Here is a 56,174-nt window from a genome sequence, read left to right as displayed (position 1 = left end):
CCGTGCGGCCGGCCAGCACGACCGGGGACCCCAGGCGCGCGACCGCGACCGCCTGGTTGGCGCCCTTGCCGCCCAGCCCCAGATGCGCGCCCAGGGCGTGCAGCGTCTCGCCGGGGGCGGGCAGGTGCTCAAGGCGCGCGACTACGTCGATATTGACGCTGCCGAATACAACCAAGGGTGGATTTATACTTTCAGGATGGGGTATGGTTATCATGGATTCCAGCGCAATCAGGAAAGGGCGTTGTATTAATTATTTGGTGTTGATACAATTTGAAAGTTGACCACAAAAAAATTCAATACGAAGAAACTTTAAGCAGAATAACAGAATGGAAAACAGTATGTCTGAAATTGAGCAGGATGCCCCCTTGCTGGAGCTCACGGCGCAGATCGTGTCGGCGCATGTCTCGAATAACACTGTCGTGGCCGACGGGGTTCCGGATCTGATCCGGCAGGTTTACCAGGCCCTGACATCCCTGGGCCAGGCGGCGCCCGAGCCCGAGAAGCTGCAGCCCGCGGTGCCGATCAAGCGCTCGGTCTTCCCCGACTATATCGTCTGCCTGGAGGACGGAAAGAAGCTGAAAATGCTGAAGCGCCATCTGCAGAGCGCCTACGGCATGACCCCGGAACAGTATCGCGAACGCTGGGGCCTGCCCTCGGACTATCCGATGGTCGCCCCCAACTACGCCGAGCGCCGCTCGACCCTGGCGCGTGAGATCGGGTTGGGTCGCAAGATCACCGCCGTGACCGAGGAGGCTCCGGCCGCCGAGGATGTGGGCAAGCCGGCGCGGCGGGGTCGCAAGGCCGCAGCGCAGTAATCGCGATGCGGACTGTGCATGTCATGGGAGGGATCGGGCGCGATGGCGCCTGATCCCGACCTTGCCGTTGACCGGTTGCGCCTGAAGCGGCGCCTGCTGGTGTGGCGGGTGACGGCCGTCGCCGCCTTTGTGGTGGCGCTGGTCGCCGCCGGCAGCCATTCGCTGTTCCCTGCCGGCGGCGTGGTGCAGCGCGATCACCTTGTGCGCTTGCGGATTACCGGGGTGATCGGCGCCGACAATCGCAAGCAACTGGAACTGATCGACCAGGCGACGACGGGGACGTCGGTCCGGGGCATGATCCTGGTCGTGGACAGCCCTGGCGGGTCGGTCAGCGGGGGCGAGGCCCTGCATGACGCGATCGCCCGATTCGCCGCCCGCAAGCCGGTCGTGGTCTCGATGGGGGGAGTCGCGGCGTCGGCGGGGTACATGATCTCGGTTCCGGGTCGGCGCCTGTTCGCCGCGCAATCGACCCTGACAGGGTCGATCGGCGTGATTATGGAGGCCCCGGATGTCTCGGGCCTGCTGGACCATCTGGGCGTCAAGGTGGACCAGCTGGTGTCCGGCCCGATGAAGGGGCAGCCCTCGGTGGTGCAGCCGCTGTCGTCCGATGGGCGCCAGATGCTTCAGGGCGTGGTCGCCGATCTGTTCGACCAGTTCGTGACCATGGTGGCCCAGGGCCGCCATCTGCCGGTCGAACGGGTGCGGGCGCTGGCGGATGGTCGCCCCTATACCGGGCGGCAGGCGCTGGCGCTGGGCCTGGTCGACCAGATCGGGACCGAGGCGGATGCGAAGGCGTGGCTGATCCAGACGCAGCATCTCTCGGAGGCCATACCCGTTACTGATCTGAGGGTCCGTTCGGCACGGCCGTGGCTGCGCCGGGCGATTGGTGGTATCCTGGGTTTGATTCTGGATGACGAGTGGACAGGAAGTGTGCTTTCACAAGGCGTTGCGCTTGACGGGGCCGTTGCGATCTGGAAACCTTAAGCCGCATTCGGGAGGGATGGATGACCAAATCGGAGCTGATCGCCGAACTTGCCGCGGCGAATCCGCACCTTCTCGGTCGTGATGTCGAATTGATCGTCCAGACGATCTTCAACGAGATCAGCGCCGCCCTTACACGGGGGGATCGGGTGGAATTGCGCGGCTTTGGCGCCTTCACGGTCAAGAAGCGTGATGCCCGCACCGGACGCAACCCCCGCACCGGCGACATGGTGTCGGTGGATGAAAAACTCGTCCCCTTCTTCAAGGCCGGCAAGGAATTGCGCGAGAGGGTGAATCATCAGGCCCTTTCGACGGATGAGTGAGCGGCTTTCGGCAAGGTCATCGAGGGACGCGTTCGGAACCGACATCTGAGCCTTTCCGGCCACGGTTGCTGGAGGAAGGCTGTCTTCCTTGCAAATGTTCCTGGTATGTTCCCGTTGCTGCTGTTATGAGTCCTTTTCTATGGAAGATGCTGGGCCATGAAAGGGCGCGGGGTGCGAGGCGTGATCTCGGTTCTTCTGATGATTGCCGTCATGGCGTTTGGCGTCGCGGGGCCGGCGTGGGCCGGTCAGGCCCGGCATGCCCATAGCCACAGATCAGGTTTGGCCGCGCATCTGTGCGCGAGCCATGATGCCGTCATCGCGGCGCCGGGCCACAAGCTGCGCGCCATCGGCCGGCACCGTTATTTCGCGCCGATCGGACAGGCGATGTTCTATCGCGACCTTTCGCGCCGTTGCCAGCTCAAGCGGACGGGGCGCCGCCACAGCTAGATCCGGGGCCGGGGACGCGTTGCGCCGGGCATGATCCATTGCGTGTGCTCTCTGGTTTTTTGTTTTATGAAGCCTGTTCAGATGGTTCGACGGGACGTGCCGTGCCTTTGGGGCCGGGCCTGGACGCGACCTGTTTTGACGGTGTGAGGGAGACAGGCGGTGGCCGATCAGCGTGTGCAGCAGGGCGGTATGGGAAAGCAGGCATATGAAGCGCGGCGGGCCGCCAAGGCCGGTGTCAGCCTGGATAAATGGCTGAGCCGGAAGGAGGACGACCGGAAGACCGTCATTGCAGCGGCGGCGCAGCCGAATCCGCTGCTGGCGCAGATCAAGGCCGGCTGGCGCCGCCTGATGGACCGGGCGCACCGGCCGCTGTAGTCGGGCTTTGCCCGAACCCACCGATCATGGATAAACGAATGGGATGCAAGGGCCGAGGCCCTTGCCGGGTTCGGGCAGCGCCCGACCTTTCCTTTCCCATGGCTTGGCGCCTATGAGGCAGAGCCCCGGGGTGGGCTTCGGTAGAATAGTGATAAAAAAAGGGCGACCGATGCGGTCGCCCTTCTTCAAGCCGTATAGCGGCCATGCCGTTCAGTGGCGGCCGTTGATTTCGGCCAGCAGGAAGTCGCGGAAGACGGCGACGCGCTTGGAGGTGCGAAGCTCCTCCGGATAGACGAAATAGGCATCGACCGTGGGCAGCGGGATATCGGTCAGGATCTTGACCAGATTCGGGTGCTGCGCCGCCGCATAAAGGGGAATCGACCCGATTCCGACGCCTGTCGCGATGGCGGCGGCCATGGCGGCGAGGCTGTTGACCTCGACCCGCGCGGGACGCTTCTCGTCCGCCGGAACGCCGGCCTCGGCCAGCCAGTTGATGTGCGGGACCGGCGGATGATAGCCGCCGAACAGCACCAGCTTGTGCTTCGACAGATCCTCAAGCGTGGCGGGGGTGCCGAATTCCTCAAGATAGCTGGGGGAGGCGTAGATCGGCAGCGGAAAATCCGCGAGATGGCGCTGGATCAGGTCGGGCTGGCGCGGCGGGTGCATCCGCACGGCGACATCGGCTTCGCGCATGCCCAGGTCGAGATCGTTGTCCTCGAGGATGAGGGTGATGACGATATCGGGATTGGCGTCCATGAACCGGTGCAGGCGCGGCGTCAGCCAGCAGGTTCCAAAGCCGGACGTCGTGGTCACGCGCAGGCGTCCGGCGGCCTTTTCCTTGCTTTCGGTCAGCAGCGACTGGGTCATTGCCAGCTTGGAAAAGACTTCGCGCACTGTCTGGTTCAGGGTCTCGCCCTGTTCCGTCAGGATCAGCCCCCGCGCGTGCCGGTGGAAAAGTGGAACCTGAAGGGCTTCCTCCAGCGCCGAAATCTGACGGGAGACCGCAGACTGGCTCAGATTCAGCACATCACCCGCATGCGTGAACGAACCGGCTTCGGCCACCGCATGGAAAATCCGGAGTTTGTCCCAGTCCACCCATATACTCCGATTCTGTCTGCGCCATTGGCGAATTCAATGTATCTTGGTGACGGAAGTAAAAGGTCGGGTCAAGGAATTAAGGTATTCAGTCCGAAATTCCCGCCAGGTAACGTTCCGCCTCCAGCGCCGCCATGCAACCCGTTCCGGCGGCGGTGACCGCCTGGCGGAAAATGCGGTCCTGCACGTCGCCGGCCGCGAACACGCCGGGGACCGAGGTGCGTGTGCCGCCCGGCGGGGTGACGATATACCCTTCGTCGTCCGTTTCGACCTGATCGCGGAATATTGCAGTGTTGGGGGTGTGGCCGATGGCGATGAACACGCCGTCCACCGCCAGCTGTTCGCGCTGCCCGGTCACGGTGTCGCGCACATTCAGGCCGGTGACGACGGCGGGGGTCGCGTCGGCGACGATTTCGTCGACCACGGTGTTCCATTTCACCGAGATCTGGGGGTTGGCGAACAGCCGGTCCTGCAGGATGCGCTCGGCGCGCAAATGGTCGCGACGGTGGATCAGGGTGACGTGGCTGGCGTGATGGGTCAGGTACAGGGCTTCCTCGACCGCCGTGTTGCCGCCGCCGACGACAGCCACCGTGCGTCCGCGATAGAAGAACCCGTCGCAGGTGGCGCAGGCCGAAACCCCGGCGCCCTGGTAGCGGGACTCGCCGGGGATGCCCAGCCACCGGGCCTGCGCGCCGGTCGCGATGACGACCGACCGCGCCAGGTAGACATCGCCCGAATCCCCCGTCAGCCGGAAGGGCGCGTCCGGGCCGCCCCGGCCCTTCAGGTCGCATTCGGTGATGATGTCGTGGACGATCCGCGTCCCCACATGGGCGGCCTGGGCGGCCATCTGCTCCATCAGTTCGGGGCCCTGGATGCCGCGGGCGAACCCCGGATAATTCTCCACGTCCGTGGTGATCATCAACTGTCCTCCGGGCTGGAGGCCGGCGACGAGGACGGGCTTGAGGTTGGCGCGCGCGGCATAGATCGCGGCGGTATAGCCGGCGGGCCCGGCCCCGATGACGAGCAGGTCGGTGGAAATTGTCTGGGTCATTGACTCGGCGTCGATGTGATCGTGATGCAGGGGATATGGCCGCCGAATGCGCTGGACACAAGACGAATGACGTTTCGGGGTGGCCTTTTCCCGGCGGGGCGCTTGCAATATCCTGCGGCCTCGATGTTTGAGACGGAAATGACCGAAGTGATGGACCTGGATGCGATTGACCGTCGGATCGTCGCCGAACTCCAGGCGGATGGCCGCATGACGAACGTGGAACTGGCGCGCCGGGTCGGGATTTCCGCCCCGCCGTGCCTGCGCCGCGTGCGGCGGCTGGAGGAGGAGGGGCTGATCCGTGGCTATCATGCCGATACCGACGCCGCGCTGCTGGGGTGGACGATCACGCTGTTCGCGCTGATCGGGCTGGACAGCCAGAAGGAAAGCGTCCTGACGGCCTTCGAATCCCAGGTGGCGGACTGGCCGGAAGTCCGGGAATGCCACATGATCCGGGGCGGCGGGGATTTCCTGGTCCGGCTGGTGGCGCGCGACGCCGCGCATGAAAACCAGCTGACCCGCCGCCTGACCGAAAGCCCGCATGTCAGCCGGGTGCAGACCCTGCAGACCATCCGCACCTCGCTCAGTCGCGCGGGGGTGCCGGTGTCGCCGCACGGCACGGTGATGCCATGACGGTCGTCATCCCCTCCATGGTCGACGATCCGGCCGTACGGACGCGGCGCGACGTGGCCCCCCGCGGCGGCGAGGGGGCGGACACGGCGCGTCCGGCCGCCGACATCAGCATCGTCGTTCCCTGCTACAACGAACGGGCGAATGTCCGGCCGCTGGTCGCCGCCCTGTCGGCCGCGCTGAGGGGCCGGGCGTGGGAGGTGATCTTCGTCGACGACAATTCGCCCGACGGCACGATCGACGAGGTCCGCGCCCTTGCCGAAATGGACGCGCGCGTGCGCGGCATCCTGCGTATCGGCCGGCGCGGCCTGTCCTCGGCGGTGATCGAGGGGGTGCTGTCGTCCTCGGCGCCGATCGTCGCGGTCATGGACGGCGACATGCAGCATGACGAAACCTGCCTGGGCGCGCTGATCGACGCGGTGGCGCGGGACGGGTACGACATCGCCGTCGGCAGCCGGCATGTCCCCGGTGGCGACAATGCGGGGCTGGCGAACGGGTGGCGGACATTCCTGTCGGACGGGGGTATCCGGCTGGTGCGTATGCTGCTGCCGGTGCGGCTGGGCGACCCGATGAGCGGCTTCTTCGCCATGCGGCGCGACCTGTTCGAACGCGCGGTGCCGCGCCTGTCGGGGACGGGCTTCAAGATCCTGCTCGACGTGTTCCTGTCCGCCGCCGAACGGCCGCGCGTGCTGGAGGTGCCCTTCATCTTCCGTCCGCGCGTGGCCGGAGAAAGCAAGCTGGACCTGCTGGTCCTGCTGCAGTTCCTGGCGATGATGCTGGACAAGCTCTGCCGGGGCTTCCTGCCGATCCGCTTCCTGGGGTTCTGCTGCGTCGGGCTGGTCGGCATCCTGGTCAATCTCGCGGTCCTTGGCATCGCGCGCCGGTGCGGCGTCGGCTTCGCCGAAGGGCAGGGGATCGGGACCTTCGTCGCCATGGTCGCGAATTTCTGGATGAACAATGCCGTGACCTACCGCGATTGCCGCCTGCGCGGCGGGCGGATGTGGGGCGGACTGGTCCTGTTCCTGCTGATCTGTTCGGTGGGGGCGGTCGCCGATATCGGCATCGCCCGCGCGATCTTCAGCAACGACGGACGGTGGGACCAGGCCGGCGCGGCCGGCGCGGCGATTGCCGTGGTCTGGAACTATGCCGTGTCCTCCACCCTGATCTGGCGGGTGCGTTGAACCCTTCGTCCGGCGGGCGGGTGGACGGCATGCGGATGTGGGGTGGGGTCGCCCTGCTGGTGCTGACCCTGGTGCGGTGCATCGTCGCCGCCCAGGCCCCCCTGTCCCCGGACGAGGCCTATTACCGGGTATGGTCGTGCGTGCCGGCGGCCGGATACCTGGACCATCCGCCGATGGTGGCGCTGTGGATCCGGGCGGGCACGGCCCTGTTCGGCGATACGTCGCTGGGCATCCGGCTTCTGGCGCCGCTTGCGGCGGCGGTGGGGACCCTGCTGCTGGCCGCCGCCGCGCGGGATCTGGCGGTGGGTCCCGTGAGGGACGCCGCGACGGGAAACGGGGCGGCCGCCGGGCGGATGGTGCGGGCGGCCGTGCTGCTGAACGCCACGCTGGCGCTGGGGGTCGGCGCGGTGACCATGACGCCCGACACGCCGCTGCTGTTCTTCATTGTGCTGGCGTTGTGGGCGCTGGGGCGGCTGATGGCCACCGGGCGCGGGGCCTGGTGGCTGGTCGTGGGCATCGCGCTGGGGCTGGCCTGCGACAGCAAATATACCGCCGTCCTGCCGGGGGCGGGGCTGGCGCTCTGGCTGTTCGGCAGCCGGCAGGGGCGGTTATGGCTGCGTACGCCCTATCCCTGGTGCGCGGGGCTGCTGGTGCTGGCGCTGTTCACGCCCGTTATCCTGTGGAACGCGGGGCATCACTGGGCCAGCTTCGTCCGCCAGGGGGGGCGGGCCGGGGACTGGCGTCCGGCGCGGGCGGCGCAATTCCTGGGCGAACTGGCGGGTGGGCAGGTCGGCCTGGCGACGCCGCTGGTCTTCGTGTTCATGGCCGGCGGCCTGTGGCGGGCGGTCCGCCATGCGCGGCAGGCGCCCGTATCGGCGCTGCTGTCCTGCTGGACTATCCTGCCGATCCTGGTGTTCGTGCAGCATGCGCTGGGCGATCGGGTGCAGGCGAACTGGCCTGTGCTGCTCTATCCCGGCCTGGCGATCGCGGCGGCGTCGCTGGCGTGGCGCGGCTGGGTGGGGGCGTCGGCCCTGGGGCTGGCCCTGGGGGGGCTGGTCTATGTGCAATCCACGCTGGCGCCGTTTTCGCTGTCGCCGCATCTGGATATCACCCTGCGCCAGATGGCGGGCTGGCCCGCCCTGGCCCGCGCGGTGGACGACATGACCCCGGCCGGCGGGTTCGTAGTGGCCGACGAGTACGGCCTGGCGTCGGAACTGGCGCTGGCGCTGCCGCACCGGCGGGTGATCGGGATCGAACCCCGCTGGGCCCTGTTCGACCTGCAGCGCGCCACGGGGGGCGAGGGCGTGTTCCTGTGCAGCGTGCGGCGGCTGCGGGATGTGGACACGCGGGCCTTCACCCGGTTCACGCGGGTGGGGACAGTGACGCGCGGACGTCCGGGGCGTGTCGCCGAACGCTATGCCGCCCTCCGCGTCGTCCTGGCGCCGCCGGCGTCCGGAAGCGTCGCCGTGATCCTGCCGCCCGGCCGCCCCTGAAACCGGTCAGGCCGGCGGCAGCAGGGCCTGGATCCTGTCCAGCAGGGCCCGGATCCGGAATGGTTTTTCCAGGGTCTGGCCGGCGGTGAATCGCGCCAGCCGGGCCGGGTCGCCGCTGATGGCGATCAGCGGGACCGACAGCCCGGCCAGCCGTTCGACCAGCCGGTCGGGCGGGCCGTCGGGCAGGGTCAGGTCGAGGATGGCCAGATCGACCGGGCCGTGGTCCAGCGCCTGTTCCGCCGCGCCTACGCCGGCGCAGAGGGTGACGCGGAACCCGGACCCATCCAGCGCGGTATCAATCAGCGTGGCGATGACGGATTCGTCCTCGACCAGCAGGATATGGCGGGGCGGCGGTGTCACGATGCGGCGGCCTGGGCTGCGGAGGCCTGGGCAGGGGAGGCATGGGCGGCATGCAGGCGGCCCGCCGGGGTGGGCCAGGGGGCGATCCCCCGGTCCGACAGGGCCAGCGTGGCCAGTTCCAGCAGGCCGGGGCTCATCCGCCCGGGGGCGGCGCGGATCTGATCGAGCGTGAACCAGCCGACATCCAGCGCGTCGTCGGCGGCGCACGGCGCCTGGCCCCCCGTATCGGCGCAGCGCACGGCGACGATGACGTAATGGAACCGGATGGCGCCGGCATCGTCCCTGTCCAGGACGTCGAAGGCGGTCAGCACGCCCTGGGCCTGGGTGTCGAAACCGGTTTCCTCGCGCAGTTCGCGTTCGGCCGCCTGCATGATCGTCTCGCCGCGTTCGACGCGCCCGCCGGGAAAGCCCCACAGGCCCTGGTCCGGCGGATTGGCCCGCTGGATCAGCAGGACATGCGACGCGCGCACGACGACGGACAGGATCGCGGCGGAAACCGGGGGAGGGGCGGACATGGCGGCATTATACGCGGCCCCGCGCACACCGCCACCATCCTGCCGGACAGTTGAAGAGCCCGCCCCCTGATGGTCCCCCCGCCGGGGTCAGGGAACGACCGGCAGCCAGACCGCCGTCGCCTGCGCCCCGCCGCGATGGACGGATTGCGTGGCGGCGACATAGTCCTTCGCCGTCGCGCGCAGCACGTTGGGGACGTAGGTCTGCGGGTTGCGGTCATAGAGCGGGAACAGCGAGGACTGGATCTGCACCATGATCCGGTGTCCCGGCTGGAACACATGGTTCACCGCCGGCAGGGTGAAGCGGTAGCGCGCCACGGCGCCCGGCACGGCGGCGGTGGGGTGGGCGAAGCCCGTGCGATAGCGGCCGCGGAAGATGTCCATGGACACCGCCAGTTCGTATCCGCCCATCGCCGGCCGGTCGCCGTCCGTTGCCGGCTGCACGTCGATCAGCTTCACCACCCAGTCCGAATCGGTGCCGGTGGTCGCGGCGAACAGGTCGGCCACGGGCACGCCGCTGACGCGCACGGCATGGTCCAGCACCGGGGTTTCGTAGGTCAGGACGTCGGGGCGGCTTTCGGCCTGGCGCTGGTCCTCGACCAGCCAGGTCTTCCAGCGCGCCTCGTCGGTCGCGAAGTTGAACGGACGCGGGACGAAGGGCACCGGGTGGGCGGGGTCGGACACATAGGAATCCCGGCCCTCGGCCGCCGGGTGGTCGAAGGACAGGCCGAATCCGGGCTGGAGGTAGAGCGGCGTGCTGGGGTGGCCGCAGGCCCCGCCGTCACAGGCCAGCGGCCAGTGCGCGAAATGGTCCCAGCGGTTCTCGCCGGAATTGTAGATGATGGCCTCGGGCAGGTTGGCCGCCGGCGATCCCGGCCGCAGATACTGGTTGAAGAACGGCAGCAGGACGTCGCGCCGGAACTGGCGCGCGGTATCGCCATTCCAGTGCAGCGCGCCGAGTTCCGACCCGTCGTAATTCATCTGGCTGTGCCGCCACGGGCCCATCGCCAGCACGTTGGGCACGCGGGTTCCCGCCGCCTTCAGCGCCTGCCAGGCGTGGATGGCGCCCCACATGTCCTCCTGGTCCCACAGGCCCTGTTCCCACAGGGTCGGGACGGTCAGCGGACGCCGGGTGATGAGCTTGTCCAGCGCCTGGGCCTGCCAGAAGGAATCATAGTCCGGATGGGCCAGCATGCGCTGCCACCATGGAAACTGGTCCAGGCCGGCGGCGCGGGCGAAATCCTCGGCCGAGCCCGCGCGCAGGAAGTTCGTGTAATCGTCGCGATCCACGCGGGGGATCGCCCCCCCGCTGCCGCGCACGGTCATCTGGTCGGTGAAATAATCCAGGCCGCCCTGGCGGAAGGCGCCGTAATGGTACCAGTCGTCGCCCATCCAGCCGTCGATCATCGGGCTTTCGGGGGCGGCGACCTTCAGCGCCGGATGCGGGTCCAGCAGGGCCATGACGACCGTGAACCCCTCGTAGGACGAGCCCAGCATGCCGACCCGGCCGTTGGATTCATGGATATTCCTGACCAGCCAGTCGATGGTGTCCCACGCGTCGGTGACCTCGTCCGTCGTCGTCGGGTTCAGCGGACCACGAACGGGGCGGGTCATCACGTAATCGCCCTCGGACCCGTACTTGCCCCGGATATCCTGGAAGACGCGGATATAGCCGGCGCCCACGAACACGTCGTCGCCCTGCGGCAGCAGCGCGCGCATGCTCGGCGCGTCTTCCACGCGGTTCAGGCGCTCGGACGCGTGATAGGGGGTGCGGGTCAGCAGGATCGGCGCATCATGCGCGCCCCTGGGGATGACGATGACGGTGTGCAGCTTCACGCCGTCGCGCATCGGGATCATGACGTCGCGCTTGATGTAGTCGCGATTGTCGGTCGGGAAGGTCACATGGGCGGGGATGTCGCTGCCGGTCTGGATTGTCAGCGCCGGGTCGGGGGCGGCCCGTGCGATGCCGCTGGCCAGCGTCAGGGCGGCGAGGAGGCCAAGCGCCCCGGCCGGGCGGGGGGGAGGAAGGATCAAGCCGTGTGCTCCTGCTGGCCCGCCATGCCGGGCGCGTGATGACGTTGGCGCCGGATCATGTCGCACCCGGACCGATCGGGCAACCGGCCCCCGGCCCGTCACCCCGTCCTAGTGCCCCAGGAAATGGGACAGGCCGTGACTTTCGGGCCGTGTCATCACCACATGCGCGCGGCAGCGGGGGGTGCCGTAGGTTCCGGCCATGGTGTCGCCGCTGGGCCGGGCCTCGAACACCATGGGGAACGGCTTGTGGTTCATGTCGCTCAATACCAGTTGGGCGTGGAATGTCCCCTGGGCGCCGTCACGCGTGCCGTGCAGGGTCTGCGCCCCGTCGGCAGGGGTGAAGGCGATCCTTTTTGCGCCGATCTGCAAGGTGGACGGCGCGCGCGTCTCGGGGCAGATCCCGCGATCGGCGACCAGCGTGCCGGTCCAGATCCCGATCGGGTCGTCCGCGGCGCTGCCGGCCGCCCGGGCGAGGGACAGGTGGGCGGGCGACAGGGCGGACAGGCAAACGCCCAGGGCGAGGGCCCATGCGCGTCCGCCGTGGCGCGGCGGGATCGGAAGGGTCAAGTTCAGGCTCCGTGACGAAAGGGAACGGACCCCAATATGGGCGCGCGCGTGGCCGGGGGCCATAGGGTCCCGCCGGGTGCGATCTTGCGCTATGCTTGTCCCCGACGCATATCCCGCGCTTGCATTGCCTGCCCGGCTCATGCAGCAAGCCCTGTGACCGTAGCGCCGTGACCGAAAGACCGATGATGAGCGATGACATGAAAGCTGGTGGATCCGATCTGACCGCACAGGGAGGCGACGTGGCCGCGCTGGACGGCGCGCTGCATGGAGATCGGGTCCTGATCTTGGATTTCGGCAGCCAGGTGACGCAGCTGATCGCCCGGCGCGTGCGCGAGAGCGGGGTGTATTGCGAGATCTGGCCGTTCTCCTCGGCGCCCGAGAAGATCCGCGCCTTCGCCCCCCGGGGCATCATCCTGTCCGGCGGCCCGGCCAGCGTCCTGGACGAGAACGCGCCGCGCATCCCCGATATCGTCTTCGCCCTCGCGGTGCCGGTGCTGGGGATCTGCTATGGGCAGCAGGCGATGTGCCACCAGTTGGGCGGCGCGGTGGAAACGCACGAGCATCGCGAATTCGGGCGCGCGCATATCGACATCACCGAGGATTGCGCCCTGTTCCGCGGCACCTGGGCACGCGGCGGCCGCGAACAGGTATGGATGAGCCACGGCGACCGCGTGACGAAGCTGCCGCCCGGCTTCCGCGCCGTGGCGGTCAGCGAGGGCGCGCCGTTCGCCATCATCGCGGATGAGGGGCGGCGCCTGTACGGCGTGCAGTTCCACCCCGAGGTCGTGCACACGCCCCACGGCGCCGCCCTGCTGCGGAACTTCACGCATGAGGTCGTTGGGTGCCGTGGCACGTGGACGATGGCCGGGTTCCGCGACATGGAGATCGCCCGCATCCGCGAACAGGTCGGGTCGGGCCGGGTGATCTGCGGCCTGTCGGGCGGGGTCGATTCCTCGGTCGCGGCCGTGCTGATCCACGAGGCGATCGGCGACCAGCTGACCTGCATCTTCGTCGATCCGGGCATCCTGCGCGCCGGCGAGGCCGAGGAAGTCGTCAAGACCTTCCGGGGCCGGTTCAATATCAAGCTGATCCATCGCGATGCGTCGGACCTGTTCCTGTCGGCCCTGGAGGGCGTCACCGACCCCGAGATCAAGCGCAAGACCATCGGCCGCCTGTTCGTCGAGGTATTCGACGAGGAGGCCGCGAAGCTGGGCGGCGCGGAGTTCCTGGCGCAGGGCACGCTGTACCCGGACGTGATCGAAAGCGTCAGCTTCACCGGCGGCCCGTCGGTGACCATCAAGTCGCACCATAATGTCGGCGGCCTGCCTGACCGGATGAAGATGCAACTGGTCGAGCCGCTGCGCGAACTGTTCAAGGACGAGGTCCGGGAACTGGGCCGCGAGATGGGTATTCCCGAACATATCGTCGGGCGCCATCCGTTCCCCGGTCCGGGCCTGGCGATCCGCATTCCCGGCGCCGTGGACCGCGACAAGCTGGCGCTGCTGCGCCGGGTGGACACGATCTTCCTTGAGGAAATCCGTAGCGCCGGCCTGTATGACGCGATCTGGCAGGCCTTCGCGGTGCTGCTGCCGGTACGCACGGTCGGCGTCATGGGCGACGGGCGCACCTATGATTACGCCTGTGCGCTGCGCGCCGTGACCAGCACGGACGGCATGACCGCCGACGTGTTCCCCTTCGATATCGGCTTCCTCAACCGCGTGGCCAGCCGCATCGTCAACGAGGTCCAGGGCGTGAACCGCGTGACCTACGACATTACTTCCAAGCCGCCCGGCACGATCGAGTGGGAGTGAAGGTGTGGGACATCCTGGCGGGTTCCGGGATGTCTCATAAGAATTCGATATAGACAGAATCCGTTCGGGGACGGTCGGCCGGCAAGGATGGCGGTCGATCGTCCCGCCGATGGATACCGTCAGGGCCTGGGCGCCGCAGCCAGGCCGAACGAAAGGCTACCGTCTGTAGAACTGAAGATCGAAGTCGAACTTCCTCTCGATGCGAATGATCTGGGCGCTGCTCAATTCCGGTGCGGGACCATCGTATTGAAGGCGGTAGTCGCCCTTTTCACGAATTGCGTCGAATCCAGCGAAGGAAAGGCCAAGCCGGCTGAAAAGAGCAGGCCCTTCAACAGACAGCTTCTCATACCGCAGCACTGTATTGAGCAGTAACCCGCCGTCGGCGTCGCAATAGCGCGTCCGCTCCGATGAGCACTCCTCTATCGCGTCGTCGAGCGTATAGTCCGCGCTTTGTCGCACTCTCATCATGAAAAAGAAAGACAGAATTTTCTCGTAAGGGTGCCGAACGATTCCAAACTTGAAGAGGCTGGTAAAACGGCTTTCCCCGATCAGCGTTCGCACCTCGGCGGCAGGGATATGATTGTAGAATACCGTGTCGCTGTTGTATGTGTAGTTGCGCGGTTGGTGCGGAGAATGTGGTGTCGGTATTATAGGCGTAACAATAGCTTCGTCATCAAGTTGTCTCGCGAGAAGTACCTCAAGTGAGGTGCCCCCTATTTTCATACCCTTGATGAACAAAATCTCACGTTTGTCAGACAAAATCATGGCATGTTTTCCTGATTACCGACTGTCGGGCAGCGACCTTGGTGTTTCATTCCTGGCTACCGTTCTCCGGCATTACCGTTTTCACTAAATCAAAAAGCTGCAGGACAGGCGGTCCGGCGACATGAAGACGCACCGAAACCAAACGTGCCGCGTTTATTCCCCGCGAATGCGTAAGAAATCGCCGCGGTTTCGATATGTATATTTCGACTTCGTCATGAGTGCTCCGGCGACCGTTCCTTCTGTCGCTGCAGGTTTATCTGCCGCTCCCATCCACGGACCTCTTCATCCTGCGGGTAGCGAAGGAGGGTGATTGCATAGGCGCGGGCAGCCTCGTCCAGATGGCCCTGTTCACGTTGCATATTTCCGTATTGCCGCCACGCAGCGAAATTCAGCGGCGCGCGCGCCAGAAGCGCCCGATACCAGGACGCGGCCCTGGACCACTCATGCCTGCGTGCAGCCCGGCGGGCAAGGCTCAGAAAAACGTGCGCCATCAAAGCACCGAACGCCAGTCGCGGCCAGAAATGGCTATAGCGCTGCTGCACGATGTCCAGATGTTGCTGCACAGCATATACATGACGACCGCAAGCGGTTCTCTGACGGTCAAGCTCTACCAAAAGACGCTGATTCTCCTGGGAAAGAGTCTCGAACCGTTCCGCCTGAGCGGCGCTCTCTCTCGCCGAATCCTGCGCCAGTGCTTCGAGACGGTTGCATTCGGAGTGAAGCTGTTTCAGGTCCTGCAGCAGTCCTTCGCGCTGTGCGGCCTCCAACTGGAGGAGGTTGCGTGCTTCGTCGCGCTCATGGGCAAAAGAGTCGCGCTCATTGGTGATGGAGTGAAGCTGTTTCAGGTCCTGCAGCAGTCCTTCGCGCTGTGTAACCTCCAACTGGAGGAGGTTGCGCGCTTCGTCGCGTTCGTGAACAACATGGTCGCATTGATTGCTGACGTTGTTCAGTCGATGGTTGACATTATCAAGTTCAGCAATCTTCGAGACGAGTACCCCCCGCATGCCGGAAGAATAGAATTCGTTCTTTTCCCACTCCATGAACGTATCGTTCATCGCTTGATGCAGGAAGGCATGGCAGGCATTATCAATGTTCTTGGGCAGGATCATCCTAAGAAACTGCTCGACCAGGTCCCTGTCCACTTTACTGCACTTCAGGTCCAGTTGGGACATGTCGAACGAGGGCTTGGCACCGTCCAACGAAATCTGCCGGCCAAGCAGAGTATGTAGGCCTGTCTCGGCCTCTTCACGTGCGTGGCGGTCATATGACACGCGGGTCGAATCGATGATAAGGTCAGCGGCGGAAAACGCGCATATATAAATGTACAAATGAAACAGCAGAAAGACGAGAAAGTTATTTCGGTCGGTCGGCCTGGCCTCTCGTGGCGAAAGCCAGTCGTCCAGCATCGCCACGATCGGATCGTGTCGACCGGCGCGCACGCAGTCATTAAGCCTATCAAAGAAATAGTTGTTTCCGTGCGCGGCTTGACCTGAATAAGATGCCCACTGATGAAAAAGATTCCGGTGAAGGAAGATTGACTTACCCGGGAATGCACGCTTCAAGGCACCCGCACGCGCCAGGGAACGCGTGAAACCCAGGACCGGCCGCCGCCCCAAAGCATGTGCATGGTCGATCAGGACGCTGAGATACGTGACTTCCTGTTGGCTTAACGTCCCGTCGAATCCGCCGGCTGGAATGAAACGGTCATAGCTTAGGGTAGGATCGAAAAGTGCCCCCTCGGACAATTTCTGCATTATCGGCATGTATTCCAGAAAATAAGGTGCCGATGGCGGATGCCTGGAACGCCATTTGCTAAAATCCGCAGTGTGTATCTCGCGGCTTATCGCGCCCAATGCTTCATTGAATGGTTCACTATACGCTATAAAATCGTCGACCTTACGAAATCTCGTCCAAACCCAAGTGCTCGACGTCCGAAAACTCGAATTCAGGCAGATGGGTGTCAGATCGTACGTCATCGTTAGACAGTGCCCGCCACTTCAAGAGGGCGCATTCAAACCACCCCAAGTTTATCCGTGGATATCGTCGTAGATCAGTCGGCTAAGGGCAAGAGGCTTCTTGGGCCTGGAATTGCATTTCCAGCTTCGACTGGAATCATGTAGCCGACAGCGCCGAGCGTGTATCAGTTTTGCGCGGGATCCGGCATTTCTGAGTCGTTTGTGTCGAACACAGGTAAAATGACACCGTGCCTGCCGCGAGAATGATTCGGAGGCGTCCGACAGTATCCGCATACAGTGCAGATGCGGATAACTGTCTCCAATCATGAAATCCGGAAGCCCCGCATTCCGAAAATCTTCGGGATGCGGGGCCAGCCGGATATGACGTCAGAAGTCGGCTTCCAGCGTGAAGTGGAACGTGCGAGGCAAGCCGGCGTAGGCGCTGCTGCCAATCATCGGCGTGTTCAGTGAGCCGTTGGCGGTCGCAGGATAGAGAGACGCCCAGTACTGCTCGTTTGTGACGTTGTTCACGCCGAAGCGGACCATCCAGGGGTGGCGTGCCACGAAAAAGGGATACCGGGCGCCGAGATCAAGAGTGGTGTAGGACCCGGCGAATGCCGAATTCGTCACGGTGGCGGCACGACGGCCGGTGTAATGGACATTCGCATTGACCGCCAGGCCCGAAGCAAAGGAACCGTGCGGTATCGGCAACCGGTAATCCAGCAGAATGTTCGACTGAATCGGCGGCGCGCCCACGACTTGCTTGTTGTCGGTGCCGGCATAGCCAGTATCGCCGATCTGCGCGTCAAGCCAGGTCATGCCGGCCAGGACGGACAGGCGCGGGGTAATATATCCCTGCACCATCGCCTCGACACCATAGTTGGTCTGCATGCCGAAGGTGCCGAATTCTCCAGTCTGGTTCATGAACGCATAAGGCCGGTTCATGCGAAACCCGTCGACGGTGAAAAGCAATTTCCTGTAGCTGACCTTATAGCCGACTTCATATTCCTCGCTGCGGAAAGGCTGGGTGAGCTGGTTCGCATTCGTGGCCGTTCCGGGCGCCTGAACGCCCGCCTGGATGGCGCGGCCATATGTAAAATACGCCGTCTGATTATCGGCCGGTTTGTACATCAGGCTGGCCATCGGGCTGAACGCGGCGTCAACGTGCTTGCTGTTCCAGCCAAGCGGTATGGTGGAGGTATATGTGGTGTTGCCGACCTTTGAAGAGGGGCCGGCTTTCGACAGCCTGTTGTCCTGGCTCAGCCAGTTCCAGGTCAGCGTGCCCATGATGGACCAGTGCCGGTCCAGGCGCAGGGTATCGCCCAGGATCATCGCCTGATTGCGTACGTAAGCCGATTCATAGCGCCCATGATAATAGGGCTGCCGTCCGGCCAGAACGGAGGGCGAATACATGTTGGACTTGCCCAGGGTGATGCTTTCGCCCTGCGTCGGGTTGTAATTCCCCATCATGTAGCCGTTTGTGCCGACGACGATGTCATGCGAAATGAAAGCGGTGCGGAAATGCCCGTTGATATAGGCAAGATTGCTGCCAACCCGGAAGTCGTTCGCGGTCGTTGCGGCCGCGATGGTCTGGGTATATTGGCCGACGGGGCCGGTTGCAGCCAGGGCATTCGTGTTGCCGAAGCTCTGCCGGAGCGAATCCTCATAGAGACCGCCGAGCGTGAAGCTCCAGTCCCTGTTGATGGTATGCTTGAATTTCGCCAGGTATATATTTGTTTCCATGTTATAGCCGGCGTAGTTCTGGCCCAGATGAGGATCGCTGAGATCTGGCGCCTTTGGCAGGTAGGTCATCCCGATGGGGACGTTGAACCCTGGGGCCGTGCCGCGCTGGACATAGGTATAGTGGCTGGCGTCGAGTTCCAGGACCGTCTTGGAATCGAAATGGATATCGAAATCGGCGCTGACGAGATTGCGGCGCATCCAGCTGTCCTGGACATAGGTCGTGCCATCGCCATGCAGCAGATTGATCCGGTATCCAAACCATTTATTCTTGCCGATCCGGCCCGATACGTCGGCATTTTCCATCAGCTGTCCGATTGAATCGACGCCGACGATCAGGCGGTTGATCGGTGTGTCCGTCGGCCGCTTCAACGTATAGGCGAATGTGCCGGCCGGGTTCTGCGCCCCATACAGCGCACCGGCCACGCCGTTGAGGACCTGAACGTCCTCGAACATTTCGGCGGCATAAGGCGTGGTCGAGGTGATATTCAGCCCGTCGAGACGGGTATTCGCGACGACGTCGGCCTCGAAGCCACGTGATTGAGGACGGCTGGTGTTCGGGTCGCCTCGGATTTCCAGCTGCACGGAGGGCATATAGCCCATCAGGTCGTTCAGGTTGCGTGTTTGCTGATTGACGATGACGTCATGCGGCACCGATTGAACCGACATCGGCGTGTCCAGGGTGCTCTTGTTACCCAGCGGGCCGAGATAGGCCGACTTCTTGTTATAATCGGCAGCGGCGCCCGAGACATTACGACCCGTTACAAGAATACGCTGCGTGGCGGGCGTGTATTGCGGGACAGGCATATGTTGCTGCGAGCCGGACACGGCCGGGTGGGGCTGGTTTGCAGGCTTGTTTTCAGCAGCGTGCGATGCAGATGAAAGCAGGACAAGACCAACTCCGGCAATAGTAAATGGCTGCGCGTTTTTTCGTTCTTTCCAATTCATACCATGCACCTCCCGGTTGCTGTCGTTTGTCGATATACGACCGGATATAGACGATTTTAACCATATGTCCATATCCGGCGGGATATTATTCTTCGGGAATGTTCCGCTGTTTCATTTTGAAAGGGGACTATTCCGGTGCTGTATTGATTTGAACAGTGTTCGACTGCGTCAGGCTGTTTGCCGTCCTGATGCCATCCCCCCCTCAGAAAGGGAGAATGATGTTCCTGCCGCCTCGGTGGTTCGCCGTCGTTGGCTACGGGGTTCCCGGGGCCTGCCCGTCCCGTCGCCGTGCGAAACGGCAGCGCATGGGGCGCAGTACGGCAATCGCCAGCAGCGCGGTCAGCAGGTCCCCGCCAATGGCGCAGGCGAAGACCGGGAACCAGGCGCCGCTGGCCTGATGCAGCCAGGCGGCCAGCGGACCGCCGAACACCGCGCCGACGCCCTGCGCGATATACAGAACCCCGTAATTGCGCGAGGCGTCCCGTGGGCCGAAAATATCGGTCAGCGTTGCCGGAAACAGGGAAAAGATCTCGCCCCAGCCCAGGAATACGACGCCGGACAGCAGCACGAAGGCCACAGGGTGGTGCGCCAGGGCCAGCCAGCAACCCAGCGCCACGGCTTCCAGCGTGAAGGCAAGGGCCATTGTCCGTTCGCGCCCCACCAGGTCGGATATCCAGCCGAACAGGGGCCGTGTCACGCCGTTGGCGATCCGGTCCAGCGTCATGGCCAGCGGCAGCGCCGCCAGGCCGGCGACGGTCAGATGGGCGACCTTGAAATCGCCGGCGATCTGCGCGAGTTGCGAGGTGACCATCAGGCCCGAGGTCGCCATCGTCGCCATCATGAAAAACATGACCCAGAACACAGGCGTTTTCACGACAACCGCCGTGGAGTAGCCACCGGCATCCCCGGCAGTGTCAGGACGGGCATCCGGTGCGCGCAGGAACCAGGCGGCCAGGATGCCGACGACGGCGATCAGCGCGCCGAATGCGGTCATCGTGCCCCGCCACCCCGACCCCGCCAGCATGTGCGAGATCGGAAAGGTGGTCAGCATCGCGCCCATGCCGTATCCGGCCGCCGCCGCGCCGGCGGCCATGCCGCGACGTTCGGGAAACCACTGCATCAGCAGCGATACGACGCCGACATAGACCGTGCCGGTGCCGATCCCGCCCACTACGCCATATGTCAGATAGAGCATGGCCAGGCTGTGCGCCTGCGCCGCGGCGACCCAGCTCAGTCCGGTCAGCACGATCCCGGCCATAATCAGGTTACGGGGCGGAACATGCCGCGCGATCCACCCCTGTATGGGGGAAAACAGCGTCTGCAGGATAATCAGCAGCGAAAAGGCGACTTGAAGGGCGGCGGCGCCGACGCCGAAATCCGCCCTCAGAGCCGGCGTGAACAGGGTCCAGACATATTGCGGGGAGGATATGGCCGCCATGCAGGCCAGCCCGGCGATCATCTGGCGCCATCTGGGTTCGATCATGGCTGTATCCTCTTGCGGCGATCCTGGGGCCAGCCCGGTCTTCCCCGCTTTCGGGGAAGGGGGGGCGGATGTCCAGCATGGCGCCTGCCCGCACCGTTGCACAGGGCGGATCGCAAGAGGTCCGGCGGGGCACGCCGACGTCGATGCGCCCCGGCGTCGGTTGTCCCGGTTTTAGAGAATGCCGCCGGAAATCGGCAGATTGACGCCGGTCATGTAACTGGAATCGTCACTCATGAGAAATGAGACGACACCGGGTATTTCGGAAATATCGCCGTAGCGTCGCATCGGCACGCTGGCGATCATCTGCTTCGCCACTTCCGTGGGGTCCGAAGAAAAGTACTGCGTCCCGGCTTCGGCCTGGAGTTCGACCTGGCGGTCCCACATATAGCCGGGACCCATAAAGGCGGGGCTGATCGCATTGACCCGAATATTGTAGGGCGCCAGATCCTTGGAGGCGATCTGGGTGAGGCCGACGATGCTGAATTTGGAGGCGCCATAGGCGAGCATGTTCGGCGGCCCCTGGACACCTGCCATGCTGGCCGTGTTGACGATACGGCCGAACCGGCGCTCGACCATATGCTTCGAGACGGCCTTGAGGATATAGAACGCCCCGAAGACATTGATCTTCATGACTTTCTCGAAGTCATCCTCGGGATATTCGTGGATCGGCCTGAAGGCGCCCTGAAAGCCCGCATTGTTGAACAGCAGATCCACCGCGCCGAAATCGCCGATGACCTGGTCCACGACGGCGGATACCGCGACCCGGTCCGCGACATTGCAGGTGTAGGCTTCCACCCGGGTGCCATGCGCGGCGAATGCCTCCTTCGCCTGCGAGAGTTTGCCGGGGTCTATATCGACCAGAGCAATCGCGGCCCCTTCGCTGGCCAGGCGCAGGGCCGTCGCCAGGCCGATATTGCCTCCGGCCCCCGTGACCAGAGCGGTTCTGCCGTGGAACCTGCCTTCATTCTGCGTCATCCGTCCCTCCTGCGTGGTGGTCCACGTTTCCCTGGACAGTGTAGCCGAGACCATCGGCGGCACGTCCATCGCGGATCCTGGGGCGCGCGGGGCAGGGGGCACAATTAATCGTAATCAGCCCCCAACCGGACGGAGGCAAGGCCCTGCCGGCGGATGGTTGCGCCGGATGACCTTGCCGTACGCGGCACTGGCGCGGGCCGGGGGTCAGGCTGCCTGCTGCTGATCCATCAGCGTTTCCAGCAGCGGCGGAAACTCGGACAGATGCGCGATGCGGAACAGGCCCGGCCATTCCGGCGCCGGCTTGTCGGGCGCGCGCAGCAGGACGCAGGCCATTCCCGCCCGGCGGGCGGCTTCGACACCGGCATCGGAATCTTCCAGGACGATGCATTCCGCCGGGGCCACGCCCTCGGCCTGCGCGGCGTGGAGATAGATATCGGGGCGCGGCTTGGGCATGTCGAGGTCGCGTCCGGAATGGATGCGTTCCTTCTCCAGAACCTCGTCCAGGCCCGTGTTCTGGAACTTGGCGTCCATTTCAGCGCCCGACGAGTTGGAGCCGACGCGGATGGGCAGGCCGAGCTGAATGACGGACTCCAGCATGGCTTCGGCCCCGTCGACGGTTTCGGCGTCGGTTTTCATCATCTCGACAATGCGGTTCTGCATCATCATGTCCCAGTCGGCGGGAATATCCTGCCCGGTCTTCTGGCCGATCAGTTCGCCGATCTTTGCCAGTTCACCGCCGGTGAAAATCCGGTGGGCCTGGTCATCCGTCAGATCCCAGCCGTATTTCCGGGCTTCCTGCGCCATGAGGTCCGTCGACTGGCGTTCGCCATCAATAAGGACGCCGTCGCAGTCAAATATAACAAGACTAATTTTTCCGTCAGAGCACGGGATTTGGGGGGGCTCGGAGGATGCAAGTGTCGGATAAGTCAATATATTCTCCCGTAATGGAATAAATAATGAGAAGGAGTTCATAATATATTTTGTTCATCAAAAGATATTTTGTTGATCGCCTCATTTCAAGGCTTGAATTATGTTTGATTTTTCGCTATCAAGGTAGCATCGCCTTGATTTGAAAATCGTCTGGCAGCATCCTGTCGTTCGGATCGGCGCACGGCGTGGTGTCGCGTCGATCATGAAGCAGGAGCAGGCGAGCCTATGCCGCGTTTGGTTACGATCCATGGCATCAAGGCGTGCGATACCATGAAGAAGGCCCGCGCATGGCTGGACGCGCATGGTGTGGTCTACGCTTTTCACGACTACAAGACCCAGGGCATCGCCCGGGATGTGCTGGAGGGCTGGGTGCGCCAGGTCGGGTGGCCCACGCTGTTGAATCGCGCCGGCACGACATTTCGCAAATTGCCCGATGCGGACAAGACCGATCTGGACGAGGGGCGGGCCGTGACGCTGATGCTGGCCCAGCCGTCGATGGTCAAGCGGCCGGTGCTGGATGTGGACGGCGCGCTGACCGTGGGCTTCAAACCCGAGATCTATGCGGCGCTGTTCGGCTGAAGCGCCGCGTGGCGGCCCCCGGGGCATCGGCCCGGGTGGCCATGTTCAGGCGGCGACGTCGTAGCCCGCGTCCTCGACCGCCGCGCGCAGGCGGGCCGGGGAGGTGCGGGCGGCATCGTAGGTGACGCGGGCATTGCCCGTGTCCAGCGCGACATCGGCCGATGAGACGCCGTCGGTGCGTTCCAGCGCCTTCTTCACCGCACTGACGCAGCCGTTGCAGGTCATGCCTTCGATCTTCAGCGTTGCCGTTTCCATCATCGTTTTTCCTGTTCCAGTCGGTTCGGACGGCCGTCCGTTCTTTCAGCTATGCGCGGGCGGGGCCTTTCGCAAGGCCGGCTTCCATCGGTTGAGCAGCAGCGAGTTGGATACGACCGACACCGAACTCAAGGCCATCGCCGCCCCGGCGATGGCGGGGTTCAGCAGGCCCAGGGCCGCCAGCGGAATGCCCAGCACGTTATAGACGAAGGCGAAGAACAGGTTCTGGCGCACCTTGGCCAGGGTGGCGCGCGACAGATCCATCGCGTCGATCAGGCTGGCCAGTTCGCTCCGCATCAGCACGATTTCGGCGGTGTCCAGCGCGATATCCGATCCGCTGCCCATCGCGATGCCGACATCGGCGGCGGCCAGGGCCGGGGCGTCGTTGATGCCGTCGCCGACCATGCCGACGATCCGGCCGGGGCCGCGCCGTTTTTCGACCTCGTGCGCCTTGTCCTCGGGCAGGACGCCGGCGATGGTGTCGTCCAGCCCCAGCGTGGCGGCCACCGCCGACGCCGTGCGGGCATTGTCGCCGGTCAGCATCACCAGGTGCAGCCCCCGGCCCCGCAGGGACGCCACACTGGCGGCGGCATCCGGGCGGATGCGGTCGGCCAGGGCGATATAGCCCAGGACGGTTGCGCCCTCCGCCACCCCGATCACCGTCTTGCCCTGCTGTTCCAGCCGCTCGACGGTCATCGGGTCGCCGATGCAGCCGCCCTCGGCCAGGAAGCGCGGCGAGCCCAGGCGCAGCACGTCACTCGCGCCATCGGTCCGCACCCCCTGCACGCCGCGCCCCGGTACGGCTCGCACGTCGCGGACCGCATCGCCCGCTATGCCTGCCTCCGTGGCATAAGCGACGATGGCGCGGGCCAGCGGATGCTCGGAATCCCGTTCCAGGCCGCAGGCGGCCGACAACAGCCGGTCGGCGGATATGCCCTCGCCGGGGACGATGTCGGTCACGCCGGGCCGGCCTTCGGTCAGGGTGCCGGTCTTGTCCATAATCAGGGTGGTGACGGTGTGGGCGCGTTCCAGGGCCTCGGCCGTGCGGAACAGCAGGCCCGCCCGCGCGCCCAGGCCCGTGCCCACCATGATCGCCGTCGGCGTCGCCAGGCCCAGCGCGCACGGGCAGGCGATCACCAGCACCGCGATCGTGCCGGTCAGTGCCCCGGCCGGATGGCCGGTCGCCACCCAGCCGGCAACGAAGGTCAGCAGCGCGATCGCCAGCACGGCGGGCACGAAGATGGCGGAGACCCGGTCCACCAGATGCTGCACCGGGTCCTTGGTTCCCTGCGCCTGCTGCACCATGCGGACGATCCGCGACAGGGTCGTGTCGGCGCCGACGCGCCGGGCGCGGACATGCAGGACACCGTCGCGATTGATGGTGGCGCCGAAGACCGCATCGCCCGCCTGCTTGCCCACGGGGATGCCCTCGCCGGTCAGCATGGATTCGTCGATGTCCGACCTGCCGTCGACGATGGCGCCGTCCACCGGGATGCTCTCGCCCGGCCGGACGACGAACAGGTCGCCCACGCGCAGGGAGGCCACCGGACGGTCCTCCACCGTGCCATCGACCTCGACATGCGCGATCTGGGGTTGCAGGCGCATCAGGCCCTCGACGCCCGCGCGGGTGCGCTCGCGGGCACGGGATTCCAGCACCCGGCCCAGCAGCACCAGCGTGATGACCGTGGCGCCGGATTCGAAATAGACCGGCCCCGGCAACGCCAGCACCAGGGTCGCCGTGCTGGCCAGCCAGGCGACGCTGGTGCCCATGACGACCAGCACGTCCATGTTCGCCCCGCCGCCGCGCAGCGCATTCCAGGCATGGCGATAGAACGACCGGCCGCAGACGAACTGCACCACCGTCGCCAGCGCCCATTGCAGCCACAGCGGCAGCGGGTCGTGCACGCCCGCCAGCATGGCCGCCATCCCGGCCAGCAGGGGCGCGGTCAGGATGGCGGACAGGACGAACAGGCGGATCTGCCGCCGCCCTGTCGCGGCATGGCGCGCGGCCTGGTCGTCCGGTGTTTCGTCGCGGGGCAGGCTGGCGCCGTATCCCGCCTTTTCGACCTGGCCGATCAGGGTGGCGGGGTCGGCCAGGCCGGGAATGTAGTCGATCTCGGCCCGGCCGCTGGCGAAATTCACATGGGCGTCCACCCCCGGCAGGCGGTTCAGCACCTTCTCGATCCGGGTGGCGCAGGCGACGCAGGTCATGCCCTCGACCGTCAGGCCGACATGGCGGGCGGGGACGTCATATCCGGCCTTGCGGATCGCGCCGATCACGTTGTCCAGCGACGTCGGGTCGTCCGCCAGGCCCACCGTCGCGGTTCCGGTCGCGAAATTGACCTGGGGCGTGACGCCGGGCAGGCGGTTCAGCACCTTCTCGATCCGGGTGGCGCAGGCGGCGCAGGTCATGCCTTCGACCGGCAGGGTGACCGCCCGCCCGATGCTGCTGTCCATGACGCGCCCTCCGGCTATGAAACCGTTGGAAACGTGCGACCGGGGCGGGGCGCCGTCAACCGCCCTGTCGGGGGTGGCCCCGGCGCGCGTGTACCCCTGTCATGCACCGGGCGGGACAGGCAGCCGGGGGCGGTGGTCTATCGTCTGGGGGCGATCCATGGCAGGTTGCGCCGATAGAGCGGGCGGCACCTCGGCGACAGGGCGCCACCCGGATTCGGTGATGTGGTGGGTGGCCTCGCCTGGCGGGGACCCTGACGGCGGTCGAGATGAAGCGGAAGAACTGGGCGGGCCTGGGTATGATCGCGTGCGGCGCGGTCCTGTTGACGGGGTGTTCGTCGGAAATGGGGCGGCGTCCGTGGGATAGCGACGTCTCGTGCCTGCGCGCCCAGATGGGCGCCGACCTGAAGCTGAGTTTCCCGCTGGCGGCGAACACCTGCCAGAGGATGACCGATCACGGGGTGGTCATCGGATCGAAGAACCCGCAGCCGATCCCGTTGAATCTGCGCGGCGCGCCGGATCTGCAGAAGCTGGCCGACCAGTACGGCTACAGCTACCGGCAGTAGGACGGGCCTTCAGGTATCCAGTTCGCTGTCCCAGTAGAGATAGTCCCGCCAGCTTTCATGCAGGTAGTTGGGGGGGAACGACCGGCCGTTTTCCTGCAATTCCCATGTCGAGGGCTGGGACGGGGGGCGGCGGGGATACATGTGCAACTCGTGCGGCATGCGCGACCCCTTGATGAGGTTGCACGGGCTGCAGGCGGTGACGACATTTTCCCAGGTGGTGCGGCCGCCCTTGCAGCGCGGGATGACGTGATCGAAGGTCAGGTCGTGGGTGGGAAGCCGGTCGTGGCAGTACTGGCAGGAAAAATTGTCGCGCAGGAAGACGTTGAAGCGGGTGAAGGCCGGCCTTCGGGCGGTGGGGATGTAGTCCTTCAGGGCGATGACGCTGGGCAGGCGAAGCGACCTGCTGGGCGAGCGGACTTCCTCGTCATACTCGCTCAGGACCGAGACGCGGTCGAGGAAGACCGCCTTGATCGCGTCCTGCCAGGACCAGAGCGATAGCGGAAAATAGGATAATGGCCTGAAATCGGCATTAAGGACCAAGGCCGGATAGTGCGGACTGCCAGCAAGCAAGGGGCGCATCCTTTCGCGATGCCGCCACACCATCATTTGGCGTTGTACTCAGAACCGAACGCCCAATGATATGCGCCGTTGAGAACCTGCCGTCTATATCGCAAACATTCCCCGTTCTCGCAAGGGCGTGACCGTCGCATGGTCGCCCTTCATGCGGCGGGCAGAGCCAAGAAAGGTCGGGCAATGGCGGCATCATCCTGTTTTCGTGGCATAAAGGATGGAATCGTCACCCGCTTTGCCCCCAGTCCGACGGGGTATCTGCATCTGGGCCATGCCGCGTCGGCCCTGGCGGGCTGGCGTCTGGCGCGCGAGTCGGGCGGGCGGTTCCTGCTGCGGATCGAGGATATCGACCCGGTGCGCTGCCGCCCCGACTATGTCGAGGCGATCGTCGAGGACCTGGCCTGGATCGGCATCACGCCCGACGGACCCGTCCGCCGCCAGTCGGCGCACCTGCCGGACTACCGCCGGGTTCTGGACGCGCTGTCGGCACGCGGCCTGCTGTATCCGTGTTTCTGCACCCGCGCCGACATCGCCCGCGAGGCGCAGGAAGCCGCGCATGCGCCGCATCGCGCGCCCGACGGCACGCTGGCCTACGGCGGGACCTGCCGCGCGCTGTCGCCCCGGCAGCGGGCGGACGGGATGCGGGACGGCCGGCCGTATGTGCTGCGCCTGGATATGGCGCGGGCGCTGCACGTCGCAGGGGGGGAATGCGTGACGTGGCGCGAGCGCGGCCAGGGCGTGCGGACGGGGCGGCCGGGCCTGTTCGGCGATGTGGTGCTGGCCCGCAAGGATATCCCGGCCTCCTATCACCTCTGCGTCACGCATGACGACGCGGCGCAGGGCGTGACCCTGGTCAGCCGGGGCGAGGATCTGCGGCCGGCCACGGCGATCCATCGCCTGTTGCAGATCCTGATGGGCTGGCCGGAGCCCGAATACGCCCATCACGCCCTGCTGCTGGACGGCGAGGGGCGTCGCCTGGCCAAGCGCGACCGCGCCCTGACACTGCGCGCGATGCGCGCGGCGGGCATGACGCCGGACGCGGTGCGGCGCGCGGCGCTGGGGGAGTATGCGCTACACTCATCGTAGGGGCAGGCATGCTGTCAGCGTCGCGCGCCGATCTGCGGTTTCCTCGCCCGCCGGTTCGCATTACGGTGTAGCCCCTTTGTCTTTCCGTTTCTCTGGATCTTCGGTGCCATGGATCTTATCGCCGCCCGTCTGAACAAGGTCAGCCCCAGTCAGACCATCGCCATTTCGACCAAGGCGCGGGCCTTGAAGGCCGCCGGAAAGGACATCATCAGCCTGTCCGCCGGCGAGCCCGATTTCGACACGCCGCAGAACATCAAGGACGCGGCGATCCGCGCCATCGCCGAGGGGCAGACCAAATATACCGACGTCGCCGGCACCCTGCCGCTGCGCCGCGCGGTGGCCGAACGGTTCCGCCTCGATTCCGGCCTGGACTACACGCCCGACGAGATCATCGTGTCGACCGGCGGCAAGCAGGTGATCTACAACGCCATGGTGGCGACGATGAACCCTGGGGACGAGGCGATCATTCCCGCACCCTGCTGGGTGTCCTATCCCGACATCGTGGCGCTGGCCGACGGCACGCCCGTCATCGTGCCGTGCCCGGCCGAAACCGGGTTCAAGCTGCGGGCCGGGGACCTGGAAGCGGCGATTACGCCGCGCACCAAATGGTTCTTCCTGAACTCGCCGAACAACCCGACCGGGGCCGCCTATTCGGCCGAGGACCTGCGACCGATCTGCGACGTGCTGCTGCGGCATCCGGATATCTGGATCTTCACCGACGATATCTACGACAAGCTGGTCTATGACGGGTTCGTCCCGGCGACGATCGTGCAGGTCGAACCCCGCCTGCGCGACCGGACGGTGACCATGAACGGCGTGTCCAAGGCCTATGCCATGACGGGCTGGCGCATCGGGTTTTCCGGCGCGCCGGCGGTCCTGACCCGCGCCATGAACAAATTGCAGAGCCAGTCGACGTCGGGCACCTGCTCGATCAGCCAGGCGGCGGCGCTGGAGGCCCTGTCCGGCCCGCAGGATTTCATCGGCGACATGGTGCAGGCCTATCAGGGGCGGCGGGACCTGGTGGTCAGCATGCTCAACCAGGCGAAGGGCCTGCGGTGCCAGAAGCCGGAAGGCGCATTCTATGTCTATCCGTCGCTGGAAGACTGCCTGGGCAAGGTCAGCGCCGGCGGGACGGCGCTCGTCGATGACGAGGCCTTCGTGACCGCCCTGCTGGAGGAGGAGGGCGTCGCGGCCGTTCACGGCGCGGCCTTCATGTTCCCCGGCCATTTCCGCATTTCCTACGCCACCGACACCGACAGCCTGCGCGAGGCCTGCGCGCGCATCCAGCGCTTCTGCGCCGGGCTGCGCTGACGGGCGTGCAAGGACGATGACCGTGACCGAACCGGGTTTCGCCGGCCGTACGGAGCGACTGGCGTCGCCCGCCACCATCGCCATGGCCGTCCGCGCCCGCGCGTTGCGCGCCCAGGGGCATCAGGTCCTGTCGCTGGCGCTGGGCGAGCCTGATTTCGCCACGCCCCCGGCGGTGATCGAGGCCGCGCATCGCGCGGCGCTGGATGGGCAGACGAAATATCCGCCCGTCGACGGCACCCCGGCGCTGAAGGCCGCGATCGCGCGGAAGTTCGCGCGCGAAAACGGCCTGACCTACGCGCCGGCGGAACTGATGGTGTCGAACGGCGGCAAGCAGGTGATCTTCAACGCCTTCATGGCGACGATCGACGCGGGGGATGAAATCGTCATCCCCGCGCCGTACTGGGTCAGCTATCCGCTGGCCGCCCGGTTGTTCGGCGGTGTGCCGGTCTTCGCCGACTGTCGCGAGGAAGACGGGTTCCGCCTGTCCGCCGCGGCGCTGGAGGCCGCGATCACGCCCCGGACGCGCTGGGTGGTGCTGAATTTCCCCAGCAACCCGACCGGCGCGGTGATGACCCTGGCCGACCTGGAGGCGATCGCCGACGTGCTGCGCCGGCATCCCCGGATCTGGATCCTGTCCGACGAGATCTACGAGCATCTGGTCTTCGACGGGGCGCGGCATCATTCCATCGCCGCCGTCGCGCCCGACCTGACATCGCGGGTGCTGACGCTGAACGGGGTTTCGAAATCCTACGCCATGACCGGCTGGCGCGTCGGCTATGCCGGCGGGCCGGAACGGCTGATCCGCATGATGACGCGGGTGCAGGGGAATGCGACCTCGGGCGTGTGTTCCATCAGCCAGGCCGCCGCCGCCGCCGCGCTGGACGGTCCGGCGGAACTGATCGCCGAAATGCGCGACACCTATGCCCGCCGCCGCACCATGGTGGTCGAGGCGTTGCGCGCCATTCCCGGCGTGACCTGCGCGATGCCGCAGGGGGCGTTCTACGCCTACCCGGGCATCGCGGCCTGCCTGGGCCGGACCAGCCGGGGCGGCCGCATGCTGACGACGGACGAGGATTTCGCCCTCGCCCTGCTGGACGAGCAGCATGTCGCCTGCGTCCATGGCAGCGCCTTCGGCAAGGGGCCCTATCTGCGGCTGTCCTGCGCCACGGACGACGAGACCCTGCGCGAGGCCTGCGCCCGCATCGCGGCGTTCGTGGACGGGCTGGTCTGAAGGCAAGGGCCGTGGCCCTCGCCGGGGCTACCTATCTGGCGCGACCACGGGCCAGTGACTCCAGATCCGCGATCGTCGTCACGATGTCCGGGTCGGCCAGCAGGTCGCGCGCCAGCGCCAGGGCCGCGGCCTGTCGCCCGGCGCGGGCGGCGCGGTCGGGGATCGTGTCGAAATCGGGTACGTGGGCGTACCCCACGATCCGACGAATGATTTCCATTGCCGCGAAGGCAATCGTGTCAGCCGTCACGTCCCGCATGAAATCGGCCTGTGCCTGTTGCAGGCCGGACGGGTCGTCGCGGAACAGGGCGGCGGCGTAGGCGTCGCCGTTTCCGTCGTGCCGGGTGGCGGTGCGCCACAACTCCCCGAACGTGTCGTGGAAGCTGGCCCAGAATTGGGCGATGTCCCGCACCGCCCGGTCCTGCCCGGCGGAATCGCCACAGGCGAACAGATGCAGCAGCAGGTTGCCGATGAACAGGCCGCAATCGAAGCCGATGGGGCCGGGGCAGGCAAATTCGCCGTCGATGACCCGGGTGTCGTCGTCCGCCACCATGACCGAGCCGGTGTGCAGGTCGCCATGCAGCAGCGCCTGCCGGCAGGTCAGGAAACGGGCCTGCATGGCGCCCACGCGCCGACGAACGTGGGGATCGGTGCGGATGTCCGCCGCGATGCCGTCCAGGTCCGGGCTGATCCAGTGGTTGCGGGGGTGGTCGCGGTACGGGTCGGTCAGGACCAGGTCGACCGTGATCCGCGTCAGGGTGCGATTGCCCGAAAACACATCCAGGCGGCGCGTGATCTCCTCGAACGGGGCGGCCAGCAGCGACGTGTGGAAGGCGCCGCGCGCGACGAAGGCGCCAACGGCGCGGGCGGCGTCGGGCCAGTCCCCGCCCGCCATCAGGCCGCGCCGCAGGACGACGTGTCGGTCCAGGCTTTCCACCACCAGCACGAACAGGTCCGGGTCGAAATGCAGGATGTCGGTCGTCAGCGCGCCGACGCAGGGCCGGATTTCGCGCAGATAGGCGGCCTCGTAGAATGTGCGGTCCAGCGGCATCTTCCATGCCGGGTCCACGCGCACATGGGGCAGGGACTGCTTGAAGCAGACGCCGCCCTGGGGGCCGTCGATCAGGAAGACGTTGTTCAGGTTGCCGTCGCTGACCTCGCGGATGCGCCAGTGCGCGGCGGGACCGCCCAGGCGTGTGGCCAGGGTGGGCACGCCGGCCAGAAACGCGCGGATGCCGTCGGTATCGAGCGTGCGGTACGCCGCTGGCGCCGGGGGAAGGGAATGCGGGCTCATGCTGTAATCCGGACAGTCTATCACATCATCGACGACAGGGGGGGCGCGATCCGCTCCAGCGACTGTCCTTCGGCATCGACGCCCCAGCGGGCGGTCACGGCGGCGGCCACCAGCATCAGCAGCGCCGCCGCGCCATAGCCGGTGGCCAGCGACAGCAGGCTGCCCCGGCCGATCAGCCATCCGAACAGGAAGGGCGCCGCCACCCCGCCGAACAGCGTGCCCAGGGCATAGAACAGCGCGATCGTCAGGGCGCGGATTTCCAGGGGAAAGATCTCGCTGGCCGTCAGGTAGGCGGCGCTGGCCGCCGCCGAGGCGAAGAAGAAGATCACCACCCACAGCGTCGTCTGCAGGCGGGCGTCCAGCATTCCGGCCGCGAACAGCACGGACACGACGAACATCAGGATGCCCGCCAGGCTGTAGGTCAGGACGATCATGCGCCGCCGGCCCAGCGTGTCGAACCATTTGCCCAGCGCCAGCGGCCCCAGCAGGTTGCCGACCGCCAGCGGCAGGATATACAGCCCGACCGAGGCGTCCGCCACATGGTCGTACCGGGTCAGGACCAGCCCGTAGGTGAAGAACACCGCATTATACAGGAACGCCTGCGCGATCATCAGGACCAGGACGTATCCCGCCCGGCCGCGATAGGGGCCGGCCAGGACCGTCAGGGCCTCGCGCAGCCCGAAGGTGCCGGCGGGGTGGATCGACACCGTGTCCAGGGTTTCGGTCAGCCGGATCGCCGATCCGCCATGCCGGGCCTCGATCTGCACCACGATCCGGGTGGCTTCCTCGACCCGCCGATGGGTCATCAGCCAGCGCGGGCTCTCCGGAACCCAGCGACGCAGGGCGATGACCCCCAGCCCCATGATGGCGCCGATGCCGAAGATGACCCGCCATGCCAGCGTGACCGGCATGATCGTCCCCTGCAGCAGCAGCATTGACCCCGCCGCCCCCAGCGCCGCGCCGGCCCAGAAGGTGCCGTTGACGATCAGATCGACACGGCCGCGCAGGCGGGCGGGCATCAGTTCGTCGATGGCGGAATTGATGGCCGAATACTCGCCGCCGATCCCAAGCCCGGTAATCAGGCGGAACAGCGCGAAGCTGGCCATGTTCCACGACAGCGCGGTCAGGCCGACGCCCAGGATATACAGCCCCAGCGTCACGGTGAAGATCTGCCGCCGGCCCAGACGGTCGCTCATCCATCCGAACAGCAGCGCGCCGATGACGGCGCCCGCGACATACGATGACGCCGCCGCCCCGACATCTTCCGCCGACAGGCCCAGCGTGTCGCCCCGTTGCAGCACGGGGGCCACGGACCCGACGATGGTGACCTCCAGCCCGTCCAGAATCCAGGTGATGCCGAGTGCGATGACCACCAGCACGTGAAAACGCGACCAGGGCAGGCGGTCGAGCCGGGCCGGAATGTCGGTGATGATGGGGGGATGGGATGCAGCCCGATCGAAAGCCGTCGGGCGAGACTCCGTTCCTGCCATGTCCTGGTCCTGCTGACGTGAGTGCTGTTCTTGTTGTTTTTATCTGGCCGTCGGTCGGAACGCGCTTCCTGTCGGCCGCAGGCATCTGTCGCGGTATCATGTTTTCGGGGGCGGCTGGAAGACCCGGGGGATGGCGCCCCTGTCGGTCAGCGTTCGGCGGGGCGGACGGCGCACAGGCATTCGGTGACGAATCCCGGCGCCAGGACCAGCGCGACCGGATAACCGCCAAGCCACGCGGCGCCGGCGCTGGCCGTCGCCGCGCCCATCAGCATCGCCCGCGCCCCACGACCGCGCGCCAGGATGGACAGCACCGCGCTGGCGCCGCACAGCGCCGCCGCACAGAGCGCGCGCAACGGATGGCGCAGCAGGTCCGACCCCATCGCGCCCACCACATGGCCCAGGGCCGCCGCATGGTCGTCGCGGCCCGCCATGCCGAACAGGAGCGAGAACGGCAGGGTCAGCGCGCCGAAGACGTCGCGCAGCAGGACGAACAGCCCACCGATCAGCGGCGCCATCATCAGGAGCGCGATAGCGCACCCCATGCTGGCGATGACGATCGCCTGTGCAATCCGGCCCGTGGAAACAGGCAGGCAGGCCACGGCGCCGGGACCAGGCCGGATGTTTCGCCGCTTATTTCTTCTTGATCCACCATTTGACGGGCTCGGGCTCGTCCTCCGGCTCCTCGATGCGGGCGATGGGCCTGCGCGGGCGGCGGATGGGGGCGGCGGCAGGCGTGGTCGTCCGGCTGCGAAGCTGGGCCAGTTCGGCCTCCAGCCGCGTCGTCTCGGCACGGGCTGTCAGCAGATCGGCCTTCAGGTCCTGGATTTCGTCGTCACGGGCTTCGATCTGTGACTTCGCTTCGGTCAGGATGATGTCGGCGTGACCGATGCGCGTTTCCAGCGAACGCAGGCTGGCCTGCGCGTCATGGCTGGCGCGTTCGGCGTCTTCGCGCAGTTTCTGTTCGTGGCGGACCTGCTGGCGCAGGCGCTCGACCTCTCCGCCATCGTCCGTCGGGACATGCAGCGTACGGGGGGTCGGGCGGGACATGGCGTGGTGCTCGACGCGAACCTCGCCATCCTGGACGAACTTGCGCCGGCGCTGCGCGGGGTCGTGGGCACGGGGCAGGCGCGCGGAGGCCGCCGGCGTGGGGGAAGGCGAAGGCGAAGGCGCGCTGCGCTTCGATCCCAGTCGCGACAGGGCCAGGCGCAGGGCCTGTTCGCTGACTTCGTCGCGGTTATCAATATCGGCCTGTTCCGTCTCGCCGGAAAAGGGAAGCGATTCGTTATATACGGACACGGCAAAAACTCTCGAAAAATACGAAAGGACAGACGACCTGGGGTTTGTCCCGGACTGAAAATCACATTTTCATGTCAGTGTGTGTCAGTCTGGCTTTCAATGGGGGCTTAGAATCGAAATGTATAATGATTTTGTTTTGCATAGCCTCTTTCGGAAAGAAAATGCAAGGCCATTGTGCGGGAAATTCTTAGGCTGGTGACCTTTTTAGGTGAAAGACGTGCCGAAGCGGCCGCCGGGGCAGTGTCTTTGACATGTGAAGGGGATATATCTGATTTGTCATTACAGTTTGGACAGGTCAGGCGTCATGGGTGTCGTGTATTGAACGGGCATGCGCGCGTCAGCTATTTCGCAAATGATGAAAGCCGAAGAAACCGACATCGAATGATCGAACCGATGTTACAGGCCCAAGTCATTTTTTTTCGTTAACGGCGATTCTATTCCTGACCCAGGTTTGTCATATGGTGATGGGCGCCCGATCGCAGGGCGACGAATCCGTGCGACAGATTCACTTCTATGTGATGTCCTGCCTGAATGCTTGCCCTGCTCCGGTGGCGGGGACACCACTATAGGGGTTGGTTCGGTATTGCCCCGTCCATCGGCGCTGCGAAAAAAGCGCGACGGCGGCTCCGGCCGGCTATGTCCTGACCGGACAGCCGACAATCAAGAAAACTAATAAAGGGAAAAACGTTCACCATGGCACAACACGCCCCCCTTACCGCGTCCCCTGTCGCACCGCCGTTCGCGGCATCACACGTTCCACTCGCGAAACCGTCGACTCGCATGAAGCAGGTGGGCGCGCCGCGCGTTCTGGTGGTGATGGGGGTTTCGGGATCGGGCAAATCCACCCTGGCGCAGCTTCTGGCCCGCCGGATGGGCTGGCCGATCGTCGAAGGCGACGAACTGCACCCCGAGACGAACATCGCCAAGATGAGCGCCGGCACCCCCCTGACCGACGAGGACCGTGCCCCCTGGCTGGAAAAGATCGCCGAGGTGGCGCGGCTGTGGCTGTCCTCGGGCGGGTACGGGATCGTGACCTGTTCGTCCCTGAAACGGCATTATCGCGAAATCATCTCGGGCGGGAATCCCGAGGTCGGTTTCGTCTACCTCAAGGGCCGGAAAGAGGACATCGCGCCGCGCCTGGGGCAGCGGACGGGCCATTTCATGCCGTCGACGATGCTGGACAGCCAGTTCGACGCGCTGGAGGAGCCGGATGACGGCGAGGTGTTGCTGGAACTCGACGTGACGGCCAGCCGCAGCCGGCTGGTTGACGCGGCCTACGAGGCTCTGCGCGATCTGGCGCCCCAGGGCCATCCGCTGGCGCGGGGCTGATCGGGTCAGGGCGCGCGGGTATGGATGACGGCGATTTTGTCGGCATACACGCGGCGCCAGCCTGGCAGCGTATCCAGTAGGCGGGCAAGGGGTGCACCGGGCGGCAGGATCGTCCAGCGAATGTCGTGGCGTGCGACGATCCGCGCGAAGGCGTCCCGGTCCGCCACATCCATCGCCGCCAGGTAGGATGTCATGAAGGCGGCGCCGTACATGTCGGCCCGGCTGTCGATGAATGGCCGGATGCCGCTGAAGATGAGATACCCGCCGAAGGCGTAGGAATTGAACACCGGCTGGCGGGCCAGGTCGGCGGGCACCTGCGCCACGGCGGCAACCGGGGCGGACGGCCTGTTGGCCAGCACGAACGGGTGGAGCGTGCGGGCCAGGGTCAGCAGGGCAAAGGCGATGAAGCCGGCGGCAAGGCAGGGGCGTGTGGCGCGCGGCCCCGTGCCGGCGGCGCCGTCGTGCGCGACGGCCCGGCCAATGGGCTGCGCCAGGATCAGCGCGCCGACGATCCCGGCCACCATCTGGTCGCGTTCATGACGAAGGGCGAGATACAGCAGGCCGATCAGGATCAGCAGCCGTATCGCGGGTACCCGGACGGTGCGTGTCATGGTCACGTACAACAGCGCGAACAGCGCGTATTCCAGAGGCTGGATCGTGGCGAAATTGACGGGCTGCCATTCGCCGATGCCGGCGAGCTGCGGCATCCACACCAGCCGGAAAGGAAAGAGCAGCCCTTGCCAGCCGTTCGGCGTCACAAGCGTCGTGGCGGTGGACAGGATGATGAACCGGCCCCAGCGCAGGGCTGTCGGGATGGGGTCGGCCCCCGAAGCGGCCCTTGAATCGATCATCGCCTCGATCGCGAAGGGAATGGCCAGGGCCAGCCCGAAGGCGAAGCTGCCATGCAGGTTCGCCCACAGCAGCATGACCGCGACGATGGGAAGCGGCGGAGGCGCGGTGCCCCGCTCACGCGCGCGCAGCAGGGCGATCGTCCAGCCGGCGAGGCACGGCAGCGCCAGCATGTGCGGACGGGCCAGCAGGCTGGGAAAGGTGCAGGCCATGGCGAGCATGGTGGTCACGATCGCGGCCATTCCGCCGGCCCGGCGCGCGACGAAGGCGGCGACCATGCCGCAGGTCAGGGCAACGGCCAGGCCGGTCAGGATCAGCACCCCGTCCCATCGGGCCAGGTCGAAGGCGGCGGCCATCAGAAGTTCGGACAGCCATTCATGCGCGACCCAGGGATGCCCGGCGAAGGTGGCGGAAAACGGGTCGGTGTGCGGAACGGCCCTGTGATGCAGGATCCAGTTCCCTGCCGCGATATGCCAGAAACTGTCCCCGTCGTTCAGAAGCGCCGGGTGGAACAGGGCGATGGCATAGACGACCAGGGCGGCGGAAACGATCAGGATCGGCGGCAGGTGGGCGGCCGGGGCGAACGGTCCGGGCCGGGGCCGAAAATCGTCAGGACACACGGGGTGCGTTAACCGCCCGGTTCCCACAGGACATCCTGGCGACCGTCATCGTTCAGGTGGCGGGCCAGCACGAACAGATAGTCGGACAGCCGGTTCAGGCAGCGCAGGACCGACGGGCTGATCGCGGCCTCGCGCCGCAGCGCCAGGACCCGGCGTTCGGCGCGGCGGACCACCGTGCGGGCCAGGTGGGCATGGGCCGCGCCCGCGCTGCCGGCGGGCAGCACGAAGCTGTGCAGCGGTTCCTGGCGGGCACGCAGGCGCTCGGTCGCGTCTTCCAGGGCGGTGACGGCGTCATCTCCACCCCGGAAATTGTCGGCCCCGGCATCCGGCGCGCCCGGTTCGGGAACGCACAGCACCCCGCCGATATCGAACAGCAGGGACTGCACACGCGCCAGGCATGTGGCGTCGGGCGACGACGGGGCGACATGCAGGCGCAGGACGCCGATCGTCGCGTTGGCCTCGTCGACCGCCCCCAGGGCCTCGATGCGAGGGCAGGTCTTGTCGACGCGCGTGCCGTCGCCCAGCGATGTCTGTCCGCCGTCGCCGCCGCGCGTGACGATCCGGTCGATCCTGATGCTCATATGTCGTTCGTCGTCCGTCACGAATCGCGCGGCGTGGGTCGCGCCGTCAGTGGTGGTGGCGCCGGCCCCGATGGGGGTGGGCCGGGGGGCTCAGGTTTTGGGCGATGTTCAGGTGGGATTGCACCGCCGCCGCGGTGTCGGCGGCGTAGGATTTCAGGTCGGCATCCGTGGTGTTCTGGGCCTCGGCCTGGAACAGGGGCAGGGCGTCGGTATGGGCCTGCACCTGCACGGCCAGGAAATCGCGGTCGAATTTACGCCCGGTCTCGGCCTTCAGCTCGTCGAGGGTCTTTTCCTCGTCGGTGCTGAGGTCGGTCGGCAGGGTCACGCCGTGCTGTGTCGCGATGCCGCCCAGCCGGTCCTGGTTGGCGCTGTGGTCGGTCACCAGCCGGGCCGCGAACGCCTTGACCTTTGCATTGTGCGAGCGGCTGTCCGCCAGGCGGCCGGTCGCGATTTCGAATGTGTTCGCGACGGACGCCTTTTCGACGAACGTGGCGTCGGCCGCGGCCAGGGGGGGCGGCGGAGGCGGCGCGGGCGGGGCCTTCGGGGCCTCGGCGCAGGCTGCCAGCGGCAGGATCGAGGCGGCGAGCAGCCAGCGTGCGTAGGTCTTCATGAACGCGATTCCAGTCAGATGGCCCGGTGCCGGGAGGTGGATGAACCGCTACCGAACGTTTCGGAGCATCGCCGGTTTTGCCGGGCCCCGCAATGCGCGGGCCGGCCGCGTACCCCCTCACGCGTCGCGCAGATCCTCGACGCAGGCGACCAGCCGGCGGCGGATGCCCGGTTCCAGGGCCGAATGGCCCGCATCGGGCACCATCGCCAGGGTGGCCCGCGGCCAGTGGCGCGCCAGTTCCCATGCCGACTGGCTGGGGCAGACCATGTCGTACCGTCCCTGGATGATCCGGCCGGGAATATGGGCGATCCGCGGCATGCCCCCCAGCAGGCCCTCGGGCGGCAGGAACAGGCCGTGGCGGAAATAATGGGCCTCGATCCGGGCCAGGCCGACGACGGCGCGGTCGTGGGCGAATCCCGCGACGGCGGCTGGGGCGGGGATCAGGGTGGAACATGTGCCCTCGTATGCCGACCAGGCCCGCGCCGCCGGCAGGTGGATGTTCGGGTCGGGGTCGAACAGCAGGCGCATATAGGCGGCCAGCGGATCGTGCCGGTCGTGGACCGGCAGGTGCGCCAGGAAGGCGTCGTGCGCGTCGGGGAAGACATTGGCCAGCCCGTGGAAGAACCAGTCGAGTTCCTGCGTCCGCCCCAGGAAGATCCCGCGCAGCACCATCGCCCGCACCCGCTGGGGGTAGGTCTGCGCGTACATAAGGGCCAGGGTCGATCCCCACGACCCGCCGAACAGCATCCAGTCCTCGATCCCCAGGAAGCGGCGCAGGGTTTCGATGTCGCCGACCAGGTGGGGCGTCGTGTTGGCGCTGACCGACGCATGGGGGCGCGATCGCCCCGCGCCGCGCTGGTCGAACAGGATCACGCGCCAGAAGGCAGGGTCGAAGAAGCGCCGGTGCACGGCCCCGGCCCCGGCCCCCGGCCCGCCATGCAGGAACAGCACGGGCCGGCCCCTGGGGTTGCCCGCCTGCTCCCAATACAATTCATGTCCATCGCCGACGGACAGATATCCGCTTTCGTACGGCGCGATGTCGGGAAACAGGTCATGGCGTGGCATGGGGCGACTATACGTCAACCGGGCGGCGCGGCTACACTGTGGCGCATCATGACGCTGCTGCCTGTCTTTCCCTTTTCCCCGCCCCGGTCCGCCCGGTCGTTCCAGGCTGCCGGCGGCCTGGCCGGGTTGCTGTCGGCCGCCGGCGGCGCGCTGGCGGCGCACCTGCCCGACGCGGCTTTCGCCGCCGGTGGCCGCGTCCTGGCGCGCGAGGCCGTGCAGATGGGCATGTGGCACGCGCTGGCGTTGCTGGCGGTGGGCGTGCTGCTGGCCCAGCGCGGACGGCGCATGCTGCTGCTGCTGTCGGGATGCGGATTCGCCGCGGGGATCGTCCTGTTCTGCGGGGCGGTGGCCTGGACCGGGGTGACGGGCCTTCACCTCGGCCCCGTGGCCCCGATCGGCGGCAGCACGCTGATGCTGGCGTGGCTGCTGCTGGCCGTGGATGCGATGCGCGCCTGACCGCATGATGACGACATCCTCATCCGAACAGCCGGTCGCCCCGCCGCTGGTGCTGCCGCACCCCGTTCGCGCCGCCTATCTGGCCGCCGAGGGATTCGAGGCCCCCCTGACCGAGGAATTGCGCCGCAAGGGGGTCGAGCCGATGGGCTGGCACGGGCGGCTGGCGCTGTCGTCGGCCCCGCCGGTGGCGGCCGCCTGGGCGCTGGACACCTGGCTGGAGCCCGAACTGCACCCCGTGCCGTCGATCGGCGCCGCCGCCGCGCTGCTGCGTGCGCGGCAGCGGAACTGGGCCTGTCATGCGGTGGGGCACCATCGCCGGGCGGCGCTGATCGAGGCGCGCCTGCCGCCGGTCCGTGCGCGGCCGCTGGTGTTTCCGGCGGCTGCCCCGACGGGGCATCTGGGGGCGTGGACGCTGCTGGCCCCCGACACGATGCTGCTGTCGACGCGCAAGACGTCGCCCTTCGTCAACGGCGCGGTCGCGTTCGTCGAGGACCGGGTGGGGCCGCCGTCACGGGCCTATCTGAAGCTGTGGGAGGCCTGCGCCCGGCTGGGCGTCTGGCCGCGTCCCGGTGAGTCCTGTGTCGATCTGGGCGCGTCGCCCGGCGGCTGGACGTGGGCGATCGCGCAGTGCGGGGCAGGGGTCACGGCGGTGGACCGCGCCGACCTCGACCCCCGTGTCGCCGCGATGCCGGGGGTGGTGGCCCGGCGGGACAGCGCGTTCGGGATCGAGCCGGCCGATCTGGGGCCGGTCGACTGGATGTTTTCCGATATCATCGCCTATCCGCCGCGCCTGCTGGCGCTGGCGCGGCGCTGGGTCGCGGCCGGGACGGCCCGCCGCATCGTGATGACCATCAAGTTCCAGGGCGGGACCGACCACGAGACCGCCGAGGCGTTCGCGGCGATCCCCGGTGGCCGCGTGCTGCATCTGTGGCACAACAAGCACGAGCTGACGTTCTTCTGGGACCGCGATCCGTCCTGACCGCCGTTTTAGCTGCGGCGGTCCCGCACGCGGTCCACGCACCACTCGCCGGCCTGGATGATCGGAAGCGCCAGCAGGAAGCAGGCAACGGCGACGCCGAGCAGGATCAGGCGCTCGCGCGACACCGCGTCCGACGCCCCGGTCAGGCTGTACAGGCTGCTCCACAGCCTGGTTCCGGCGATCCGGTCGACCCAGCCGGCGACGGCGGCGCTGAAGCGCAGGCTGGCCATCAGCGCCGCCGTCACGGTGACGAGGGCCAGGGTCTTGAGCAGGGTGCGTGCGACGCTGGGCTGCGGGGCCACTGTCATGCGGGGGATGAATCCTTCTTCGTGAGGGGGCCTGTATGGCGAAGCTTGCCTGTGGTCCATGTTAACGCGACATTATGCCTCGTTCACCTCCGTCATCGGATCCGGATCAAGATGCTCCTGCGCCGCCTGCTGCCCCTGTCCGCCCTGCTGGGCATCGCCATGGTCCTGCCGGCCCGTGCCGCCGTACCGCCGATGCCGGTGCCGCAGGTCGGGCAGGCCGCGCCCACCGCCGTCGCCGCCCCCTATGGCCCGCCTGCCGACGCCCAGGCGCAGGTCGCGGCCGCGTTCCGCGCCGCCCAGGCCAGCGGGAAGAACGTGCTGCTGGATTTCGGCGGGAACTGGTGCCCCGATTGCCGCCTGATGGCCGGCGTGCTGCGCCTGCCCCAGGTCGCGCCGTGGGTCGATGCGCGTTTCGTCACGGTGGCGATCAATGTCGGGCGTATCGACACCAACCTGGATATCGCCCAGCGCTACGGCGTGACGATCAAGGCCGTGCCGACCGTCCTGATCGTCACGCCGCAGGGCCGGTTGCTGAACCCCGACGGGGCGCTGGCGCTGGGCGACGCGCGGCATATGTCGGCGCAGGCGGTGGTGGACCTGCTGGCCAGATGGGACGCGCGATAGCGCGCGTCCGCGAGGGGCCGGCCGTCAGCGCATCTGCAGGACGCGCTCGGCCTCCTGCACGATGTCGGCCAGGGTGCCCGGCTCGAACGGGCTGGCCAGGCCGGCGGCGGCGACCAGTCCGGTGAAGGGCTGCGAGCCGCCCAGCGCGCACAGGTCGGTATAGACCGCCATCGCCCCGGCGTGGTCGGTGCGGCTGCGAAGCCAGAACTGCATCGCGCAGCACAGCGCCAGCGTATAGTCGATGTAATAGAAGGGCGAGCGGTAGATATGGGCCTGCGCCTGCCACCGGCCGCCTTTGGACGGCCAGGCGAGGTCGCCGTAATCCCGCCAGGGCAGGTAGAGTTTTTCCAGCCGCTGCCAGGTCGCATGGCGTTCGTCCGGCGTCATGTCCGGCCGGGCATAGATTTCGTGCTGGAAATGATCGACGCAGGCCCCGTAGGGCAGGAAGGACAGCGACCCGATCAGGTGCATGCGGCGGAAGCGGTCGGCCAGCCCGTCCTCGACCATCAGGTCCATCTGCGGCCAGGTCAGGAATTCCAGCGCCATCGAATTGATCTCGGCCGCGTCCATCGTCGGCCAGAGCAGGTCGATGCCCGGCAGGTCGCGGCTTTTCCAGTTCTGGTAGGCGTGCCCCATTTCGTGGGTGAAGACGTTGATGTCGTGCTGCGTGCCGTTGAAATTGGCGAAGATGAACGGCATGCCGACGCTGGGGAACGCGGTGCAGAACCCGCCGCCGGCCTTGCCCGCGCGGTTGCGGAGGTCGAGGAACCCGCCTTCGACCATCTGGCGGTAGAACCCGCCCAGGTCGCCGCCCAGCCGGTCGAACATGGTCTGTGCGCGCGCGACCAGCACATCGTGATCGCCGACGGGCCTGGGGTTGCCCAGCGGGTCGATCAGCGGTTCGTCCCAGGCGCGCAGCCGGTCCCAGTTCATGGTCAGGCGCCGGTTTTCCAGGATCGCCTGCACCAGCGGCACGACGTGGTTCAACACGTCCTCGCGGAAGCGGGCGACTTCGGCCGGGCCGTAATCGACCCGGCGCATCCGCCGGTAGCCCAGCGGGGTATAGCTGTCATAGCCCAGCGTCGTCGCCATGCCGTGGCGGACATGGACCAGCCGGTCGTACAGCGAATCGAGTTCCGCCCCGTGCTGGGCGAAGAACGCCCAGCGCGCCTGTTCGGCCTCGTGCCGGGTGGCGCGGTCCAGGCTTTCGGCGAATGGCGCCAGCCCCGACAGGTTGATGGTCTGTCCCGCGACGGTCACGCGGGCCGAGGCCAGCAGGGCGGTGTATTCGCCGCCCAGCCGGGCTTCTTCCTCCAGCGCGTCGCGGATGCGCGGGTCGAAGGTCGTGACGTCGGTTTCCCACAGCTTGACGGCGTGGGTGCCGATGGCCGCCGTCAGGCCCGGCCGGTCGGCATCGTCCAGCAGGCGGCGCTTGATCGCGACCTCGTGCCCGGTGACCAGGGGGGTCAGGCTGTCGGCCAGGTCGCGGTCGGCCTTCGCCTTCGGGTCGGTCGTATCCTGCGCGAACCGCAGCGCGACCAGCGACGCCCAACTGTCGTAGGCGCGGCGTTCGGTGTCGAACAGGGCCAGGGCGTCGCCCCGCCGGCCATCGTCCAGCAGGGCGGTGACGCGGGCGAAGGCGGTGGCCAGGCTGTCGGCCGTGGGCGGCGGGAAATCGAGGTCTTTGAACTGGATGGGCATGGCCCGATCATCGCACTGCCGGGTCGGGCCGTCCATCATCGTGTTCGCGCCGCGGCCGCGATCTCGAACGACCGCAGGCGCGCCGCCTGGTCGTGGATGGCGCCGACGATCATCAGCTCGTCCGGGCGATGCCGGGCGATGAAGGCGTGGATGCCCGCGCGCGCGGCCGCCGGCCCGCCCACGACCGAACATGCCAGCGCGCGGTCGATGCCCGCCTGTTCCGCCGGCGTCCACAACCCTTCGGTCGAGGCGACGGGGGGCGGAAACTGCCCCGGCATGCCCCGGCGCAGGGCCACGAACTGCTGCTGGTGCGAGGTGAACAGCAGGCGCGCCGTCTCGTCGCTGTCGGCCGCCACCACGTTCAGCGCCAGCATGACATAGGGCGCGTCCAGGCGCCGGGACGGGGTGAAGCGCTGGCGATACAGGGCCACCGCGTCTTCCATCTGGTCGGGCGCGAAATGCGAGGCGAAGGCGAAAGGCAGGCCCAGCGACGCCGCCAGATGCGCCGAGAACAGGGAAGACCCCAGCAGCCAGACCGGAATGTCCAGCCCGGCGCCCGGCACGGCGCGCACCCGCTGGCCGGGGGCGGGCGGGTCGAAATAATGCAGCAGTTCCACCACGTCCTGCGGAAAGCGGTCGGCGCTGGCCGGGTCGCGGCGCAGGGCGCGCATCGTCTCCTGGTCCGATCCCGGCGCGCGGCCCAGCCCCAGGTCGATTCGGCCGGGAAACAGGCTTTCCAGCGTGCCGAACTGCTCGGCGATCGCCAGCGGCGCATGGTTGGGCAGCATGATCCCGCCCGAGCCCACCCGGATGGTGCGCGTCCCTGCCGCGAGGTGCCCGATCAGGACCGCCGTCGCGGCCGAGGCGATGGCCGGCATGGAATGATGTTCCGCCACCCAGTAGCGGTTGAAGCCCAGGGCCTCGGCATGCCGGGCCAGGGCCAGGCTGTTGCGGAAGGCCGTGGCGGCGTCGCCGCCCCGGACGATGAGCGACAGGTCGAGCACCGAGAAGGGAATCACCAGAGTCGGTCCTTTGCCAGTTCCTGCACGATGTCTTGCGCGATCACCCGCGTCGTAAGCTGCGGCCGAACCAGATACATATGGCGACGAATACCCCGAAGCCCAGCAGCGTGGGCATCCTGCCGGCCTCGGCCGGCAGGATGGACAGCGTGTCGTCCCGCCCCGTCGCCCCGGCGATGGCGGCCAGCAGCACGCCGGTCAGGCTTTCGCCGACGATGAAGCCCGAGGCCAGCATGGTGCCGGTTCCGGTTTCGGCATGGGGGCTTCGGCCCCCTTGCGCCCGCCGGGTGCAGGCCCATCCCAGCAGGGCGCCGATGGCCAGCGTCACGCTGACGGCGGGGGGCAGGTACAGGCCGATGCCGACCGCCAGCGGCGGCAGGGCGCCCCCGCGCCGGCGCAGCAGCAGGTCGGTCGCGATGAGGGTGATCCCAAGCCCGACCCCCAGCAGGATCATCGTCCAGTCCAGTTGATGCCGAAAGATGCCGGTGGTGAGCGTCACCAGCAGCGCGGGCTGCGGCGCGGCCAGGGCGTGGCTGGCATCCATGCCCGGACGTGGCATCGCGCCCACGAAGCCGTAGGCCTGGTACAGCAGTTCCAGCACGGGCGGGATGACGAGGGCGCCGCTGGCGCAGCCGACCAGCAGGGCGGCCTGCTGTCGCCAGGGGGAGGCGCCCACCAGTTGCCCGGTCTTGAGATCCTGCAGATTGTCGTTGGAAATGGCCGTCGATGCGACGATCGCCGACAGCAGGAACAGGGCGAAGGCGATGGCCAGGTGATGATTGTTGGCCGCCATTTCGGCCGGCAGCAGGCCCAGCCCTTCCAGCAGCAGCAGGAACGAGGCGATCATGACCGTGGCGATGATGGCGATTCCCGACAGCGGCGACGAGGACGACCCCACGATGCCGGCCATGTAGCCGCAGGCGGCCGCCACCAGGAAGCCGAACAGCGCGCAGAATGCGACGGCGGCCAGCGCGGCGGTGACGATGGCGTGGCCGTTGGTCGCCACCGGCATCTGGAAGACGACGAACAGGCCGAACAGCACGAGCAGCAGCACGCCCGCCAGCAGGCCCAGCGTGCGGGGCGCCAGGTCGCGCTCGTCGCCCGCATCCCCGATTCCCGCCCCGGCGCGGAGCATGTCGCGGATGCCGGCCGCGACCGGACGGGCCAGCACCGCCAGCGTCCAGACGGCCGCGACCGAGATCGTGCCCGCGCCCATGAAGCGGACTTTCTGCGCCCACAGCGCGGTAGCGAAATCGGCCGGCCCCAGGTGCGCGGGGTTGGGCAGGAGGGTGCTGAGGACCGGGACGGCCATACCCCATGCGATGATCGCGCCCAGCAGCATGGCGATGCCGCCGGCGATGCCGACCAGATAGCCCGCCCCCAGCAGCGCCAGCGAAAAGCCGGTCGAGGCCCTGAAGACCGCGCCGCCCCATGTCGCTGTTGTGGCCGCCCCGTCGGCCAGCAGGCGCAACCCGCCGGTGGCCAGCGTGACCACCGCCGACACCAGCCCGCCGGTCAGCAGGGCCTTCAGGCTGTCGGGGTTGCCGGTCTCGGACCCGGCCTTGAGGATTTCGGCCGCCGCCACGCCCTCGGGGTAGGGCAGGGTGCTGTGCGTCACCATCGCGCGGCGCAGCGGGACCGTGAACAGCACGCCGGTCATCCCCCCGGCCATCGAGAGCAGCATCGTCTCCAGATACGGGAAATGCTGCCAGTAGCCGATCATGACTAGGCAGGGGAACGAGATGAACACGCAGGACAGCGTGCCCGCCGCCGAGGCCTGGGTCTGGACCAGATTGTTTTCCAGGATCGTCGCGCCGCCCATCATACGCAGCACGGACATCGAGATCACCGCCGCCGGAATCGAGGACGCGACCGTCAGGCCGATCTTCAGGCCCAGATAGACGTTCGAGGCTGTGAAGACCACGGTGATGAGGGCGCCCAGGATCAGACCCCTGATCGTCATTTCCCGCTGGGACGGGGAGGTGGAAAGAGGGGAGGAGGTCATGTTCGTCATGCTGTCGCCGTATCGTTCGCCGCCACCCTAGACCATCGTGCGGCATCGGTCAGCGGCCATCGTTCCGGTGCTGATACGGCACGGTGTCCCGCCGGACGGCCGCGCGGCCCGGCGAGGTGGATTGCCGAGGCATTCAGGTCCCGCATATGCGTAGTGCAATTTTATGTCGCAATTCCAGTTAACCACGATTGACAACGGATTTGATGTGGTGTCGATTTGATGAAATAACTATTTTCGACGTGAAAATATCATATCACTAAAATGGCATGGGTTTGGTGGGCGGGGTCCACTCATCATGCGTCGGTTTGAAGGGGGGAGTTGAGGATGCGTTTTCGTTCGCGGTGGCGGGAAGCCATGCTTCTGACAACCATTATGACGGGTGTTGCCGCGCCGGAAGTGGCCATGGCGTCGCCGCAGGACGACGAAATCCGCGAGCTGCGCCGCGAAATGGCGCAGATGCGGCACGACATGCTGGGCGAGATCGGGCAGTTGCGCGCGCGCGTGGCCCGCGCCGAAGGCGCCGTCCGCACCGCGCACGCGCGCACGCCGGCCCCGCAGGAGGTGCGCCACGCCCAGGCCCAGCCCCAGCCCCAGCCGCAACCCTGGACCGGCCCGCTGCCCACGATCGGCGAGCCCCAGGGCGCCGGCCCGCATCGTCCGCGATCCGACGCCGACTCCCGCCTGGCCGCGCTGGAAGGCTCGATCGCCTCGTGGGAGGAATTCAAGGCCGCGACCAAAAAGGATGAAAGCGTCCATATCGGCGGCATCCGCATCGGTTTCCCGTCCGGCCGCCCCACCATCTCGTCGGATGACGGCGCCTACAGCTTCTCGGTCGGCCTGCTGGCGCAGGAGGATATCGGCGGCTTTTTCGACGCCGGTCCGAAAGCCGGAGAGGCCAGGGGCAATTTCAACAATTTCACCCAGAATGCGCGCCGGCTGCGTCTGTATTTCACCTGGCGGTACAAGGACTGGGTGGCCAACGTCACCCCCGATTTCGGCTCCAGTTCGGTCGACGGGTCGGTGGGATTGTTCGAGGCCAACCTGAACTATACCGGGCTTCGCAACACGACGCTGACCGCCGGCTATTTCCAGCCGCGCATGGAAGAGGAAAGCGCCGAACGCTCCGGGGCGTTCGAATTCCTCGAACGTCCGACGATCGTCGATCTGGTACGCAATCTCGCCGGCGGCGTCGCGCGCTTCAGCATCGGGGGCGAGCATTACGAAAAGCGCTGGCTCGCGGCGGCCTATTTCACCGGGCAGAAGTTCGGCGACCGGTCGAAGGACACGACGATCACCGACAGCCAGACCGGCGGGGTGGTGCGTGTCGCCGGGCGCCCCTATGTCAGCAAGGACATCGACGTCCATGTCGGCGCGGGCGCGACGAGCGCCTTCAAGGTCAACCAGAATTCGAAGGGGCGCACCTACACGTTCAGCGACAACGTCGAAATCCCGCTGGGCGAGACGTCGCTGCTGACATCGGGCGCCCTGACCAACGTCTCGCAGATCTGGGCCGCCGGTCCGCAACTGGGCTTCCGGTGGCGGCGCTTCCTGCTGAAGGGCGAATATTACCATATCGGCGTGGAGCGCAGTCATGAGGCCGGTGCGTCCCCGCTGCCGTCGCTGGGTTTCGATGGCTGGTACGTCGCGGCCAACTACACCCTGTTCGGCAAGCCGCGCGCCTATAACTCCAAGATCGCCGCCTTCACGACGCCCGGCGTCGAGTACGATTTCGATCCGCTGCACGATCATTGGGGCGCGCTGGAACTCAATGGCCGCTGGAGCGTGACGGACCTGAACGACGTCGCGGGCCAGGGTGGTGCGGGGATCAACGGCAACCAGCAGACGGTCTGGCAGGGCGGGCTGAACTGGTACCCGAACCCGCATGTGAAGTTCATGCTGGACTACGACCATTTCATCGTCAGTCGTTCGAAAGGCGTCTCGGGCGGCGTCAATGTCCTGGGGCGCAACGGCAATGCCGTCGCGGGACGGATCCAGGCCGCCTTCTGATCTTTCCGATGCCTTCAACCGGGGCCTTGGGCGCGGTGTGACCAAAACGGTGTCACCCGTGCCGGCCCTTTGTCTCAACGCGTATCGTTTCGCGATCGGGCTTCCAGCCGCGTCGCGATCGGCTTGCAACAGGGTGGTATCATGACCAACACGCCTTTCTCCTCCTCGCGCCGGACGTTTCTGGCCGGCGCCGCGGTTGCCGGCGCGGCGTCCATCGTGGGGCTGCGGCCTCGGGCGGCCCAGGCGGCCACCACGCTGCTGAACGTGTCGTACGATCCGACGCGCGAGCTTTACGCCGACATCAACCGCGCCTTCGCCGCGTCATGGGCGAAGGGCCACAATGGCGCGGCGGTTGCGGTCCGGACTTCCAACGGCGGGTCCGGCGCGCAGTCGCGCGCGGTGCTGGAGGGGGCGCCGGCGGATGTGGTCACGCTGGGGCTGGCCTATGACATCGACGTCCTGGCCACGCACGGGCTGCTGGCCGCCGACTGGCAGAAGCGCCTGCCGCATAATTCCACGCCCTATACCAGCACCATCGTCTTCCTGGTCCGCAAGGGTAACCCCAAGGGGATTCACGACTGGCCCGACCTGATCCGCGACGGGGTGCAGGTCATCACCCCCAACCCCAAGACGTCGGGCGGGGCGCGCTGGAACTACCTGGCGGCGTGGGGCTGGGCGGTGAACCAGCCGGGCGGGTCCGAGGCCTCGGCCCGCGCCTATCTGAAATCGCTGTTCGCCCATGTGCCGGTGCTGGACACCGGCGCGCGCGGCGCGACCAACAGCTTCGTGCAGCGCGGGCTGGGCGACGTGCTGCTGGCGTGGGAGGACGAGGCCCTGCTGGCGGCGCGGGATATCGGGCCGGATTCGTTCGATCTCGTCGTGCCGCCGCAGACCATCCTGGCCGAACCGCCGGTGGCGGTGGTGGATCGCAACGCCACCGCCCACGGCACCACCGAGGTGGCGCGCGCCTACCTGGAATTCCTGTTTAGCCCCGAAGGCCAGCGGATCGGGGCGAAGCATTATTTCCGGCCCGTGGACCCGGCGATCCTGGCCGGGACCGGCGACCTGTTCCCGAAGGTCAGGACGTTCGACATCGCCAGCCTGGGGGGATGGACGGTCGTGCAGAAGACCCATTTCGCCGATGGCGGGGTATTCGACAGCATTTACGTCAAATAACAGGGTCGGAGAGCGGGGCCGGATAAAAGGCCGGCCCCTGCGCGTGGCCCCGGATGGGGCCGCGCGAACCCGTCAGAGCGGGTGGAACGACGGCGTAATCAGGTGGCTGCGATTGTAGGCCAGTTGGTCCGGCGTCAACTGGAACCCGACCTCGATATGATAGCCGTCGATCGTGACGCGGTGGGACACCGGCAGGTCGATGGGGACGATGCGCGTGTGCGTCAGCATGTGCGTCACGTTCGGTGGAAATTCGATGGTTTCCACGAACTGCTTCTTGCTCTTGATCTCGCCGTCATAGACGACGGCGACGAAATACGGAACGTCGACGGTCCGGCCCTTCGTTGCGGGGCCGCGCGTGAGGTCCATGCCCACGCTGATATTGGTGGTGATCGACCGCGCCCGGCCGTGGCCGCCGCTGCTGCCCTGCTGGCAGTTGCCGGTGACGCGGGTCAGGCTGGCGCGCGTCGTCATGTGGGCGATGTCGTGCGCGTCCCCGGCGTAGGCCACCAGGTCCGCGGCCTCGCCGGGGACCTCGACGACCGGGCAGGCCGGGGCGAAGGCGTTCGGGTCGTCCAGGCTGCAGGCCGCGGGCAGGAGGGCGAGCGACAGAAGCGCCAGTCCACGAAAGGCGACGGGGCGGCGGAGGCGGTGCAGGCCGTGCGGGATGGCGATGGTCATGCTGGGTTCCGGGGTCTCGTTCTCGGTCATGGTGGCGCGGCTCCGCCGGCGGACGGGTTTCTTGTGTGGCTCCGGCCGGACGGGTAAGTCCAAATGCACCGGGGTCGCAGGAAAATGGCTTGCGCCACGGTCCCGGTTTGCGTAGGGCCGGACCAGCACCGGGGTGCGGCCGGCCGGTAAGCTGCCCCCGGCCCGTATCCTATACCGCCCGCCGGACGTTTGGGGAACACCATGCCCGACCAGATGATTCAGACACCCGATTCCGTCCCCGTCGATGCGTCGATCCGCTCGCTGAAGGTCCTTCTGGCCGGCCCGCGCGGGTTCTGCGCCGGTGTCGACCGCGCCATCCGGGTGGTCGAGGAAGCCATCCGCCGCTATGGCGCGCCGGTCTATGTCCGGCACGAGATCGTGCATAACCGCACCGTCGTCGAGGAACTGGAAGCCCAGGGCGCCATCTTCGTCGAGGAGCTGGACGAGGTTCCCGCCGATGGCCATGTGGTCTTTTCCGCGCATGGCGTGCCCAAGACCGTCCCCGCCGAGGCCGAGCGCCGCAACCTGCTGTATCTGGATGCGACCTGCCCGCTGGTGTCCAAGGTCCATCGCGAGGCCGAGCGTCATTTCGCCGACGGCGGGCCCGACAGCCGCCACATCCTGATGATCGGCCATGCCGGCCACCCCGAGGTCGTGGGCACGATGGGCCAGCTTCCGCCCGGCGCGGTCACCCTGATAAACGACGCCGAGGAGGCCCGCACCGTCCAGCCGGCGGACCCGTCGCAACTGGCCTTCATCACCCAGACCACGCTGTCGGTCGATGACACGGCCGAGATCGTGGACATTTTGCGCCGCCGTTTCCCCCTGATCGAGGGGCCGAAGCGCGAGGACATCTGCTACGCCACCACCAACCGGCAGGAAGCGGTGAAGGCCATCGCCCCTGGATGCGACCTGGTGATCGTGATCGGTTCGCCGAATTCCTCGAACTCGCAGCGGCTGCGCGAGGTGGCGGAACGTTCCGGCGCGCCGCGCGCCCTGCTGGTGCCGCGCCTGAGCGACCTGGACTGGTCCGTGCTGGACGGCGTGAACACGCTGGGCATCACCGCCGGCGCCTCGGCGCCCGAGGCGCTGGTGCAGGAAATGGTGGCGGCCCTGGCCAAGCGCTACACGCTGGAAATCGAGGAACGGACCGTCAAGGAAGAAAACGTGACGTTCCGCCTGCCGGCCCCTCTGGGCTGAGCCGCCCCCTTATCCATGGCCGTCTACACGGATGTTTCGGACGGGGCGCTGCGCGCGTTCCTGTCCGAGTACCAGATCGGTGACCTCACGGCGTTCCGGGGGATCGCCGAAGGGGTGGAAAACAGCAATTTCGTCCTGCGTACGACAGGCGGGGATTTTATCCTGACGCTGTACGAGCGGCGGGTCGATCCCGACGACCTGCCGTGGTTCCTGGGCCTGATGGGCTACCTGTCGGACCATGGCCTGTCCTGCCCGCGCCCGGTGCCGGCGCGCGACGGGGCGGCGCTGCGTACCCTGGCCGGCCGCCCGGCGGCGGTGACGACCTTCCTGTCCGGCGTCTGGCCCCGGCAGGTCCTGCCCGCGCATTGCGCGCCCGTGGGGGCGGCGCTGGCGACGCTGCACGCGGCAGGGCAGGGCTATGACGCGGTGCGCCCGAACGCGCTGGGGCCCGCCGCGTGGCCCGCGCTGGTGGCGGCCTGCCGGGCCGACGGGGATTCGGTCCAGCCCGGACTGATGGCGGAACTGGATGCGGCGCTGGCCGAAATCCTGCCGGCATGGCCGGGGCAGGGCGGGCATGCCGACCTGCCGCGCGGGCAGATCCATGCCGATCTGTTTCCGGACAATGTCTTCTTCCTCGATGGCGCGGTCTCGGGGATCATAGATTTCTATTTCGCCTGCACCGATATCCTGGCCTACGACATCGCGATCTGCCTGAATGCCTGGTGCTTCGATGCCGACGGGTCGTTCGACGTCGCGAAATCGCGTGCGCTGATCGCCGGATACGAAAGCGTTCGTCCCCTGTCCGAGGCCGAGCGCCGGGCGCTGCCGGTGCTGGCGTCGGGGGGGGCGCTGCGTTTCCTGCTGACCCGGCTGTACGACTGGGTGAATACTCCGCCGGGGGCGATGGTCACCCGCAAGGATCCGCTGGATTATCTGCGCCGCCTGCGGTTCCACCGCGCGGTGCGGGACGGGGGGGCTTATGGCCTCTGACCCTGAACGGCCGATCGAGGCCGATGCCGAAACGGATCTCGGGCTTGTCGAAATCTGGACCGACGGGGGCTGCAAGCCCAACCCGGGGCCGGGGGGCTGGGCGGCGCTGCTGGTCTTTCGCGGGCAGGAACGCGAGATCTCGGGCGGGGCGGCCGAGACGACCAACAACCGCATGGAACTGACGGCGGCGGCCGAGGCGCTGGAAGCCCTGAAGCGCCCGTGCCGCGTGGTGCTGCATACCGACAGCGAATATGTCCGCAACGGCATCACGCGCTGGCATACCGGCTGGGTGCGTCGCAACTGGCGCAATGCCTCGGGCGACCCGGTCGCCAACATGGATCTGTGGCGGCGCCTGCTGGATGTCAGCGCCCGGCACGAGGTGAGCTGGCGGTGGGTGCGCGGCCATTCGGGCGACGAAAACAACGAGCGTGTCGATCGGCTGGCCACGGCGGCGCGCGATGCGCTGGGGATCGCCTACCCCGTTCGCAGCCGGTGACGCAGGCCCCCCCGGCGATCCGGCTGGAGGGGCTGGGCCTGTCCCATGCGGGAAGCCCGGTGTTCGAGGGGCTGGATTTCACCTTTCCCGCCGGGACGTTCAGCGTCCTGCTCGGCCCCAGCGGCGTGGGCAAGACCAGCCTGCTGCGCTCTGTCGCGCTGCTGGACCGGCCGACGGCGGGGCATGTGGCGGCGGACGACGGGGTGTCGCTGGCCGGGCGCGTCGCCTGGATGGGGCAGCAGGATCTGCTGCTGCCGTGGGCGCGGGTCATCGACAATGTGACGATGGGCGCGCGCCTGCGCGGCGCGCCCGTCGAGCGCGACCGGGCCGAGGCCCTGCTGCGCCGGATGGGGCTGGGCGACCGCCTCGCCGCCCTGCCGTCGGAACTGTCGGGCGGCATGCGCCAGCGGGTAGCCCTGGCCCGCACGTTGTACGAGGATCGTCCCGTCGTGCTGATGGACGAACCCTTTTCCGCGCTGGACAGCGTGACGCGGGCGCGCATGCAGGACCTGGCCGCCGACATGCTGCGGGGCCGGACCGTGGTGCTGATTACCCATGATCCGTTGGAGGCCTGCCGGCTGGGGCAGGTGATCCTGCTGCTGGCGGGGTCGCCGGCGCGCCTGTCGTCGGTCCCGGCGCCCGATGGCGCCACGCCGCGCCCGGCGGACGATCCCGGCGTATTGCGCGGGCAGGGGCATCTGATGCGGCGGCTGCTGGACGGGGTCGCGGCGTGACCGCGCGGCGGATCGCGGCGCGGACGGTGCGTCCGCTGGTCACGCTGGCGGGGCTGGCGGCCCTGTGGTGGGGTGTCGCGCGCCTGGGCGGCGTGCCGCCTTACCTGCTGCCGGCGCCGGACGCGGTGGCGCGCACCCTGTGGGCGCAGCGGGGGCTGCTGGCGGATGCGGCGGGCACGACCCTGCTGGAGACCGTACTGGGCCTGGGCCTGGGCATGCTGGGCGGGGCCGCGCTGGCGCTGGCGATGACCGCATCGGGGGTGGTCCGGCGCTGGATGATGCCGCTGGTGCTGCTCAGCCAGGCGGTGCCGGTTTTCGCGCTGGCGCCGCTGCTGGTGCTGTGGTTCGGCTTCGGAATCGCGTCGAAGGTGGTGATGGCGGTGCTGGTGATCTTCTTCCCCATCACCTCGTCGTTCTTCGACGGCCTGCGGCGGACGCCGCCGGAGTGGCTGGATCTGGCGCGCACGATGGGGGCCGCGCCGTGGCGGGTGCTGGTGCATGTCCGCCTGCCGGCCGCCCTGCCGGCCTTCGGGTCGGGCCTGCGGGTGGCGACGGCGATCGCGCCGATCGGGGCGGTGGTCGGGGAATGGGTCGGCGCCTCGTCGGGCCTGGGGTTTTTGATGCAGACGGCCAACACGCGATTCGAGACCGACCTGATGTTCGCCGCCCTGCTGGTGCTGGCGACGATGACGGTGCTGCTGTGGTGGGGCGTGGACCGGGTGCTGGCGCGGCTGCTGTACTGGGTGCCCGACAGCGTGGTTGACTGAGAAGATGTGGTGGGGGACGACAGGGCCGCCCGCAACGACCGAGGAAGGCCGCGTCATGATCCGCCCCGTCATCATAGATACCGATCCTTCGCCGGACGACGCGGTGGCGTTCCTGATGGCCCTGGCGTCGCCCGACGAGCTGGAGGTGCTGGCGCTGACGACCGTCGGCGGGAACGTGCCCCTGCACCTGACGACCCGCAACGCGCTGATGGCGCTGGAACTGGCGGGGCGGGGCGACGTGCCGGTCTATGCCGGGGCGGCCGGGCCGCTGGCGGGGGCGTTGCGAACGGCCGAACACGTCCATGGCACCACCGGATTCGACGGCTACGACCTGCCGGAACCCGCCCTGCGCGCCGCCGAGGGCTTCGCCCCCGACCGGATCGTCGAACTGGTGATGGCCCGGCCGGCGGGCAGCGTGACGCTCTGCTGTCTCGCGCCGTTGACCAACGTCGCGCTGGCGATGATCCGCGAGCCCCGGCTGGCCGAACATCTGCACGGCATCGTGCTGATGGGCGGCGCGCGGTCCGAGGCCGGGAACATCACCCCCGCCGCCGAATACAACATCCATGTGGACCCCGAAGCCGCGGCCCGCGTGTTCGCCTCGGGCGTGCCCATCACCATGATCCCGCTGGATTGCACGCATCGCGCGCTGACGACGGCGGCGCGCATGGCGCGCCTGCGCGCGATCGGCACCCCGATCGCCGAGGCGTTCTATCATCTGCTGCGCTTCAACAAGACCTTCAACGAACGCCAGTGGGGCACTGATGGCGGCCCGCTGCACGACCCCACCGTGATCGCGGCCCTGCTGCAGCCCCATCTGTTCAGCGGCCGGCTGGCCCATGTCGGGATTGAATGCCATGGGGCGCTGACGCGGGGCATGACGGTCATCGACTGGTGGGGCGTGACCGAGCGCCAGCCCAACGCATTGGTGTTGAACAGGGTGGATGCCGAGGGCTATTTCAACCTGGTGATCGACCGGCTGTCGCGCCTTTGCCCGGCGTGACCGGCAGTGGCATGTGGCGATCGAAGGTTGCAGGGGGGCGGGGCGGTCCAGTAGGAGACTGCGGACGCGGGTCTGACTGCCGCCCGGGCCGCACAGGCCGGGCGCGACCCGACATGGTTGACGAAGCGCCACATCTGGCCGGAGCCCGCATGGATCGTGTCCCGCATGAATAATTCAGTACCATCGGCCCCGGCCGCGCCGCTGGCCGCGCGCCGCGCGCCGGGACGTTCCGGCGACGCGGTGTTTTCGGGCGTGGTGCGTCTGTCGGGCTGGCTGATCCTTGTTCTGATGGGCGGGCTGATCGGGGTTCTGGCCTGGGGCGGGGCGCAGGCGTGGGGGGC

Annotated in this window: 55 protein-coding genes (1 of these 55 running past the window's edge); 26 read left to right on the top strand and 29 right to left on the bottom strand. The window is 67.2% G+C overall.

The window, feature by feature from the left end:
* A protein-coding gene (locus HLH21_RS13665; protein ID WP_182944328.1) for a ribokinase crosses the window boundary here: on the bottom strand, window positions 1-205 show its 5' portion. 743 nt of this gene lie to the left of the window's left edge; only the first 205 of its 948 coding nucleotides appear in the window; the start codon lies at window positions 203-205; its stop codon lies off the left edge, out of view.
* Window positions 206-338: 133 nt separating this feature from the next.
* On the opposite strand from HLH21_RS13665, the gene HLH21_RS13660 reads away from it, so the two are divergent.
* The 5 genes from HLH21_RS13660 to HLH21_RS13640 all read left to right on the top strand — a co-directional run bounded on the left by HLH21_RS13660 (window position 339) and on the right by HLH21_RS13640 (window position 2,941).
* Window positions 339-815, top strand: a complete 477-nt coding sequence (locus HLH21_RS13660; RefSeq protein ID WP_182944299.1) for a MucR family transcriptional regulator — start codon at window positions 339-341, stop codon at window positions 813-815.
* 42 nt (window positions 816-857) lie between these two features.
* Window positions 858-1,799, top strand: coding sequence for a signal peptide peptidase SppA (sppA, locus tag HLH21_RS13655; protein WP_182944298.1), 942 nt, complete (start codon window positions 858-860; stop codon window positions 1,797-1,799).
* A gap of 20 nt (window positions 1,800-1,819) precedes the next feature.
* Entirely contained in the window at window positions 1,820-2,119 is a 300-nt protein-coding gene (gene ihfB / locus HLH21_RS13650) for an integration host factor subunit beta (RefSeq protein WP_182944297.1), read from the top strand.
* Between the two features lie 156 nt (window positions 2,120-2,275).
* Window positions 2,276-2,566, top strand: coding sequence for a hypothetical protein (locus HLH21_RS13645; protein ID WP_182944296.1), 291 nt, complete (start codon window positions 2,276-2,278; stop codon window positions 2,564-2,566).
* A 159-nt stretch (window positions 2,567-2,725) separates the two neighbouring features.
* On the top strand, window positions 2,726-2,941 hold the full coding sequence (locus HLH21_RS13640) for a hypothetical protein (protein ID WP_264811950.1): 216 nt from the start codon (window positions 2,726-2,728) through the stop codon (window positions 2,939-2,941).
* Between the two features lie 210 nt (window positions 2,942-3,151).
* Here HLH21_RS13640 and HLH21_RS13635 read toward each other — a convergent pair whose 3' ends face one another.
* A complete protein-coding gene (locus HLH21_RS13635; RefSeq protein WP_182944295.1) occupies window positions 3,152-4,036 on the bottom strand; it encodes a LysR family transcriptional regulator in 885 nt (294 codons plus the stop codon).
* Between the two features lie 88 nt (window positions 4,037-4,124).
* Window positions 4,125-5,087, bottom strand: a complete 963-nt coding sequence (gene trxB / locus HLH21_RS13630) for a thioredoxin-disulfide reductase (protein WP_182944294.1) — start codon at window positions 5,085-5,087, stop codon at window positions 4,125-4,127.
* Between the two features lie 138 nt (window positions 5,088-5,225).
* Here trxB and HLH21_RS13625 point away from each other — a divergent pair, with 138 nt between their 5' ends.
* Genes HLH21_RS13625 through HLH21_RS13615 form a run of 3 tightly spaced genes read left to right on the top strand, consistent with a single transcriptional unit; the run spans window position 5,226 to window position 8,388 of the window.
* Window positions 5,226-5,717, top strand: a complete 492-nt coding sequence (locus HLH21_RS13625) for an Lrp/AsnC family transcriptional regulator (protein ID WP_182944293.1) — start codon at window positions 5,226-5,228, stop codon at window positions 5,715-5,717.
* Window positions 5,714-6,895, top strand: coding sequence for a glycosyltransferase (locus HLH21_RS13620; RefSeq protein WP_246379750.1), 1,182 nt, complete (start codon window positions 5,714-5,716; stop codon window positions 6,893-6,895). Before HLH21_RS13625 ends, HLH21_RS13620 begins: the two co-directional genes overlap by 4 nt.
* The gene (locus tag HLH21_RS13615; RefSeq protein ID WP_246379748.1) at window positions 6,892-8,388 is read left to right on the top strand and encodes a glycosyltransferase family 39 protein; all 1,497 of its coding nucleotides are present in this window, start codon (window positions 6,892-6,894) and stop codon (window positions 8,386-8,388) included. Before HLH21_RS13620 ends, HLH21_RS13615 begins: the two co-directional genes overlap by 4 nt.
* Before the next feature lie 6 nt (window positions 8,389-8,394).
* Here the strand turns inward: HLH21_RS13615 and HLH21_RS13610 are convergent, their stop codons facing one another.
* The 4 genes from HLH21_RS13610 to HLH21_RS13595 all read right to left on the bottom strand — a co-directional run bounded on the left by HLH21_RS13610 (window position 8,395) and on the right by HLH21_RS13595 (window position 11,861).
* Entirely contained in the window at window positions 8,395-8,748 is a 354-nt protein-coding gene (locus HLH21_RS13610; protein ID WP_182944292.1) for a response regulator transcription factor, read from the bottom strand.
* Complete coding sequence (locus tag HLH21_RS13605; RefSeq protein ID WP_182944291.1) at window positions 8,745-9,263, bottom strand: NUDIX hydrolase; 519 nt, start codon at window positions 9,261-9,263, stop codon at window positions 8,745-8,747. The genes HLH21_RS13610 and HLH21_RS13605 overlap by 4 nt, the downstream gene beginning before the upstream one ends.
* Window positions 9,264-9,350: 87 nt before the next feature.
* Window positions 9,351-11,291 (bottom strand): CocE/NonD family hydrolase, encoded by a 1,941-nt coding sequence (locus tag HLH21_RS13600; RefSeq protein ID WP_373319705.1) that lies wholly within the window; start codon window positions 11,289-11,291, stop codon window positions 9,351-9,353.
* A 111-nt stretch (window positions 11,292-11,402) separates the two neighbouring features.
* Window positions 11,403-11,861: a hypothetical protein gene (locus HLH21_RS13595; protein ID WP_246379746.1), complete on the bottom strand. Its 459-nt coding sequence runs from the start codon at window positions 11,859-11,861 to the stop codon at window positions 11,403-11,405.
* A gap of 197 nt (window positions 11,862-12,058) precedes the next feature.
* Between HLH21_RS13595 and guaA the strand changes: the two genes are divergently transcribed.
* Window positions 12,059-13,672 (top strand): glutamine-hydrolyzing GMP synthase, encoded by a 1,614-nt coding sequence (gene guaA, locus HLH21_RS13590; RefSeq protein ID WP_246379744.1) that lies wholly within the window; start codon window positions 12,059-12,061, stop codon window positions 13,670-13,672.
* A gap of 156 nt (window positions 13,673-13,828) precedes the next feature.
* On the opposite strand, the gene HLH21_RS13585 is transcribed toward guaA, so the two are convergent.
* The 6 genes from HLH21_RS13585 to HLH21_RS13560 all read right to left on the bottom strand — a co-directional run bounded on the left by HLH21_RS13585 (window position 13,829) and on the right by HLH21_RS13560 (window position 22,429).
* On the bottom strand, window positions 13,829-14,437 hold the full coding sequence (locus tag HLH21_RS13585; protein WP_182944289.1) for a sulfotransferase family 2 domain-containing protein: 609 nt from the start codon (window positions 14,435-14,437) through the stop codon (window positions 13,829-13,831).
* 212 nt (window positions 14,438-14,649) lie between these two features.
* Window positions 14,650-16,413: a tetratricopeptide repeat protein gene (locus HLH21_RS13580; protein WP_182944288.1), complete on the bottom strand. Its 1,764-nt coding sequence runs from the start codon at window positions 16,411-16,413 to the stop codon at window positions 14,650-14,652.
* A 366-nt stretch (window positions 16,414-16,779) separates the two neighbouring features.
* Window positions 16,780-19,080 (bottom strand): TonB-dependent receptor, encoded by a 2,301-nt coding sequence (locus tag HLH21_RS13575; protein WP_182944287.1) that lies wholly within the window; start codon window positions 19,078-19,080, stop codon window positions 16,780-16,782.
* Between the two features lie 253 nt (window positions 19,081-19,333).
* Entirely contained in the window at window positions 19,334-20,563 is a 1,230-nt protein-coding gene (gene oxlT / locus HLH21_RS13570) for an oxalate/formate MFS antiporter (RefSeq protein WP_182944286.1), read from the bottom strand.
* A 171-nt stretch (window positions 20,564-20,734) separates the two neighbouring features.
* Window positions 20,735-21,538 (bottom strand): SDR family NAD(P)-dependent oxidoreductase, encoded by an 804-nt coding sequence (locus tag HLH21_RS13565; protein ID WP_182944322.1) that lies wholly within the window; start codon window positions 21,536-21,538, stop codon window positions 20,735-20,737.
* A gap of 204 nt (window positions 21,539-21,742) precedes the next feature.
* The gene (locus HLH21_RS13560; RefSeq protein ID WP_182944321.1) at window positions 21,743-22,429 is read right to left on the bottom strand and encodes an HAD family hydrolase; all 687 of its coding nucleotides are present in this window, start codon (window positions 22,427-22,429) and stop codon (window positions 21,743-21,745) included.
* 264 nt (window positions 22,430-22,693) lie between these two features.
* Here HLH21_RS13560 and HLH21_RS13555 point away from each other — a divergent pair, with 264 nt between their 5' ends.
* Window positions 22,694-23,047 carry an arsenate reductase gene (locus tag HLH21_RS13555; RefSeq protein WP_182944285.1) on the top strand — a complete coding sequence of 118 codons (354 nt, stop codon included), beginning with the start codon at window positions 22,694-22,696 and terminating at the stop codon, window positions 23,045-23,047.
* A 45-nt stretch (window positions 23,048-23,092) separates the two neighbouring features.
* Here HLH21_RS13555 and HLH21_RS13550 read toward each other — a convergent pair whose 3' ends face one another.
* Together HLH21_RS13550 and HLH21_RS13545 are read right to left on the bottom strand one after the other, a co-directional pair.
* Complete coding sequence (locus tag HLH21_RS13550) at window positions 23,093-23,305, bottom strand: heavy-metal-associated domain-containing protein (protein WP_246379742.1); 213 nt, start codon at window positions 23,303-23,305, stop codon at window positions 23,093-23,095.
* A gap of 42 nt (window positions 23,306-23,347) precedes the next feature.
* Window positions 23,348-25,759 carry a heavy metal translocating P-type ATPase gene (locus HLH21_RS13545; RefSeq protein ID WP_182944284.1) on the bottom strand — a complete coding sequence of 804 codons (2,412 nt, stop codon included), beginning with the start codon at window positions 25,757-25,759 and terminating at the stop codon, window positions 23,348-23,350.
* A 266-nt stretch (window positions 25,760-26,025) separates the two neighbouring features.
* Here HLH21_RS13545 and HLH21_RS13540 point away from each other — a divergent pair, with 266 nt between their 5' ends.
* Window positions 26,026-26,322, top strand: a complete 297-nt coding sequence (locus tag HLH21_RS13540) for a hypothetical protein (protein WP_182944283.1) — start codon at window positions 26,026-26,028, stop codon at window positions 26,320-26,322.
* 9 nt (window positions 26,323-26,331) lie between these two features.
* Here the strand turns inward: HLH21_RS13540 and HLH21_RS13535 are convergent, their stop codons facing one another.
* A complete protein-coding gene (locus tag HLH21_RS13535; protein ID WP_182944282.1) occupies window positions 26,332-26,901 on the bottom strand; it encodes an HNH endonuclease in 570 nt (189 codons plus the stop codon).
* Between the two features lie 174 nt (window positions 26,902-27,075).
* Between HLH21_RS13535 and gluQRS the strand changes: the two genes are divergently transcribed.
* The 3 genes from gluQRS (at window position 27,076) to HLH21_RS13520 (ending at window position 30,520) form a co-directional block, all read left to right on the top strand.
* Window positions 27,076-27,978, top strand: coding sequence for a tRNA glutamyl-Q(34) synthetase GluQRS (gene gluQRS / locus HLH21_RS13530; protein WP_182944281.1), 903 nt, complete (start codon window positions 27,076-27,078; stop codon window positions 27,976-27,978).
* A gap of 108 nt (window positions 27,979-28,086) precedes the next feature.
* Window positions 28,087-29,289, top strand: coding sequence for a pyridoxal phosphate-dependent aminotransferase (locus HLH21_RS13525; RefSeq protein WP_182944280.1), 1,203 nt, complete (start codon window positions 28,087-28,089; stop codon window positions 29,287-29,289).
* Between the two features lie 16 nt (window positions 29,290-29,305).
* Window positions 29,306-30,520, top strand: a complete 1,215-nt coding sequence (locus HLH21_RS13520) for a pyridoxal phosphate-dependent aminotransferase (protein ID WP_182944279.1) — start codon at window positions 29,306-29,308, stop codon at window positions 30,518-30,520.
* Window positions 30,521-30,551: 31 nt separating this feature from the next.
* Here the strand turns inward: HLH21_RS13520 and mtnK are convergent, their stop codons facing one another.
* From mtnK to HLH21_RS13500, 4 genes are all read right to left on the bottom strand, one after another.
* A complete protein-coding gene (mtnK, locus tag HLH21_RS13515; RefSeq protein ID WP_182944278.1) occupies window positions 30,552-31,811 on the bottom strand; it encodes an S-methyl-5-thioribose kinase in 1,260 nt (419 codons plus the stop codon).
* 20 nt (window positions 31,812-31,831) lie between these two features.
* Window positions 31,832-33,301 (bottom strand): MFS transporter, encoded by a 1,470-nt coding sequence (locus HLH21_RS13510; RefSeq protein WP_182944277.1) that lies wholly within the window; start codon window positions 33,299-33,301, stop codon window positions 31,832-31,834.
* Window positions 33,302-33,447: 146 nt separating this feature from the next.
* Window positions 33,448-33,900 (bottom strand): hypothetical protein, encoded by a 453-nt coding sequence (locus HLH21_RS13505; RefSeq protein ID WP_264811949.1) that lies wholly within the window; start codon window positions 33,898-33,900, stop codon window positions 33,448-33,450.
* Window positions 33,901-33,931: 31 nt separating this feature from the next.
* A complete protein-coding gene (locus tag HLH21_RS13500; RefSeq protein WP_182944276.1) occupies window positions 33,932-34,597 on the bottom strand; it encodes a hypothetical protein in 666 nt (221 codons plus the stop codon).
* 780 nt (window positions 34,598-35,377) lie between these two features.
* Between HLH21_RS13500 and HLH21_RS13495 the strand changes: the two genes are divergently transcribed.
* A complete protein-coding gene (locus HLH21_RS13495; RefSeq protein ID WP_246379741.1) occupies window positions 35,378-35,926 on the top strand; it encodes a gluconokinase in 549 nt (182 codons plus the stop codon).
* 5 nt (window positions 35,927-35,931) lie between these two features.
* Here HLH21_RS13495 and HLH21_RS13490 read toward each other — a convergent pair whose 3' ends face one another.
* From HLH21_RS13490 to pip, 4 genes are all read right to left on the bottom strand, one after another.
* Window positions 35,932-37,395: a hypothetical protein gene (locus HLH21_RS13490; protein WP_182944274.1), complete on the bottom strand. Its 1,464-nt coding sequence runs from the start codon at window positions 37,393-37,395 to the stop codon at window positions 35,932-35,934.
* Window positions 37,396-37,403: 8 nt separating this feature from the next.
* Window positions 37,404-37,976, bottom strand: coding sequence for a cob(I)yrinic acid a,c-diamide adenosyltransferase (locus HLH21_RS13485; RefSeq protein ID WP_182944273.1), 573 nt, complete (start codon window positions 37,974-37,976; stop codon window positions 37,404-37,406).
* Window positions 37,977-38,022: 46 nt separating this feature from the next.
* Window positions 38,023-38,586: a DUF4142 domain-containing protein gene (locus HLH21_RS13480; protein ID WP_182944272.1), complete on the bottom strand. Its 564-nt coding sequence runs from the start codon at window positions 38,584-38,586 to the stop codon at window positions 38,023-38,025.
* A 117-nt stretch (window positions 38,587-38,703) separates the two neighbouring features.
* A complete protein-coding gene (gene pip, locus HLH21_RS13475) occupies window positions 38,704-39,651 on the bottom strand; it encodes a prolyl aminopeptidase (RefSeq protein WP_182944271.1) in 948 nt (315 codons plus the stop codon).
* A gap of 48 nt (window positions 39,652-39,699) precedes the next feature.
* Between pip and HLH21_RS13470 the strand changes: the two genes are divergently transcribed.
* Together HLH21_RS13470 and HLH21_RS13465 are read left to right on the top strand one after the other, a co-directional pair.
* Window positions 39,700-40,107: a DUF423 domain-containing protein gene (locus HLH21_RS13470; RefSeq protein ID WP_182944270.1), complete on the top strand. Its 408-nt coding sequence runs from the start codon at window positions 39,700-39,702 to the stop codon at window positions 40,105-40,107.
* A gap of 7 nt (window positions 40,108-40,114) precedes the next feature.
* Window positions 40,115-41,086, top strand: a complete 972-nt coding sequence (locus tag HLH21_RS13465) for an SAM-dependent methyltransferase (protein ID WP_373319703.1) — start codon at window positions 40,115-40,117, stop codon at window positions 41,084-41,086.
* 8 nt (window positions 41,087-41,094) lie between these two features.
* Here HLH21_RS13465 and HLH21_RS13460 read toward each other — a convergent pair whose 3' ends face one another.
* Entirely contained in the window at window positions 41,095-41,394 is a 300-nt protein-coding gene (locus HLH21_RS13460) for a hypothetical protein (RefSeq protein WP_182944268.1), read from the bottom strand.
* A 111-nt stretch (window positions 41,395-41,505) separates the two neighbouring features.
* Between HLH21_RS13460 and HLH21_RS13455 the strand changes: the two genes are divergently transcribed.
* A complete protein-coding gene (locus tag HLH21_RS13455) occupies window positions 41,506-42,018 on the top strand; it encodes a TlpA family protein disulfide reductase (protein WP_182944267.1) in 513 nt (170 codons plus the stop codon).
* Between the two features lie 24 nt (window positions 42,019-42,042).
* Here HLH21_RS13455 and HLH21_RS13450 read toward each other — a convergent pair whose 3' ends face one another.
* Genes HLH21_RS13450 through HLH21_RS13440 form a run of 3 tightly spaced genes read right to left on the bottom strand, consistent with a single transcriptional unit; the run spans window position 42,043 to window position 46,743 of the window.
* Complete coding sequence (locus HLH21_RS13450; RefSeq protein WP_182944266.1) at window positions 42,043-43,719, bottom strand: M3 family oligoendopeptidase; 1,677 nt, start codon at window positions 43,717-43,719, stop codon at window positions 42,043-42,045.
* 35 nt (window positions 43,720-43,754) lie between these two features.
* On the bottom strand, window positions 43,755-44,738 hold the full coding sequence (locus HLH21_RS13445; RefSeq protein ID WP_182944265.1) for an LLM class flavin-dependent oxidoreductase: 984 nt from the start codon (window positions 44,736-44,738) through the stop codon (window positions 43,755-43,757).
* A 43-nt stretch (window positions 44,739-44,781) separates the two neighbouring features.
* The gene (locus HLH21_RS13440) at window positions 44,782-46,743 is read right to left on the bottom strand and encodes an OPT family oligopeptide transporter (protein ID WP_408871386.1); all 1,962 of its coding nucleotides are present in this window, start codon (window positions 46,741-46,743) and stop codon (window positions 44,782-44,784) included.
* Window positions 46,744-47,106: 363 nt separating this feature from the next.
* Here HLH21_RS13440 and HLH21_RS13435 point away from each other — a divergent pair, with 363 nt between their 5' ends.
* Window positions 47,107-48,759, top strand: a complete 1,653-nt coding sequence (locus HLH21_RS13435) for an OprO/OprP family phosphate-selective porin (protein WP_246379740.1) — start codon at window positions 47,107-47,109, stop codon at window positions 48,757-48,759.
* Window positions 48,760-48,900: 141 nt separating this feature from the next.
* Complete coding sequence (locus HLH21_RS13430; RefSeq protein WP_182944262.1) at window positions 48,901-49,935, top strand: sulfate ABC transporter substrate-binding protein; 1,035 nt, start codon at window positions 48,901-48,903, stop codon at window positions 49,933-49,935.
* Between the two features lie 72 nt (window positions 49,936-50,007).
* Here the strand turns inward: HLH21_RS13430 and HLH21_RS13425 are convergent, their stop codons facing one another.
* Window positions 50,008-50,643: a hypothetical protein gene (locus tag HLH21_RS13425; RefSeq protein WP_246379739.1), complete on the bottom strand. Its 636-nt coding sequence runs from the start codon at window positions 50,641-50,643 to the stop codon at window positions 50,008-50,010.
* A gap of 201 nt (window positions 50,644-50,844) precedes the next feature.
* On the opposite strand from HLH21_RS13425, the gene ispH reads away from it, so the two are divergent.
* Genes ispH through HLH21_RS13395 form a run of 6 tightly spaced genes read left to right on the top strand, consistent with a single transcriptional unit; the run spans window position 50,845 to window position 55,833 of the window.
* Window positions 50,845-51,843 carry a 4-hydroxy-3-methylbut-2-enyl diphosphate reductase gene (ispH, locus tag HLH21_RS13420; RefSeq protein WP_182944261.1) on the top strand — a complete coding sequence of 333 codons (999 nt, stop codon included), beginning with the start codon at window positions 50,845-50,847 and terminating at the stop codon, window positions 51,841-51,843.
* A 15-nt stretch (window positions 51,844-51,858) separates the two neighbouring features.
* Complete coding sequence (locus HLH21_RS13415) at window positions 51,859-52,833, top strand: homoserine kinase (protein ID WP_182944260.1); 975 nt, start codon at window positions 51,859-51,861, stop codon at window positions 52,831-52,833.
* Window positions 52,823-53,329 (top strand): ribonuclease HI, encoded by a 507-nt coding sequence (rnhA, locus tag HLH21_RS13410; RefSeq protein WP_182944259.1) that lies wholly within the window; start codon window positions 52,823-52,825, stop codon window positions 53,327-53,329. The genes HLH21_RS13415 and rnhA overlap by 11 nt, the downstream gene beginning before the upstream one ends.
* On the top strand, window positions 53,326-54,063 hold the full coding sequence (locus HLH21_RS13405; RefSeq protein ID WP_182944258.1) for an ABC transporter ATP-binding protein: 738 nt from the start codon (window positions 53,326-53,328) through the stop codon (window positions 54,061-54,063). The genes rnhA and HLH21_RS13405 overlap by 4 nt, the downstream gene beginning before the upstream one ends.
* On the top strand, window positions 54,060-54,830 hold the full coding sequence (locus HLH21_RS13400; protein ID WP_182944257.1) for an ABC transporter permease: 771 nt from the start codon (window positions 54,060-54,062) through the stop codon (window positions 54,828-54,830). Before HLH21_RS13405 ends, HLH21_RS13400 begins: the two co-directional genes overlap by 4 nt.
* A 55-nt stretch (window positions 54,831-54,885) precedes the next feature.
* Window positions 54,886-55,833, top strand: coding sequence for a nucleoside hydrolase (locus HLH21_RS13395; RefSeq protein ID WP_182944256.1), 948 nt, complete (start codon window positions 54,886-54,888; stop codon window positions 55,831-55,833).
* Window positions 55,834-56,174: the final 341 nt, after the last annotated feature.

Source organism: Gluconacetobacter johannae, assembly GCF_014174305.1.
GTDB lineage: Bacteria > Pseudomonadota > Alphaproteobacteria > Acetobacterales > Acetobacteraceae > Gluconacetobacter > Gluconacetobacter johannae.
This window is presented reverse-complemented; position numbering and strand designations above follow the sequence as displayed.

Bases quoted from the DNA above. Each gene is read 5' to 3' on its own strand.
- HLH21_RS13660 (WP_182944299.1), top strand. From the start codon at position 339: ATGTCTGAAATTGAGCAGGATGCCCCCTTGCTGGAGCTCACGGCGCAG.
- sppA (WP_182944298.1), top strand. From the start codon at position 858: ATGGCGCCTGATCCCGACCTTGCCGTTGACCGGTTGCGCCTGAAGCGG.
- ihfB (WP_182944297.1), top strand. From the start codon at position 1,820: ATGACCAAATCGGAGCTGATCGCCGAACTTGCCGCGGCGAATCCGCAC.
- HLH21_RS13645 (WP_182944296.1), top strand. From the start codon at position 2,276: ATGAAAGGGCGCGGGGTGCGAGGCGTGATCTCGGTTCTTCTGATGATT.
- trxB (WP_182944294.1), bottom strand. From the start codon at position 5,087: ATGACCCAGACAATTTCCACCGACCTGCTCGTCATCGGGGCCGGGCCC.
- HLH21_RS13625 (WP_182944293.1), top strand. From the start codon at position 5,226: ATGACCGAAGTGATGGACCTGGATGCGATTGACCGTCGGATCGTCGCC.
- HLH21_RS13620 (WP_246379750.1), top strand. From the start codon at position 5,714: ATGACGGTCGTCATCCCCTCCATGGTCGACGATCCGGCCGTACGGACG.
- HLH21_RS13605 (WP_182944291.1), bottom strand. From the start codon at position 9,263: ATGTCCGCCCCTCCCCCGGTTTCCGCCGCGATCCTGTCCGTCGTCGTG.
- guaA (WP_246379744.1), top strand. From the start codon at position 12,059: ATGAAAGCTGGTGGATCCGATCTGACCGCACAGGGAGGCGACGTGGCC.
- HLH21_RS13585 (WP_182944289.1), bottom strand. From the start codon at position 14,437: ATGATTTTGTCTGACAAACGTGAGATTTTGTTCATCAAGGGTATGAAA.
- HLH21_RS13580 (WP_182944288.1), bottom strand. From the start codon at position 16,413: ATGACGTACGATCTGACACCCATCTGCCTGAATTCGAGTTTTCGGACG.
- HLH21_RS13575 (WP_182944287.1), bottom strand. From the start codon at position 19,080: ATGAATTGGAAAGAACGAAAAAACGCGCAGCCATTTACTATTGCCGGA.
- oxlT (WP_182944286.1), bottom strand. From the start codon at position 20,563: ATGATCGAACCCAGATGGCGCCAGATGATCGCCGGGCTGGCCTGCATG.
- HLH21_RS13565 (WP_182944322.1), bottom strand. From the start codon at position 21,538: ATGACGCAGAATGAAGGCAGGTTCCACGGCAGAACCGCTCTGGTCACG.
- HLH21_RS13555 (WP_182944285.1), top strand. From the start codon at position 22,694: ATGCCGCGTTTGGTTACGATCCATGGCATCAAGGCGTGCGATACCATG.
- HLH21_RS13550 (WP_246379742.1), bottom strand. From the start codon at position 23,305: ATGATGGAAACGGCAACGCTGAAGATCGAAGGCATGACCTGCAACGGC.
- HLH21_RS13545 (WP_182944284.1), bottom strand. From the start codon at position 25,759: ATGGACAGCAGCATCGGGCGGGCGGTCACCCTGCCGGTCGAAGGCATG.
- HLH21_RS13540 (WP_182944283.1), top strand. From the start codon at position 26,026: ATGAAGCGGAAGAACTGGGCGGGCCTGGGTATGATCGCGTGCGGCGCG.
- HLH21_RS13535 (WP_182944282.1), bottom strand. From the start codon at position 26,901: ATGCGCCCCTTGCTTGCTGGCAGTCCGCACTATCCGGCCTTGGTCCTT.
- gluQRS (WP_182944281.1), top strand. From the start codon at position 27,076: ATGGCGGCATCATCCTGTTTTCGTGGCATAAAGGATGGAATCGTCACC.
- HLH21_RS13525 (WP_182944280.1), top strand. From the start codon at position 28,087: ATGGATCTTATCGCCGCCCGTCTGAACAAGGTCAGCCCCAGTCAGACC.
- HLH21_RS13520 (WP_182944279.1), top strand. From the start codon at position 29,306: ATGACCGTGACCGAACCGGGTTTCGCCGGCCGTACGGAGCGACTGGCG.
- mtnK (WP_182944278.1), bottom strand. From the start codon at position 31,811: ATGAGCCCGCATTCCCTTCCCCCGGCGCCAGCGGCGTACCGCACGCTC.
- HLH21_RS13510 (WP_182944277.1), bottom strand. From the start codon at position 33,301: ATGGCAGGAACGGAGTCTCGCCCGACGGCTTTCGATCGGGCTGCATCC.
- HLH21_RS13495 (WP_246379741.1), top strand. From the start codon at position 35,378: ATGAAGCAGGTGGGCGCGCCGCGCGTTCTGGTGGTGATGGGGGTTTCG.
- HLH21_RS13485 (WP_182944273.1), bottom strand. From the start codon at position 37,976: ATGAGCATCAGGATCGACCGGATCGTCACGCGCGGCGGCGACGGCGGA.
- HLH21_RS13480 (WP_182944272.1), bottom strand. From the start codon at position 38,586: ATGAAGACCTACGCACGCTGGCTGCTCGCCGCCTCGATCCTGCCGCTG.
- pip (WP_182944271.1), bottom strand. From the start codon at position 39,651: ATGCCACGCCATGACCTGTTTCCCGACATCGCGCCGTACGAAAGCGGA.
- HLH21_RS13470 (WP_182944270.1), top strand. From the start codon at position 39,700: ATGACGCTGCTGCCTGTCTTTCCCTTTTCCCCGCCCCGGTCCGCCCGG.
- HLH21_RS13465 (WP_373319703.1), top strand. From the start codon at position 40,115: ATGACGACATCCTCATCCGAACAGCCGGTCGCCCCGCCGCTGGTGCTG.
- HLH21_RS13460 (WP_182944268.1), bottom strand. From the start codon at position 41,394: ATGACAGTGGCCCCGCAGCCCAGCGTCGCACGCACCCTGCTCAAGACC.
- HLH21_RS13455 (WP_182944267.1), top strand. From the start codon at position 41,506: ATGCTCCTGCGCCGCCTGCTGCCCCTGTCCGCCCTGCTGGGCATCGCC.
- HLH21_RS13450 (WP_182944266.1), bottom strand. From the start codon at position 43,719: ATGCCCATCCAGTTCAAAGACCTCGATTTCCCGCCGCCCACGGCCGAC.
- HLH21_RS13440 (WP_408871386.1), bottom strand. From the start codon at position 46,743: ATGACCTCCTCCCCTCTTTCCACCTCCCCGTCCCAGCGGGAAATGACG.
- HLH21_RS13435 (WP_246379740.1), top strand. From the start codon at position 47,107: ATGCTTCTGACAACCATTATGACGGGTGTTGCCGCGCCGGAAGTGGCC.
- HLH21_RS13430 (WP_182944262.1), top strand. From the start codon at position 48,901: ATGACCAACACGCCTTTCTCCTCCTCGCGCCGGACGTTTCTGGCCGGC.
- HLH21_RS13425 (WP_246379739.1), bottom strand. From the start codon at position 50,643: ATGACCGAGAACGAGACCCCGGAACCCAGCATGACCATCGCCATCCCG.
- ispH (WP_182944261.1), top strand. From the start codon at position 50,845: ATGCCCGACCAGATGATTCAGACACCCGATTCCGTCCCCGTCGATGCG.
- HLH21_RS13415 (WP_182944260.1), top strand. From the start codon at position 51,859: ATGGCCGTCTACACGGATGTTTCGGACGGGGCGCTGCGCGCGTTCCTG.
- rnhA (WP_182944259.1), top strand. From the start codon at position 52,823: ATGGCCTCTGACCCTGAACGGCCGATCGAGGCCGATGCCGAAACGGAT.
- HLH21_RS13395 (WP_182944256.1), top strand. From the start codon at position 54,886: ATGATCCGCCCCGTCATCATAGATACCGATCCTTCGCCGGACGACGCG.